This window comes from Promicromonospora umidemergens (assembly GCF_024171995.1).
Classification (GTDB): Bacteria; Actinomycetota; Actinomycetes; order Actinomycetales; family Cellulomonadaceae; genus Promicromonospora; species Promicromonospora umidemergens.
Map to the genome: position 1 here is coordinate 284,410 of NZ_JAMTCT010000002.1, position 56,377 is coordinate 340,786.

Genomic DNA, 56,377 nt, shown 5'->3' on the forward strand with positions numbered 1-56,377 from the left:
AGATCATCCGGCGAGCCTTCAGCGTCTTGAACAGCGATCGCATCCGCGTCACGGCCGGCACCCTCTTCGCCGTGGCGGACGGGATCGCGGCGATGATGTCGTCGCTGGTGATCTCGGCCAGGGTGGTGACGCCGGCCTGGGCCCATGCGGTGACGATCGGGACGATCGCCAGGATCTTGACGCGTGCGGTGGCCGGGTCTCGTCCGCGCTGTCGCGGGGCCTGTTTCGACCCGTCCAGCATGACCCGCAGCCAGGTCTCCAGCTCGGTGCGCATGGGTTCGGGCAGCAGCCTGGTCCGGGAGGCGAAGTAGACCTCGACGCGTAGTGGGCGGTCATCGATGAGCAAGCCGGCGGCGGCCAGCACGTCCAGGGTCGACGCGATGTTGCCGTCGTAGGCGGGCAGCACCAGCACATCGGTCGCCCGGATCTTCTCATCCGGGGCGCCGCGCAGGGTCTGCAGCAGCCGCAGGGAACGGACCACGTCGTTGCGCCGCGGCGCGCTCCAGCCGAACTTCTCGGCATGCTCGAGCACGACCTGGTGGCAGTACCTGGTCAGCTCGCCGTCCTCCCAGGCCGCCCGCGCCCGCACGACCTCGGGATCTGGGGCCATGTCGAACAGGGCGAGCTGCACGCCCACAGCCGGAGTGAACGTACCGGTCGGTGGGCTGGGACGTCGACGAGGCCGGTGTGGGCGCAGCCGTGGGGTTCTGCGCCGGTGGAAGTGCATGTTCGCGAAGAACATCTGCTGGCCGTGCTTGTTCGCTCCAACCAGGTCCAGGGCGCGGCCGGGTTCCTGGAGCATGCGGGCCTGCTCGAGGCACAACCGGCACGCCCCGGATTCGCCGAGCCGGGCGGTGCGCCCGCAGTAGTCGCACTGGCCCTCGGGGAAGTGCTGACGCCACCAGCGGCAAGTCCAGCACAGCCAGTTGTGGTGGCGGTAGACGCCCCAGGCTAGGCAGTCCTTGCAGGAGGAGAGGAACAGCGGTGCGCCGGGGTGGCAGCGGTCGCACAGGCCCTGGCTGAAGTAGCGGTCCGAGCCGCAGGCACGGCACGGCGGTGGCGTGGCGGGGCCGCCCGGCAGGCAGTCGTAGCAGTAGTCGACCCGCGGCTTGCTCCAAGCGACGCGGTTGGTTGCGCACTCGATGCATTTCGGCGGTGGTCGTAGCGCGGCCGACGGCCCGGCAGCCGGGCTCACAACGGCGGGTCAGAACGCGGTCTGCCGAACCGGGGCGTGACTACCGATGCCGATCCACCGGCGGTTCGCTCCGCCTCCTCGGGACGGCGGCGTGCGGCAGCCTTGTCTGGCTCGGGGATGAGGAGCTCAGCCGGATCGCAGTCCAGGACCAGGCAGACCACGTCGAGGTCGTCCAACCGCACCGTAGTCGGGGTGCCCGTCCACAGGCCGGACATCTTGCCCGCGCTGATCTCCAGGCCTGCCTCTGCCAGCAGCCGGCGCAGCTCGTTCGACTTCCAGATGCCGCGCTCGGCGGCCTTCATCCGCAGGTTCCACTTCATAGGCTCACACCGTCCCTCCGAATCGGGTCTCCAGCCGGCGGTTCGCGCTTGCCCACGCCTGCTCGACGTGGTCGCTGGAGACATGGATGTACCGCGTCGTGGTCGAGAGCCACTCGTGCCCCAGAACGTCCTGGATCGCCTTGAGGTCCATCCCTGCCCCGTACAGCGACGAAGCGCAGTAGTGGCGCAGCACGTGGGGCCCCATCCGACCGGCCCACGCCGGTAAGAACAGCACTGTGCTGGTCTTGAGCCCGTGCCGCAGCACGTCGTCGCTCGCCCGGGCGCACCGCCCGGTCTCCCGGTCGCGCCGTTCTGACGGCAGCATCGGCGCATCCGGATCAGACCAGTCCTCGCGGAACTGGTGACGCACCTCCGCCAACCACCAGTCGATCAGCTTGTCCGCGCCGTTGATCGCCGGAACCAGCCGCTGCTTGGGACCCCGGCCGCGACTGCCCTTGCCGAACCGAACGTGCAGCTTTCCCGCCACCCCGAGGTCCGGACGCCAGTCCCGGATGTCCAGGCCGACCGTCTCACCGATGCGCAAGCCAAGCCGTCGCCACAATGAGGCCGCGAGGTAGTCCCGTGCAGCAGGCAGATACTTCCGTGCCTGCGCCACCGACAGCCGCCACCCGGTGAACAGCTCGTCAACCTCGAGGTCAGAGGGCGGAACCCGCACCCGGCTCAGCGCCGAGCCGGACTGCCGGTTGAACTCGTCGATCGGCTGCTCGACGACGAACCCAGTGACCGCGTGCAGATCGCCCTGGTAACGGGCGATCACGAAGTCGTAGAACTGCGCGAGCATGCCCGCCTTACCAGCGCGCGTGCTCGCAGCCCGCCCTGCACGACGCAGTCCTGCCAGGTACCGGTCCGCATCGTCCGTCGTCGCCGACCACAACGGACCGGTCAAGCACCGGCGGAACTCGAACACGACCGCCCGCGACGACGCCACATGCCCATCGGTCAGACCCGCTGCGCACATCGCCAGCGCGTACTGATCGACCAGTTCCTGCTCGAAGTCCTCGACATCCTGCTCACCGCGCAAAGCGCGCGGTGAGCCGATGTTGCGCACCACGGCGAGGCTCACACCGCCGCCAGTTCGCTCGGACGAGTCATCTCCGCATCATTGCCGAGATTTGTTCAGGATTCCTGACGACACGCCAGAATTTCCGTCCCATTGAGATCCGACCGCCCACCTGCGGCGCAGGCACCACGCGGCAGGGCAAGCCAGATCGAACTCGCGGCAGTAGAGACATTCCCGTGGGTTCAGGAATTCCGACTCATGAATCGGCATGAACTCACGGTGTGATCCTTGCCCAGGGCGCGATCATGCGCTGTCTTCTGCCCTAGAGCTTCGGGTCCGCCGGTCTGGGCTCTCGGGTGCGGGTGCCGCCACGTTGGGCGCCCGCGCCAGCGAGGACGACGAGCACGATCCCGCCGATCTGGAGCAGGGAGGGCGTCTGGTGGAGCACAATCAGGCCGAGGGCTACCCCGAACGCGGGCTCGACGGCCATGAGGGTGCCGAACGCGGTGTGCGTCATCCGCCGCAGGGCGAGCATCTCGAGGCCGAACGCGGCCACCGGAGCCAGAAGCGCGAGCCCTGCCGCGATCAGGAGCACCTGCCAGTCCAGGTGCCCGACGGCCTGCGGCACGCCGAGGAGAGCGGCCACGACCGCCGCGACAGGGATGGTGATCGACAGGCCGCTGATCCCCGAGAATCGGTCCCCGACCCGCTGCGTCAGCACGATGTAGACGCCCCAGCCGGTACCGGCGAGCACCGCGAACCCGATTCCGGCGAGGTTGACCTCGCCGTTCCAGGGCTCGGTCATCAGCACCACCCCGCCCAGGGCGAGCAGGGGCCAGGCCAGCATCCGCCGGTTGCGGCTGCGGAGCGCGGCGACGGTCAACGGACCCAGGAACTCGATCGCGACTGCGGTGCCGAGCGGGATGTGATCGATCGCGGCGAGGAACGCGGTCGACATCAGCCCGGTCGCCACGCCCAGCGCGAGCAGCACGGGCACGTCACGGCGCCGGACGAGACGGAGCGGGGGCCGGGCGATCAGGAGCAGGACGATCGCGCCCATGCTCAACCGCAGCCAGGCAGTTCCGGCCGGCCCGACCTGCTCGATGAGCCCGACGGAGAGCGCAGAGCTGAGTTGCACCGCCAGCATCGCCGCGCCTGCCCACATCCAGGGCGGCATCGCGGTCCTCGCGTGCTGACTGGTCATGACGTCGCGATCAGGACGACACTCAGCGGCGAGGCCTGGTCAAGCATGGTTGGTCTCCGTTCGGTGCCTGGGGCCGACGCCAGGTTGGTAGACGGTCATTGAGAAACGGGTGACGGCGTCCGCGGGGTTGGCGTAGGAGTGCGGTTCGTCCCCGGTGAACGTCAGCGCGTCCCCGGCCGCGAGGGTGAACGCTTCATCAGCCACCGTGACGACGAGGACGCCGTCGAGCACTTCAAGGAGCTCCTGCGTACCTGAGGTGTGGGCCTCGCTGGTGTGCGCCTCTCCCGGCGCGAGGGTCCAGTCCCACAGCTCCACGACGTCCGGTGGCTCGGTCCCGGCGACGAGGACACCTCGCCCGCCGGCGTCCCCGCTCCACAGCACAGCGCCCTCCCCGGCACGGGTGACCTTCACACGATCTTGCTGGGGAGGCTCGACCAACCGCGGGAAGGCCGATACCTAGTGCGTCACTCAGGCGCAGGAGGGTACCGATGCTCGGGTTCACCGCTCCCTGCTCGACCTTGACGACCATACGGCGGCTCACACCCGCAGCCTCGGCCAGCACGTCCAGCGTCCAACCGCGAGCCGTTCGCTCATCTCGCACTCGCGCGCCGATCACGGTAGCCAGCGAGTCTGTATCCAAGCCGATCGGTGCATCATAATGCACTGGCGAGTGCACTATGAATGTGCGTGGTTCCGCACCGTCGTCGCTGTGCCGTCCTTAGCCCGGTTCCTCGACACGTCCGGGGCGCTCTGGTTCGATGACGGGGTGGTGACGCACCTCACGTGGGAGCTGGACGCCAGGAGATCCATCGAGCCGAGCCCGATAGCGTCGCGTTCCTCCCGGCACGGCTCGACGGGTCTGGCATCGGTCTGGGAAGAACTTCCGGCGTCGACCAAGGTCACCTGCCTCACCTTGCCACCGTGCGGGATTGCCCTCTCGTTCCTGGGTGTTGTCGGGGACCTCCGCGGCTGGTGGGAGGGCTTCGGCTTCGCAGCAAACCTGCTGTCGTCGCTGACCGGGCTGATGTTCGCGGTGCCGTTCGCTCTCGTCGTGGTCGGCCGGCTCGCGGAACATCAGGACGACGTCGTCGAGCAGCGCCGTGTCACCCGAATCTCTCGCCGCGAATGGGACCTGGTTGAGGCTGCCTGGAGCGAGGCGGCACGCCTGGCGCCCCACCTGCTGGACCTCTGCAAGGCGCGTGCCCTGCCGCCTGACGACCGATTCACACAGGCAGTCCGTTTCACACATCTCAGCAGGCAGCTCAGCATGCACTTGTCCCAGGTATCCACGCGGTGCGAGCAGCTCCCGGCACGATGGGAGTCCGCCGAGGTCGGGCTCAACCAGCGACGCGTCGAGGTCGGCTTCAACCCGCTCCCACCGTCGTGCGCGACTTTTTTGAACGCGGCCGCCGACGAATTCGTAGCGCTCCACGCGGCGTGCCGGGAGGAGCCGTCCTCCGGGGTCCTTGAGCGGGCCGGGGCCGCACTCCAAGCTCTGGAGTCGATGGGGTTGGCGGGCGACATGGGCGGGCTCGAACCACTGCAACAGACCCTGCTGTTCGACCGGGCACCGAGGTCCCTCGGCGCCCGGCCCAACCCGTCGGCGGATTCGTACGAGAACTTCGGACGGCTTCTGCAGAGATCACCCCGGCCACTTCCACGCGTCTCCCTCCGTTCCGAGGTTCGCACGCAACTGCCCTCACGTGCCGCCCCGTCCTGACGGGCCTCCACGTTCCGGCGCGCGAGCCTGCGCACACGGCCCACTGCTGGCTCTCCTCTGGCAAGAACAGAATTTCGCTGTATAAGCGCGCCACGAACAGCCACTCGAAAACGACATATAAAGAGCATTCGGATTGCCGGTGACCCTGGGGATCAATTTTGCACTGAAATGCATGACCTGATCTGCGGTTCAGCACCCAGCCCCTTGATAGCTGAAGGGATTCGGCATGCGAGCACAGGAACGACGTTCTAATTTGACTTGTCATTGTTCGCTCAGGCGGCACGTTGTCGTCGGCATACAGGAGGACTTGTTACATGCGCACGTCACGAATCGCTACCCTCGCCGCCACCGCGGCTCTCGTCGGCCTGCCCCTGGCGGCCGGGCCCGCCATCGCCAACGCTCAGGACGGCGGTGAGCTCACCGCCGAGCTCAGCCAGCTCAACGACTCGGGTGCCTCCGGCACCGCATGGGCCATGGTCGACGGCAACCAGGTCGAGATCAGCCTCGAGACCGAGGGGCTGCTCGACGGTGCACCGCACGCCCAGCACATCCACATCGGCGGGCAGAACATGTGCCCGGCGAACGACCAGGAGGGCAACGGCTTCGAGGGCGCCCTGCAGACCAGTGACGGGGCCGACGAGTACGGCGCCATCGCGGTCTCGCTGACGAAGGAGCCGGGCATGACCGGCGCCGAGCACGGGCTCGACGTCGACAACTTCCCGGCCGAGGCCAGCTACACCTACTCGCGGACCATCGAGGTCTCCGAAGAGGTAGCCCAGCAGATCGCCGCCGGCGACGGTGTGGTCGTCGTCCACGGTGTCGACCACGACGGCTCCGGCAAGTACGACGGCGACACGAAGTCGGACCTCGACCCGGCCCTGCCGTCCGAGGCGACCGACCCGGCCGCCTGCGGTGAGCTCAACGCTGCTCAGATGAGCATGCCGCACGGTGGCGTCGAGACCGGTGGCACCAGCAAGCCAGGCATCGAGTACCCGACCGCGCTCGCATTCGGCACCCTGGCCCTGGGCCTCGGCGGTCTCGGCCTCTTCGCCGCCCGTCGCCGCGCCACCAAGTGACGCACACGAATCCTGGGCAGAACGTCGCACGCCGCCGCCGCCACACAGTGGTGGTGGCGGTGTGCGCCGCCCTGATCGTCGTCGGTGGCGGAGCCGTCACGTGGGCCGCGACCCAGCAGGTCGAGGCACCACCAGCACCCCCAGCGGCCAGCAGCACGACGCAGGAGGAATCCTCCGCGTCGAGCACCGCTCCGCAGGATGCGGCCACCCAGCCGTCGGCCTCCGCGCCGTCGACGCCGAAAGCCGCTGCCGAGAGCTCGTCCCCAGCACCCGGAGTGCAGCCGCTGTCCGCGTCACCGCCCGTCGCGGTACGCATCCCGGGCATCGACGTCGAGTCGCCGATCCACGGGCTCGGCCTCGACGCAGAGGGCAAGCTCCAGGTCCCCACCGGGGAGCGCTACAACGAGGTCGCGTGGTACGACGGGTCGCCGACGCCCGGAGAGGTCGGCCCCGCCGTCCTGGAGGGGCACGTCACCGGGACCGGCTACGCTCCCTCGGTCTTCTTCGAGCTGGGCGACACCCGCAAGGGCGACCTCATCGAGGTCGACCGGGCCGACGGCACCACCGCGACCTTCGAGGTGACCGAGGTCAAGAGCACCCCGAAGGACGACTTCCCCCGCATCGACGTCTACGGCGCGACCGACGGCCCGGAACTACGGGTCATCACCTGCGGCGGCACCTTCGACAAGAACGCGGGGCGCCACCTGGACAACGTGATCGTCTTCGCGAAGCTCATCAAGGGCTGACCCACCGAGCGCGGACATCCTCACATCGACCAGCTCTTGTGTCCGGCGACAGACGCCCGAGCCGCACGGCGTGGGTCTCACCAGGCGATTGTCCCCCTCTCAGCACCACGTGCGAGTGAGGGTCCAGGGCGGCATCGTGTGCAACCCAGTAAAGCAGCTTGCTATCGCGCCTACCGCTGGAGAACACCACATGGCAACTGACTACGACGCCCCACGCAAGACCGATGAGGATGTCGAGCAGGACTCGATCCAGGAGCTGCAGGCACGTCAGTCCGACAAGTCCTCGGGCGTTGTGGACGAGGACGAGGCGACCAAACAGCTGCCGCGACAGGCGGACGAGTTCACGTGCTCCAGCTGCTTCCTCGTGCACCACCGCAGCCAGCTGGCCGAGGAGAAGTCCGACCAGCTGGTCTGCACGGAGTGCGCCGCCTGATCCAGGCCCGGGCACCGACGACTGGACGTGGCCTGGACGCAACACGCTGGTCGGGATTCGTCCTGGCGCGTCGTGGTCGCGCGGCTACTTCTGTGATGTCCCTGATCGGCGGCCGAGTGACGTTGACCCACCCGGCCGCCGACCTGGAACGGACTCAGCTGTTGTTGTTGTTCTGGCTGACCCGCAGAGTGCCGTTGACGCTGTTGGGGAAGAAGCCTCCCTGGCTCACCTGGCCGGGGTTCAGGTAGACGATGTTGAGCACCTGGCCCGGGGTCCGGCTGTAGGCGATGCCGCTGGCGTCGGTAGGCACCAGGTTGGCAGCGCCGCGCTTGGTGATTCCCTGATCGAGGTCGGTCGTGCCGTCGAGGCTGTCCCGGGCGTCGGAGATAGCGTTGGCCGCATCGGCGAGACCCTTCTCGAACAGCGCGCTCCGGACCACACCTGCGTGGTAGGCCTCGACGGCCAGGATGCCTGCAGCGGCTTCCAGGTACGTCTTGTTGCTGATCAGCGGCGACGCACCCTTGTAGGCGGTGACGCCGACGTCCTCGAAGATGTAGGCCCCGAGCAAGAAGCTGTTCTCGTCGGCGAACGGGTTGAACGACTGACCAGGGCCGATCAGACCGGCGGCACGCGCCGCGGCGGTGAAGCTGTGCTTCAGATCGATGTTGGGCTGGGCAGCCTTGGCCCCACCCAGCGCCTTGCGCAGGAACGTGACGTGGGCGAGCTCGTCGCCGGCGATCTCCTGCGCGTACTGACGGATCCGCTTCGACTTGAACGGGACCTTCGCCCCTCCGGTGACCTTGCCGATCGAGCCTCGGCCGTCGGTGAGCGAGGCATCGATCCCGCGGCCGGTGGCGGCGTAGGCGTAGAACTGCGCCTCGAGGTACTCCAGCTGGAGGGCGAAGTTGAGGATCGCCTCGTCGCTGATCTTCTTGCCGCTGTTCTCCTTGGCCGCCGCGCTCGGTGCGTCCTGCGCGAGCAGGGCCGCGCCGCCGATGACGCCGAGGCCGCCGACCCCCGCCGCCCGCAGGAAATTGCGACGGTCGGGCTGGCTCGCTGTGCTGCGGCCGATCATCTCGACCACCATCTTCTTTCCGAACATCGTGAACCCCTTGACTCTGATGGATGGAAAAGCACACGCCCGGATGCACAGCGGTCAAGGAGAGGCTCGGATCTACGCTGTCGAGCTCCTGTTCCACCCCGGGGTGCGTAGTGGATTCGGAGCCCTGGGCGTTCCGGATTGGTAGATCACGTTGGCCAGCAGCTGACTACGGCACACGGGCGCCTGCGCACGATGACCGTGGCGCCTTGATCGGCATCTGCTCAGCCGGCACGCTGAGCACGGCCGTAAGCAGCCAGCACGGTCGCCGTCGTCCCTCCGGTGTGCAGGTACCCGGAGTCGAGCACCTCTGCGAGGCCGGCCACACTGACATCGAGCATTCCACCGGCGTGCCGCACCTGTCCCGAGCCGGACTCCTGAGCCGCTGCGGAGAGCTCCAGCACATACCCAGCCATCGCGGCGAGCGAGGTGCTCCCGTGCGGGTCGGCGAAGTAGTAGATGACCTCGTACTGCATGAAGTCCACGCGAATCCGGTCGATACCTGCCGCCAGGTCTCGCAGGATCTGTGCGACCACACCAGGCTCCATGCCGCCAAGGAGCTTCACCGTCCGCATGCGGCAAAGCCCGTGCACGTGCAACGCCACAGCGCGACGCCGCGCCAGCGCAGGGTAGACCTCCAGGATCCACGAGACACCCGCGGAGAGCAGAGCGAAACCGATCAGACCCTCGACAGGAGCCACCAGCCTCAGCCACCAGGCCGCAGGAACCACGTCACCGAAACCGAGCGTGGTCAGCGTGACGACCGAGACATAGAAGGCGTCGACGAAGTCGCTGCGCCGCGTCGGCTCGAGGCTCGTGCTGTAAGAGAACGCCGTCCCCATGTGAGGCCAGTACACCAGGGCCCACCCGAGGACGATGAGCCCTACCCAGACCACCGTCACAACCACCATCGCCGCCGGCCCGCTCAACCTGACCGCACGCGTCCCGAGGCGGTGACAGGACCACCACACGGCGCTGGTCACCACCACGCTGATACGGCCGCGTCCGCTGGGATGCAGCAGAGTCTGGAACACGTCCCGCAGCGCCGCGAGCACGAGGACGACCCCGACCCCGGTCGCCACGACGGTCACGACCACGTCGGCTCACCCCGGCAAGCCGCCCCGAGCTCCGCCTGCGCCACTGGTTCGTCCATGGCGATCCACGCTACTCGTCGGGGACCCACCGCAGCACATCTCCCGGCTGGCAGCCGAGAGCCTCGCAGATCGCGTCGAGCGTCGAGAACCGGACCGCCTTCGCACGGCCGTTCTTCAGCACCGACACGTTGGCCGGACTCAGGCCGATCGCATCGGCGAAGTCGCCGACCGACATCTTCCGCTTGGCCAGGAGCACATCGATCTCGACGACGATCGCCATCAGAGCACGCCGTCCAGCTCGGTCTGTGCGTCCGTCGCCCGTTCGATGAGCCGATGGGTCACGAACACGACACCGAGCAGCGCGACCCCGACCACGGATCCCAGGCCGCTCGCCATCCACAGCCCCAGGTCCCCCATGTCGTCGGGCATCGGGATCCCCACGAACGTCAGGTACACGAAGAAGCCACCGGTGAGCAGCGTCGCGGCGCCGATCGCCGCGCCGATCGTGATCACCCAGGGCTGCGTGCCCGGCCGGAAGAAGGTTCCCGCCTGGGCACGGAACACAAGGGTCCAGAGGGCCGCGAGCGACACCTGCGCGCAGGCGATGAACGCGATCCCGACGGCCAGGAGCGGGGCACGGTAGGGCTCGTACGCCGGAAAGTGCCTGACCTCGTCGGCCGCGATCCCGGGCAGGATCACGGCCTGGGCGAACAGGGCGAGGGCGATCCCGACGAAGATCAGCAGCGTGAGCATGGCAAAGACAATGCGGTTCATACCGCGATTATCGATGCGTATCGCTCGATAGTCAATCGATCCGTGGTGGTATTCGAGCGATGGCGAGCTGTGACCGGATGCTGACCTGCGACTTCATGAAACTGGCCGAAGGCGACACGGTCACCGCCGGAGCCCCGCTCTCCCAGGTTGGCCGGCGGGCTTCAGCTTCGCCGGACCACCTCCAGCCGGGTCAGACGCCTACCCCGGACTGCGGTAACGACCAGGTCCAGCCCACCGACATCGACGGTGTCGCCGACCTCGGCGACCCGGCCCAGGCGGCTGACGACGTAGCCCGCCACGGTCTCGTACGGACCGTCGGCCAGCTCGACCCCGGCCTGCTCGGCGAACTCCTCGATGGTGATGCCGGCCTCCACGCACGTGGTGCCGTCGGCCGACGCGGGTTGCGCGACCTCAAGCGTGTCGTGCTCGTCGCGGATGTCGCCGACCATCTCCTCCACGAGGTCCTCGAGCGTGACGATCCCGTAGGTCCCTCCGTACTCGTCGACCACCACGGCCAGGTGACGTCGCTCCCGCCGCATCTGTGACAGCGCGGGGATCAGGTGCGTGGTGGTCGGCAGGTAGAGCATGGTGCGCGTCAGCTCGCGCACCGGCGTCGTGCCCGAGACGCCGAACAGGTCCCGGACATGCAGGACGCCGATCACGTCGTCGAAGTCTGCGCCGGTGACCGGGTAGCGCGAGTACGGGCTGGCCTGGACGATCTCGAGCACCTCGGACACCGGCAGGTCGCCGGCGACGAAGGTCACCTCGCCACGGGGGCGCATCACCTCGCTGACCGACCGGTCGGCGGCATCGAAGACATCGCGCAGGATGCGACGCTCCTCCTCGGGCAGCCCTTCGTGGGCCACCACGACGTCCCGCAGCTCCTCCTCGCTCATCTCCTCGGAGGTGGCCCGCGGGTCTCCGCCGAGCAGGCGCACCACCGCGTTGGTGGACACGGACAGCAGCCACACCACCGGGCGCATCAGGCTCGCGAACCGGTCCAGCGAGGGCCCGACGGCCAGCGCGACGCTCTGGGAGCGCTGGAGCGCGAACCGCTTGGGGACCAGCTCGCCGAGCACGAGCGAGAGGTAGGCGATGACCAGGGTCAGCACGATCAGCGAGATGGTCTGTGCGACGTCGTCGGGCATCCCGAGGCCCATGAGGACGGGTGCGAAGTCCGGGGCCAGCGTCGAGGCACCGTAGGCGGCAGAGAAGAATCCCGCGACCGTCACGCCGATCTGGACGGCGGCGAGGAACCGGTTCGGGTCCCGGGCGACCGCGGCAACCCGCCCGCCACGCCCGCCCTTGGCCTCCAGGCGACTGATCTGGCTCCCGCGTAGCGAGACCAGGGCGAGCTCCGTGCCGGCGAAGACGCCGCCGATCAGGATGAACAGCAGCACGAGCGCGATGTTGACCCACGTGTCCTGGTCCATCAGACGCCCACCTCCCGCATCCGGCTCGGGCGGTGGGCGCAGGGACTGTGCGTGTCATCCATGGCGACGAGTACATGGGCCGAGGACTCGTGTGTCAAGCCGGGTCCAGGCCGGCCGAAGTTTGCCTGCCGAACTCAAGCCCGCTACGCCCGCCGCCGATCTTCGCCGCCAAGAGCTGCCCGCGGGCATCGTGGTTCACGACGAGCGACTTTCACCGGTGAATGCCCCCAGCGAGGTGATGAAGCGCTCGGCTGCGGCGCCGATCTCGGCGGTAGGGGTCAGCAGTCTTTGCAGCAGGAGTCCTCGCAGGCACGAGGTGGCGATGATGCTCTGCTGTTCTGCCTGCGCCGGCGTGGCGCCGTCGCGAAGGGCGGCCGCTTCAAGGATGTGCGCCAGGTCGTCTAGGTCCGCGACGAACTCGTGGAACACATCGTGTTCGTAGACGGCGAGCCCGACCAGATGGAAGAAGGCACGGATTCGATCCTCGTGCGCGGGGTCCGAGTAAAAGTTCCAGATGGCCCTGCACAGGGCTTCGAACCCGAGCTCGTCGCCGGCCGCGGCGATGACGAGGTTGTCTCGGCGGCGAGCCTCTGAGAGCACGGCACGCAGCAGACCTGGCCGCGAACCGAAGTGATAGGTCAGCAGCGTGTGGTGCACGCCGAGCCGCTCTGCGACCTGGCGCATCGAGAGGTTCGCGCCCGGGCCGTTCTCGCCGAACTCATCGAACAACGCCTGCAGCAGGCGTTCCCGCCCTTCTCCGATCGGCGACCTCACGGCACTCCCTCCTGGCGAACTCACCACTGTCGAGTACAGTACCGCACGTCGAACTCACCACTGTTGAGGACGGTGCGTCGCGGACGGTCGCACCATGAAAGGAGAAGCTCGATGAGCGAGATGTTGCACGGCTGCTTGCCGGACACGGAGTACTTCGAGATCACCGCACGGTCGGGGCACCGCTACGGCGTCTGGGTGACCACACCTCCTGGCTATGCGGACTCCGCATCTCCATTGCCGCTGATCTACGTGGTGGACGGCAACTGGACCGTTGGTCTCACTGCGCCTCTGATCGTCACGCAGGCGGACCCGTTCTTGACGATCAGCCCCTACATCCAGGTCAGCATCGGCTACGCCGGCGAGGAGGCTGCGGCCTGGGAGCACCTTCGCAACCGCGACCTGGTCCCACCGGGGGAACCTGTCAGCGAGGAGATGGTGGCCACCGTCGAGTGGGCGCGCGACACGGGGGTGATGACCCAGGAGCAGATGGAGGCCTACCTCGCGGAGCTGTCGGACGCACGCGCGGATGTCTTTCTCGACTTTCTCACCGCCGAGCTCCACCCCCAGCTGCAGTCGAAGCTGCGTGTCAGCGAGTCCGGGCACGGCCTCTTCGGCTACTCCTACGGGGGTCTTTTCGCCCTCTACGCCTGGCTGCGCGAGGCTGCACCGTTCGCGACCTTTGGTGCAGGCAGCCCCGGTGTGGCGAGTACGGACAGCCAGATCTTCGACCTGGTCGAAGCCCTGCCCGAGCCCGGCGAGGACTCTGCCGCTCCACGCCTGCACATCACGATGAACGAAGCCGAGCTGCTCGGAGACATCCCGATCTATCGAGGACTGGCGCGCAACGTCCTCGCGGTCATGGAACCGCTGCATGCCAAGGGCCGGTCGCAGCACGTATCGAGCACGATGTTGCACGAGACGCACGTCACCGGGCTACAGGCATCGTTCCTCAGCTATCTGAAGTCATGCCACGCGCGCTAGGAGGTTGCGGGGGTGGGTGGCATCGACGAACCACAGTACGTCGTGTCGTCCGGGTAGCCGGCCGCCCACCACTGCACGCGGACGTAGATCGTGTCACCGTCGTTCGCGCCGTCGTAGATGTACAGCACCTCGTCCCACGGGTGGAACTCGACCTGAGCGACGGAGGTCCCGTTGTTCTTGACGACCAGCTTTGCTGTCCCGGCTTCAGTTCCGGTGTCCTTGGTCTTAGGGCTGTCCGGCGATACGTGTCACGCTACTCGACCAGTTCCAACTCGAGCTGGAAGTCTCGCCACAATTCCTCAACTAAACACTTTCGCGCGAACTTCACAACACCGCGCGACCACCACAGTTCCGCAGGAATCCTAGGAAATGCATCAGGAATCAGAAGTACGCGGAACGCTGAGTCAACCTTTTCCACTTCCCTGCCGAGCAGCACAAGGTCAGGGAATCTTTGCAGTTCAGTAGAACCCAGCGCGCGCGAGAGCGAATCCCTCGATGTCAGATCATTGAAGTAGTCCTCAGCATCACTAGGATAACCATCCTCGCAATCAGCAACGAACGTCGCCCAACGGGCGAGGAGTGTCTCAGGTTGGAAGTCGCGCCACCTTCCAGATTCCCTGACAAAACTCGAGAACGCGTCGCGGAATCCTTCGTCCCATTGATTCACTTTGCAGTCTCCCTCATGAAGTACGCAAGAGGGTCGTCGGGGCGGAAATAGCTGGTAATGATATCTCCGTCCCCATCCCAATGTCATAGACCAAGCACATGCTTATCGAAGTGCTTGCCTGCCCCCCGGGTGAGGTCCTACTCCAAGATCCGTCTCGAGTGTTCCTCGTCCAGAACTGCCAGGACAGCTCGTGCAACCTGCCAGGCATTGAATGGGTCCCGCTCAACCGCGACCCGCAGCAAGGACCAATACCCCTTCATCGCCTCGGCACGGCACTGCTCACGTAGATCGCCATTTCCTAAGGCAATCTCGGAACGGTCAGCGTACCCCGTCACGATCCGCCCGAGGACGTCAAGTGAAGTCGCGAGATTCGCGGCCGGAATCGACCCTTCAGCGACTGCAGCGACGATCGTTGCAACCGCCACGGGTGCGCACTGGAAGAGATCGCCCTGCGCCTCCAACTCGTTCTCCAGCCGCTCGTACGCTCCGTCATCTGCGTCACCCTCAGCGAACAGGAGCATCCGAAGGTCCTCACCAACGCGGCTGGCGTTGCCGCCACCAGCGCGAAGGTCGCCCCATGACACCAGGTGCAACTGCTTCTCTGCAAGCAACAAGCTCACCTTCCCATGCTCCACCAGCCAGTCCCGGTGTTCCTGGTGGGAACAACGACGGCGGCAACTGTGGCTGGCATACACGCGAACAGACCGGAATGGTCAGCCACGTCTCCCCGGCGGCACCCTTCGGCCGGCGTCAACCCTTGAGCGACTCTTCGTCGTGCCCGACGCTGGCGGCCGCCAGCACGTGAGCCAGGCGCTCGGAATCTCCTGCTCATATGTGCGTGACGTGTTCCGATAGCGTGGTCGTGTCTGTCGCCTGAGAGGAGCGAGCCAGTGCCGATATGGCTGGAGGCTATCGGCTGGGGACTGTTTGGCGGCCTGGCCCTGGTTCTCGGCGCGCTGATCGCGTGGTTCGTCCGTGTTCCGCGGTCCGTGGTAGCTACTGTCATGGCCTTCGGCGCGGGCGTCCTGATCGCCGCCCTCGCGTTCGAGCTCGTGGACGAGGCAGAGCGGTCCGGCGGGCTCGCGCCGACGGTCGCCGGGTTCCTTGCTGGTGCGTCCGTGTACGTCCTGGCCAACACCGCGTTGGCGCGGCGAGGCGCCCGCCACCGCAAGCGCTCGGGCGACCAGCAGCCTTCCGAGCAGCAGACGCCCGGCAGTGGCGGTGCGATCGCGATCGGCGCACTGCTCGACGGGATACCGGAGTCGGTCGTCCTAGGACTGTCCTTGCTGGACGGCGGTGGCGTAGGAGTGGGCATCCTGGCCGCGGTGTTTATATCGAACGTCCCCGAAGGCCTGTCCAGTGCCGCAGGGATGAAGCGGGCCGGCCGCAGCGCGGCGTATGTGTTCGGCGTCTGGGGTGGCATCGCAGTCGCGAGCGCGCTCGCCAGCCTGCTTGGTGCGCTGGCGCTCCAGAGCGCTCCCGACGCCGCGGTCGCGGTGATCACGGCGGTCGCGGCCGGCGCAATCCTGGCGATGCTGGCAGACACCATGATCCCCGAGGCATTCGAGCGCACCCACGCGCTGACCGGCTTGATCACCGCGCTCGGCTTCTTGACGGCGTTCACCATCGAACGGATCTGATCACGCCACCGTTCTTCGGCGGGACGCCCGTCATGACAGTTGGGAAGCAGTGCGTGCCCCGAAGCTTCACACGTCCGCGAGAGCGTACCGCGCGGCTGCCACACCACCTCGACCGGCGCCATCGCTGACGACACGGAGGAAGCGCCGGTACGCGCCGAGCAGCGCATCCACCCAGCCCAAGACGCGGTTCGATACCGTGAGTCAATGAAGCTCGGCCTATCCCAGCTGATCGATCCTCGCCTACTTCCACTGGTCGACTCGACCCGCGCGTTCTACGAGAAACGGGGCGTGGGCCGGGGACCGAGCAGCCGGGACGAACTTCAGTTGATCCGCGACGCGGCGAAACCTCCCGCCCCATCGAGCCCTCCTGCGGTCGTCGAGGTGGTCGGCCACGACGATCGCGCGGTGCCGGTGCGGACGTACTTTCCGACGTCGGCCACCCCGAGGGGTGTGTTCCTGGATCTCCATGGCGGTGGGTTCTACCTGGGAGCTTCGGCAGGAAGCGATATCCGCAACCGAGAGCTGGCCGACATCCTCGGTATCGTCGTCGTCAGCGTCGACTACAGGCTCGCGCCAGAGAAACCGTGGCCTGCGGCACCCGACGACTGCGAGACCGCAGCACTATGGCTAGCAGAACACGCGGCCGACCGATTCGGAACAGATCGGCTCACCATCGGCGGGTTCTCCGCAGGCGCCACCCTCGCGATGACCACCCTCATCCGCCTCCGCGATCACGGTGTAGCAGCGTACGACGCCGCCGTGCTGCAGTTCGGGACTTACGACCTCAGCGGGCAGACACCCAGCGGGCGCCTGATCGCAGACGAGTACTTCATCGAGGCTTACGCAGGCCAGGCGACGGAGCGCACCCACCCAGACTTCTCCCCCATCTACGCCGATCTGGGGAACCTGCCACCGGCGTTGATCGTCATCGGCGAAGGGGACATCCTCTTGCGCGACAATCTCGCCATGACCGCGCAGCTGTCCGCAGCCGGCGTCGACGTCGACCTGCGCGTCTACCCTGCCGCACCCCACGGTTTCACGGGGCACGCGACGCCCATGGCCAGAGCTGCACTCGACGACATACACACCTGGCTCGACAGCCGACTCAGCCAGTAGAGCGCGACGCGTCGTCGCGAAGACCCCCGCCCACCGCGACGTCGAGCAACGCGCCCTTGTGTCCTGACCCAGGACCGGGCGGATCTGCTTGTCCAGCATCCGCCGGTACCTGTCCCGGGTCGAAGTCTGCAGCGACTTGTTCAGCAGGGGACGCTCGGCCCAGTCGCGCAGCGTGATCGCCTGCAGGAACCGTGCGCGCCAGGGCATCGCGCACCTTCGGCCGCGTCCACCCGCCCCGGTCGATCACCCACCAGGTGTCGACCGCGCCCACCGGACGCCGGCGGCCCCGACTCACCTATCGATCCCGCACTCCCACCCGGTCCCGTTGGGCGAAGTCTGGATTTCAGGTGGCCCCTGAAGGCCATTCCTGTCCGCCACCGTCCCAACGCGGTGAAGTTCCCCCACAGGTAAAACGCCACTCCAGCCCAGGTAGTCGACGTACAAGGGGCAGAGCAGTACGTTTCCACCATGAGCAGTGACAGCGACGCGCCTCCGACCGAGGGCGGCGAGAAGACCGAGCGGATGGACCGCCTCCGGGCTCTGTTGACCAAGCCCATCAAGATTCCCGAGTCTGCGTCGAGTGACAACGAGGACGCCGACTACGCCGCACCCGTGGCAGCCGCCGCGGCACCCAAGGGGGCCAAGACGCCGATGACACCCCAGGGAACGACGCCCAAGGGAGCCAAGGCCCCCGTCGAGACCCCGCCGGCGGTCAAAGCGGCGGCCGAAGCACTCGACCGCCTCAGCGACGAGGAGAAGGAGGCGGCCGTCGACGGCGCCGGGCAGGCGGGCAGGCCCAGCCGGTCACGGCGCACGTGGGCCGACGCCTACCTCGCCAAGCCGGACAAGCCCCTGACCCCGGAAGAGGTGCGCACCGAGCTCACCGTCACCCTCAAGGAACAGGGCACCGAGCTGCGCGAGCTCGTCGCCAAGCAGGCCACCGCACAGGAGAAGGCGCAGGAGCAGGCGCTCACGCAGGCCATCGAGCAGGCGCGGGAGCAAGCCTCCGCCGAGCTCGCCACCTCGGCCGAGCAGACCGCCGTCGCCGCGCGCCAGGAGGCGGAGCGCCTGCAGGGGCAGATCGACGAGCTCACCTCGACCAGCGGCACGCTGCGCACCGACCTCGACGCGGCCCGCGCTGTCGCGGTGGCGGCCCAGGCTGCCGCCGACTCCGCCACGACGGCGGCGACCGCGGCCCGCGAGGCCGCCGACGCCGCCGCCAGGAAGGCGGCGACCGCCACCACGCTCGCCTGGGTCGGCATCGCGCTGGCCCTGGTGGCCGCGGTGGTCGCCGTGGTCGTGTAGCCCGACACGTCGCCCGACGGGCTCAGCGCGGATCGTCGAGGTCGGCACCGGCGCGCAGCACGAAGCGCCGGTGCCTCGGCCTCCCGTGGCGATGACCTCCGTAGTACGTGGGCGACTCCCCGACCGGCGCGTAGGTCACCCGCGGGCCGGTGAACAGCTCGTCGAGCAGCGTCGCCAACGCAGCGTCAACCGGCGACCCCAGCGCCTGCGCACCGGACCGGCCGGACTCCTGACCTTCCGTCGATTCGTACATGTGTTCGACTATACCCGTCGCCCGCACTGGAGTCCACCGAATGCGCTGGCCACTGCTCCGTCGCCCCCGTTACCGTCGGCGGATGATTCTCAGCCACGACACGACGGGTGACACGACAGGCTCGGGCCCCGCCGTCCTGCTCCTGCACGCCGGCGTAGCCGACTCCCGGATGTGGGCCGCGCAGCGGGCGCCCCTTGCCCGGTCACACCGCGTGATCCGGTGCGACCTGCGCGGCTACGGCGACACGCCGTTGACCAGCGAGCCGTTCGACAACGCGGGTGATGTGAAGGCGCTGCTCAGCTCTCTGGGCGAGCGGCCGGTCGCGATCGTCGGGGCGTCGTCGGGTGGGAACGTTGCGCTACAGGTCGCCTCCGAGTGGCCGGAGCTCGTGTCCCACCTCGTCCTGCTGAACTCCGCCTTCGCCCTGCCTGCGACGCGCTCGCTGCAGCGGTTCGCCCGACGGGAGGACGCACTGCTCGAGGCGGGCGACATCGACGGCGCGACCGAGCTCAACGTCGCCACGTGGCTCGGGCCCGACGCCGACGACGACGCCCGCGAGCTGCTGCGCACCATGCAGCGTCACGCGTTCCGGGTCCAGCTCGGCGCCGGGGAGGACATCCACCAGGACGCCGGTCCCGGCATAGACCTGGAAGCCGTCACCGCCCACACCCTGATCGTCTCCGGCGGCCAGGACCTCGACCACTTCCGCGCGGTCGCGAACCACCTCGCCGGGCACGTCCCGGGCGCCAAGCACACCCAGCTCGGCTGGGCCGGCCACCTGCCGAACCTCGAACGCCCCGACGAGATCACGACGCTCGTCACGGACTTCCTGGCCGAGTTCCGCCGCTAGGTCGGCGGCCGGAGCTCAGCCGCCTGCGCTGTTCAGGTAGCCGCGCGTGACCCGGTCCTGGACCCGGTGGGCGATCCGCGGCAGGATCCGGGAGCCCCAGAAGTCGTGCCTGGCCACGGCGTGGATCTCGAAGACCACCCGGTCGCCGTCGCGCACCACCCGGAACGACTCCACGCCCGTCTCCGGGTGGTGGGGCAGCGTGGCGTAGGTGAACCCGGCCACGTCGGGCTCGCGGACGGCGTCGACCACCCGGCACGGTGCGGCGAACCAGAGCGGTCCCGCACGGACCGCCTGCACCACTGTCACGCCCGTCGCGGCGAGCCCGGTCGACTCGATGATCAGCCCGGCGCCCCGGTGGATGCGCCAGCCGAACAGGGCGTCTGCGGTCGCGGGGACCGACGCGTCCGGGCCGAGCACCACCCGCTCCCGCAGCACGCGGGCCCGCGCGGGCGGCGCGTCCAGCCAGCCGGGGTCGGCCGTCGGGCGCTCGGCGACCGAACGCTCAAGGATGCGCGCGAGGTCGGGCCGGGTCAGCTGCACCGCCGCAGCCTACCGGCCGGGACCCCGGCACGGCCGATGAGTTCGCGGCGCCTGCCGGGTCGGACCACCATGACCGAGACCCTGCTCGATGTATCGGGCGCACAGCTGTGTGCCGAGACCTTCGGCGACCCGGCCGACCCGGCGATCCTCCTGATCGGCGGGATCGCGAGCGCCATGGACTGGTGGCACGACGACTTCTGCCGGGCGCTGGCCGACGGCGACGCCCCCGGAGGACCGGGACGCTTCGTCGTCCGCTACGACCACCGCGACACCGGGCGGTCCCGGACGGACCCGCCCGGGGCGCCGTCGTACACCGGGGACGACCTGGCGCGGGACCCGGTCCGGCTGCTCGACGCGCTGAGGCTGGGGCGCGCGCACCTCGTCGGGGTGTCGATGGGCGGCGGGATCGCGCAGCAGACGGCGATCGAGCACCCGGGCCGCGTCGCGTCGCTGACGCTGATGTCGACGAGCCCGCTCACGGGCGGCGACCCGCACGCCGACGCGGGCGGTCCGAGCCTGCCCGGCCCTTCCCCGGAGGCCCTGGCACTGTTCGACGACCCGCCGCCGGACCCGGACTGGGGCGACCGGGACGCCGTCGTCCGGCATCTCGTCGAGGGCGAGCGGGCGTTCGCCGGGCCGGGCTACGACGCGGCGGCCACGCTGGAGACGGCCCTCCGCGTCGCGGAGCGGTCCATCGACCCGGCCGCGGCGGCCAACCACTTCCTGGTCGAGAGCGGTCCGCTGCGCGGCACGCTCGCCGACGTCGCCGCGCCCACGCTGGTGCTGCACGGCGAGGACGACCCGCTGTTCCCGCCGGAGCACGGCGCGGCACTGGCCGCGGCCGTCCGGGGCGCGCGGCTGGTGCTGCTGTCCGGGGTCGGGCACCAGTACCCGCCTCGTATCGCGTGGGGCGTGGTGGTGCCGGAGATCCTCGCGCTCACCGCGCCGGGCGGTGCTCCTCGAACCTGACGGGGAGCGTCTGCGGCACCGACGACCACAGCGTCCCCGTAGCGCGCAGGGACTCCGGCGGGACGGTCAGCGCGACACCGCCGAGGCGGCGCAGCGCGGCGCCGACCGCTACCTGCGCCATCACGGTGGCCGGGCGCCGCGCGGGGCAGGCGTGCGGCCCGGCACCCCACGTGAGATAGGAGAGGTGGCCGGACTCGAGCCAGATGTCGTCGTCGGAGGCGCGTGACTCCGCGCTCGCGCCCAGGATGCCTGGTACCACGGCGTCGCCCGCCAATATCTTGCGGCCGCCGAGCGTCGTGTCCGCCAGGGCGAAGCGCGGTCCGGTGTTGGTCGCGGGAGGCGCCGAGCCGAGCGCGGCCTCCAGCGTGTCCGACGCCGACAGCCGCCCACCGGAGCGCCCGTCGAACCGGGGGTCGGTGAGCCGCAGGCGCAACGCCTGCGTGATCCACGCGACCTCGAACTCGCTGCCCAGGATGAGGGTCGCCGAGACGGCGCTCTGCGCGTCCAGGTCGGTGGGCCGGCTGGGGTGGCTCAGGATCGCTGAGGTCAGGTCGTCCGACGGCGCGGCGCGGCGGCTGGCGATCAGGTCGGCGATGAGGCTCCGCTGGGCGTTGAGCGCCTCGCCGCCGGCCGCGCCCTTTGCCTGGAACACGCGCTGGGCGTGGCTCAGCATGGCACGCGCCTGCTCGGGTTCGAGCCCGAACATCGTGGACATCACCAGGAGCGGCACGGCACGGGCGTAGTCGCCCACGAGGTCCGCCTGGCCCTGTGCCAGCACCCGGTCCAGCGCGATCCCGCACCACTTCTCGACGATCGTGGCGAGCCGGTGCTCGTCGACGCTCTCGAACGCGTCGTCGATGAGGCGGCGCAGGTGCCGGTGCCGTAGGCCGTCCACGTAGTAGATGCCGTCGCGCGGGGCCAGGACTCCACCGACGCCGCTGTCCGGACGGACCGTGCCGTCAGTGATCAGGCTCCAGTTGCGGGAGTCCCGCGCGAACAGGCTCTCGTTGCGCAGCACGGTGACCAGCTCACGGTGCCCCAGCACCAGCCAGGCCGGTACACCGGGTTCCAGGAGCACGGGCGCGACGTTTCCCCACCGGGCACGCAGCCGTTCGTAGACGCGCGCGGGATCGGCGCTGGTGGTGGTCTCGATGAGCGGAGTCAGGTCGTCCAGGTCGACCAGGCGTTCCGACTGGGTGGTCGTCGTGGCTGTCATGGCTTCCCGAGGTTCTGGGCGCGACCAGGTCGCACGCGCGTTGTTTAGGCGGAATGTACCCCATGTCCCATGCGCGGTAATGAATCCGGATCGCACGAACCGGACAAATCGTTACCCGCCTGCCATCCGGCCGTCGCCCGGCGGCAATGCACCGGGTGAAGTCTTTCCTCGACGATCGCTGCGCCGGACCGACCGGAACGAGGAAAACATGCCCGGACCTGCACGAGCACTGAAGCTGGCAGTAGGCACGACGGCGGCCTCGGTCGCCCTGGGCGTCGCGGCGGCGGGATCCGCCGTCGCGGGCCCGACGGCGACAGCCCCGCGGACTGCGGCGGCGAGCAACGCCGACGTCGCCCAGCGCTGGGCGCCCATCCACTACCAGGACGTGGACCAGACCGGCACCAACGCCCTGGGCGGCCGATCGGACTACATCGCGGCCTACGACTTCGACGGCGACCTCGACGCCCGCAACAACTGGGAGAACACCGGCAACCACGCCCTGGCCGCCACCGCCTACTACTCGGTGCTGGAGACGGGCACCCACTGGTTCGTCACCTACATGTTCTTCCACCCGCGCGACTGGTCGGACTCGATCTTCGACACGGAGCACGAGAACGACGCCGAGGGCGTCATGGTCGCCGTGCAGAAGGACGGCTCGACCTACGGCGTCCTGCGTGGAGCGGTCACCGTGGCGCACAGCGACTTCTTCTCGTACACGCCGTCGGGCAGCACGTGGGGCGCGGGCGCCGAGAACCTCGACGGCGTCCTGCAGCTGGCGACCAGCCCGCACGACGGACTGTCCCACCCTGTCACCGCGCAGGAGGCCAAGGGGCACGGCCTCAAGGCGCGCCCGGGCTACGACATCCGGGGCGACGGGGTCATCTACTACCCGGCGGGCCGCGCCGAGGTGCCAGAGCACCCGGACGATCGAGACGTGTCCTACCGTCTGGTGGACGTCCACGCGTCCGGCGGGCTGTGGGCGCAGCGCGCCAACGCCCAGCTGTTCGCGGGCCACGGCACGTTCGCGGGCGACCGCTCGGGCGGCTGCGGCAGCGGCGGGATCTCGTGCGGCCAGAACTCCGCGAACGCCCCGTGGGGCTGGGACGACGGCGACGACGGCCCCGGCCGGGGCGCCCTCGCGACCGACCCTGCTGGCCTCGCGGCGAACTACTTCCGCATCCCGGAGCCCGTGGACCGCGCGTACGTACACAACCCGTACTGACCTGGGGCGGGCCGGGCCAGGCCAGGTTCTGTGGTCGGCAGGACGTCAGGTGATCGGTAGCCCGGGCTGCCGATCACCTGACGTCCTGCCGACCACCAGCTGTCGACCGCCCAGCCACGCCAGCTCAGCCTCGACCTGAGGTCGAGGGTTGGCAGAGGTTCAAGTTCGAGTTGAGGGTGAGGGTGATCGCCGTCAGGCCAGCCGGGCGCTCGCCACGAGCTCCTGGCCCACGTCCAGCCGTACGTCCGCCAGCCGGACGCCGGCCGGCAGCTTCTCCGCGAGGTCGATGTCCCGGCTCGTCGCGGCCTCGACCCGGCCGCGGATGGTCCCCAGCAGTGCTGCCACCAGCGGGTTGCCGCTCGCGAGCCGCACGTCGCGGACCGCGAGCACCATGTTCGCGTCCACGCTGACCGACGCCGTCGCCTGCACCCGGGCCGACAGGAACATGCCCTTCTTGATCGCGGCGTCGACCCGGAGCGTGGCCGCCCGGGGCCCCTCCGAGACCAGGTCCACGTCCAGCCCCGTCAAGGTGATGCCCTGCTGCTGCAGGACGACGGTCAGCAGCCCTCGGGCCGTCGCGACCAGGCCTGCCTTGTCGACGGCGACGCGGGCGTGGCCGGAGACCGGGTGCTCCTGCGTGGGCTCCACCGGCAGGACGCCGACCCGACCGTCGGAGCTCTCGACCCACTCGAACCGCAGGCCCTCGAGCTCCGCGGTGACGTCGACGGGCAGGTCCACCGCCACGATCCGGTGCGCGTCCAGGCGCAGCCGCCGCAGCGTGCCCGGCTCGCGCCGGACGATCTCGGGGCGCCACCGCTTGTCGGGGTCGGCGGGCCCCGGCACACCGTCGGTACGGACGACGACGCCGGACAGGTCGATGTCCGCCGACGCGACGGAAGCGCCGTCGAGCACCGTGGTGATCGACGCGCGGTCCAGCCCGACGGCCGTGCCGCCGAGCTCCTCCGCGAGCGCGGCCCGGATGCGGGCGGCCAGGTCGGCTCCGTCGGCGGGCCGGGGCGCCGTCCCGAGGGGGATCGGGTCCGGGGTGCGGCGTTCGGCTGACAAGTGGTCGGGTGCGGGGCGCTGGGCGGCGTCGGTCATGGACGCGAGACTAACCCGCCCGGGCACAGGGGGCGGGGCGGGCCCGCCCCCTGCGCCCAGGCTCGCCCTGTGCTCAGACCCGCCCTGCGTTCAGGCGCCCCTGCAGGGCCATGACCGCCTGGGACTCGCGGGAGATCACGCCGTCGACCGGCGTGCCGAGGTACCCCTGGAGGGCACGGATCGTCTGCGGGCCGATCTTGCCGTCGCGCTGCCCGGAGTCCATCCCGATCCGGCGCTGCAGGGCGGCGATCACGAGGGAGCCGTCGGCGTCGGAGACCCATTGCCAGCCGGTCGTCAGCCCGGGGTTCCTGTCCCGCCAGTACGCGCTCTGCGACGAGACGACGCCGTCGACCGGGGTGCCGAGCTCCTGCTGCAGCCTGCCGGTGGTGGCAGAGCCCCAGAACCCGTCCACGACCAGGCCACCGGGCTCCCCCGGGCTCGGCGGGGTGGAGCCCGAGCCGGTGCGGATGTCGTCGATGCGCGCGTACAGGTGCCGGCCGGGGCACGCGGTCTGCGAGACGTCGCGGTGCCCCTGCAACGGCGCGCCCTGCGTCCACCACCGGTCCTTGCCCTCGCGGTAGATGGCGGCGGCCGTCGAGATCTGCGCCGCGGTCGGCGTGCTCGTCTCGTAGTTGCCCGCGAAACAGATGGACCGCGAGGTGCTGTTGCGCCCGCCGGTGTGGGTACCACGGCGGTTCCAGCTCACGCCCTGGTACGCCCGGCCGGACGGGAAGATGATCACGTTGTAGGAGATCCCGGTGCCGAACCGCGACTGGCCGACGCTCTCCAGCGCCCGCATCTGCTCCGCCTCGGCCGCGATGCTCGCGTCCGGGGAGAGCTGGGCCGTGACGGTGTGGTGCACGAAGACCTCGACCGCTGGACCGGTCAGCGTCAGGTCGCCGTCCGGGTACCTGGCGCCCCACGAGCCGCGCGAGGCGATGCTCAGTGCGGCGGTCGGCTCGGGTGCGGCCTGTGGTGCGGCCGGTGGTGTTTCCGTCGGCACGGCGTCGGACGGCGCCTCGCCGCCCCCGTCGCCCGCCGGCTCGTCGTCCGTACCGAGCACCTCCAGCACGATCCCGTCGTCGTCCTTGATCTCGTAGATCTCAGCCACGGTGCCCCCCAAGGTCCAAATATGTCCCACATGTCTACCATCGAGCGGCGAGTGAGGCGACCCCTTGCGGCAACCTGGTGGCCCCCGGACGACGTCGCGCCGCGGCGGCTCGCAGAGCGCGGAGCACTTGTACTGTTGCCGACGTGATCAGCATCGACGCCGACTCCCCCGTCCCGCCGTTCGAGCAGGTACGCACCACGCTCGCGCAGCAGATGGCGGACCGGACGCTCCCCGTCGGGACCCGGCTGCCGACGGTACGAGCGCTGGCCGCGGACCTCGGCATCGCGGTCAACACCGTGGCCCGCGCGTACCGGGAGCTGGAGGCGGCGGGCCTGGTCGAGACCCGCGGCCGGGCCGGCACCTTCGTGAGCGCTGCCGGTGACCAGCGTCTGTCCCTCGCGCAGGACGCTGCCTCCACGTTCGCGGACACGGTGCGCGCGCTCGGCATCGGCCGGACCGAGGCGCTGGAGATCGTCTCGGCGGCGCTGAGGTAGGGCGCTGGGGTAGGGGGGCGGAGCCGGGCATCCCCGCTTCACCCAGGCTTCAGGACGCGGCCACCCGGAGGTCTCCTGACCGGATTACAACGGGCACATGAACCCTGGACCCGAGCTCGACCGGCGCGCTCTGCTCGGCGCCACCGGAATCGTCGCCGCCGGCCTGCTGCTCCCGAGCGCGCCCGCCCTCGCCCCGCCCGCCTTCGCAGCGCCTGCCTTCACCGCGCCTGCCTTCACCAGGGGCGGTCGCCCCGTGCTGACCCATGGTGTGCAGCTCGGTGACCCGCGCGCCGACGGCGCGGTGCTGTGGACCAGGGCCGACCGCCCTGCCCGCATGTTCGTCGAGGTCTCCCGCGACCCCGACTTCCGGCGCGCGAGGCGGGTCCGTGGCCCGCTGCTGACCCCGGTGACGGACGGCACCGGTGAGGTACGGCTGACCGGCCTGCCGGCGGGGCAGGAGCTGCACTATCGAGTGGTCGCGCAGGACCTGGACGGCCGCGCCGACAGCCGCGTCCTGACCGGGCAGTTCCGCACGGCTCCGCGGGACCTGCACGACGTGCGGTTCGTCTGGTCCGGCGACGTCGTGGGCCAGGGCTGGGGCATCAACCCCGACATCGGAGGCATGACCATCTACGCCGCCATGGCCGCCCGCACCCCTGACTTCTTCCTGCACAGCGGCGACACCGTGTACGCGGACGGCCCCCTCCAGGAGTCGGTGACGCTGCCCGACGGCCGGGTCTGGCGCAACGTCGTCACCCCGGAGAAGTCGAAGGTGGCCGAGACGCTCGCCGAGTACCGCGGGCAGTTCGCCTACAACCTGCTCGACGAGAACTTCCGGCGCTTCGCCGCGCGGGTCCCTCAGCTCGTGCAGTGGGACGACCACGAGGTCACGAACAACTGGTACCCGGGCGAGATCCTGAACGACGACCGCTACACCGAGCAGCGCGCCGACGTGCTCGCGGCGCGCGCGTTCCAGGCGTTCCACGAGTGGCAGCCGGTACGCAAGCAGGACGCCGTCGACGGCCGTGTGTACCGCAAGGTGTCGCACGGCCCGCTGCTCGACGTCTTCGTGCTCGACATGCGCAGCTACCGCGACCCGAACTCGACCGGGACCACGCCGGAACGGATCCTCGGCGCCCGCCAGGCACGCTGGCTGGTGGAGGCGCTCGACCGCTCCCGCGCGACCTGGAAGGTCATCGCCTCGGACATGCCGATCGGTGTCCACGTGCCTGACGGCGACAAGATCGAAGGCGTCGCCAACGGCCTGCCGGGCGTGCCCAACGGGCGCGAGGCGGAGCTGGCGTGGGTGCTGCAGGAGATCAGCCGCCGGCGGGTGCGCAACACCGTCTGGCTCACCGCCGACGTCCACTACTCCGCCGCCATCCACTACGCGCCCGAGCGGGCCGCGTTCGAGGGGTTCGACTCGTTCTGGGAGTTCGTCTCCGGGCCGCTGAACGCCGGCGCGTTCGGCCCGAACGCGCTCGACCCGACGTTCGGGCCGCACCAGGCGTTCGTGAGCTCCCCGCCGCGCGCCAACACCTCACCGCTGGAGGGTTTCCAGCACTTCGGCGAGGTCAACATCGACGGCGCCACGGGACAGCTGAGCGTCGACCTGCGTGACCAGGCCGGTCGCTCGCTCTGGACGATCACGCTCGACCCGACACGCTGAGCGGGGCACCGGATCGGGCGCCGGATCGGGCGCCCGGGCAGCCCGCGGACCACCCGGGCGGGGCGGCCCACCGCCCAGGCAGCGACGTGCTGGGCGAGCGGTCGATGACTTTCGGCGCGTCCGGTCGTCGGTACCGGTGTAAGTGTCCGCGATCGAACGAGGGAGCTTTCCATGACCGACACGCACGAGGTCCACCCCGACCGCACCGCGGCGGGTGAGACGGCCGCGGCTCCGCCCGTCGTCGACCGGGAGACCTGGCTGCGCGAGCGCGACGAGCTGCTGGCGCGGGAGAAGGCACACATGCGGGAGGGCGATGCGACCGCCGCCGCCCGGCGTCGGCTGCCGATGACGGAGGTCGACGCACAGCTCACGCTGACCGGCCCGGACGGGCCCACGCCGCTGCTGGAGCTCTTCGAGGGCCGCGACGAGCTGGTGGCCTACAAGCACATGTGGCACCGCGGGGAACCGTTCGAGAACCAGTGCCCGGGCTGCACCTTCGCGTACTTCGCGGTGCACGACCCTGCGTACCTGACGGCGCGCGGGGTCTCGATCGCGGTGTTCGCGCAGGGGCCGTGGGACGAGGTGGAGCCGTTCGTGGAGTTCATGGGCTACCCGGCGCACTGGTACGCGGCGGACGGCATCGAGGATCCCGCCGTGGGCGGAGGCGAGTTCGGCTGGGTGTCCTTCCTGCGCCAGGGGGACCGCGTCTACCTCACGTACGAGACGGCGGGGCGCGGAGCCGAGGTCGCGATGCCTTCGCTCGCGTTGCTCGACATGACAGCGCGCGGGCGTCTGGAGGCATGGCAGGACAGCCCTGAGGGCTGGCCGGAGGGTAGGAGCCCGGGCTGGTTCTGGAAGGCGGACGAGGATGGTGCGGGGAACGGGTGGACCGGTGGCCGGCCCACCGCTCAGTGGGCCCGCCCGGGTGCGACGCCGGTGGTCGCACACGGTGGACACCACCACTGAGCGGGTCTCCGGCCGGCTGATCCAACGAGGAGAACGTCATGACCGCAACGTACGAGAACCCCACCGACCAGGCCGAGACGGCCGCCGTCCCTACCGTCGTCGACCAGGTGGCGTGGCAGACCGCCCGCGACGAGCTGCTGGTGCGCGAGAAGGCGCACACCCGCGAGGGGGACGCGATCGCGGCGGCCCGACGGCGGCTGCCGATGATGGAGGTCGACGGGACGGTCACCGTCGTGGGGCCGGACGGGCCGACCACGCTGCTGGACCTGTTCGAGGGCCGGGAGGAGCTGGTCGTCTACAAGCACATGTGGCACCTGGGCGAGCCGTTCGAGAACCAGTGTGAGGGCTGCACCCTGACGTACTGGGCCGTGCAGGACCCGGCGTACCTGAAGGCACGCGGCGTCTCGTTCGCCGTGTTCGCGAAGGCGCCCTACGCGGACCTCGCGCCGTTCGTCGAGTTCATGGGGTACCCCCAGCACTGGTACTCGGCCCTCGACGCCGGGGAGGACGTCGTGGGTGGCGGCGACTACGGCACCTGGGTGTGCTTCCTGCGCCAGGGCGACCGGGTGTTCCTCACCAACTCGGTCACCGGCCGCGGTGCGGAGGCGACCATGCCCGCGCTCGCGCTGCTCGACATGACGGTGCGCGGCCGCGTGGAGGCCTGGCAGGACTACCCGGAGGGCTGGCCGGAGGGCAAGGCTCCGGGCTGGTTCTGGCGGGCAGGCGAGGACGGCGTCGGGAACAGCTGGACCGGTGGCCGCCCGACCATCCAGTGGACCCGCCCCGGGGTGACGCCGGTGACCGGCGGCGAGCACCACCACCACTGACCCCCGAGGAAGCGCGGCGCTAGCCAGTGATCCGGCTCATCAGGCTCGGCTGGTCCGGGCACATTCAGCAGATAGCGGCGCGCTTCCGCACGGGCGTCAGCGACCCGGGGACAGGCTCGCGCGCACCTCCGGCCGCAGCATCACCCCGACACCCACCAGGACGAACAGGATGTGCAGCGCACGGATCACGGGGAAGGCCGGCGACACGTCGCCCTCGAACGCGGTGGACCAGGAGGCGCCGTCGGCCAGCGCGGTGGCCATCGGGACCACCATCGAGGCCAGGCCCACCATGCCGAGCCCGAGCAGGAGCGCCCACCAGGCCCACCGCCGGCCACGGGCGAGGAACCAGGCGCAGACGAGCGCGGCGGCGAAGATCAGGCCGCGCACCAGGGCCTGCGCCACGACGGCGCCGTCGGTCCCGTCCTGGGCCACTATCGAGGAGACGGCGACGACCGTCTCCGCGACTCCCGCCAGGACCGCGAGCGCGAAGGCGGCGGCCGACAGCGTCCGGAGGGTTGCCCAGCGGGTGCGTACGGGGTGGGTGGCTCCGGGACGCGACCCGGCTGGGCGAAGAGTGGATTCGGTCATGCGTCCATGCTGGCCGGGCGCCGTTCCAGCGGGAATCCGGCTGTCCCCCTTGCGGGGCGTGGGTTCTCCCGACCTGCGCCGTGGGAAGATGGTGAGGTCATGCGCGCCAGATCCCTGCTCCCCCACCTGCGTCGCATGGTGTCGGTGGGGCCGTACGGCGGGGAGCTGCCCGTCGCGCTGCGGGCGGCCGCGTCCGTGGCCGTGCCGATGCTCGTCCTCTGGGCGACCGGCCACCTCGAGTGGTCCCTCTACGCGACGTTCGGTGCTTTCACCAGCCTGTTCGGCCGGACGGTCCCGATCCGCGAGCGCCTGCGCACCCAGGTCCAGGCCGGCGGTGTCCTGACCGCGTCGGTCCTGCTGGGCACGTCGCTCGCGGTGCTGTCGGGTGCCGTGGCGGGCACCTGGTGGGTGGTGGTCCCTGTCGCGGCGGTGTGGGCGACGGCGGTGGCGGTCCTGTCCCACCGGTTGCGGTGGCACCCGCCGGGGCCGCTGTTCCCGGTGTTCGCGCTCGGCGCCTGCTCGTCCGTTCCGGTCACCCTGGACGAGCTGCCGGTCGCCCTGGCCGTCACGGTTGCGGCAGCTCTCCTCGCGCTCGTGCTGACGGTCTGCGGTGCGCGGTTCGAGTACGTCGGCCCGCCGAGCGGGAGCGTGCGGCCGACGCCTGCGGCGCCCGGCCCCGAGTGGACGCTCGCGCACTACGCCGTGCGGTACGGGGCGGGCGTGGCCGGCGCCGGCGCGATCGCCACCGCCGTCGGGCACCCGTACTGGGCGATGGTGGCGGCGGTGGTGCCGATGTCGGCGCCCGACGCGACCGGCCGGCTGACCCGCGCGGCGCAGCGTCTGGCGGGCACCCTGGTCGGCGTCGTCATCGCGTGGGCTCTCCTCGCGGCGGGACCGCCGCCCCTGGTCGTGATCGCGGTGGCGGCGGTGCTCCAGGCCGGCGCCGAGCTGTACGTGGGGCGCAACTACGGGCTGGCCATGCTGTTCATCACGCCGCTGGCCCTGTCGATGACCCATCTCGCTAACCCGGTGCCGGTGAGCGGTCTGGTCAGCGACCGCGCGCTGGACACGCTGGTCGGGGTCGCCGTGGCGGTGGCGATCACGCTGCTCACCCACGAACGCCGCCAGGAGGCCACGGGCTGACGGCACCGGGTCATGTGTCGTCCGGCCGTGTCGCCGCGCACCGACGTCGTGCTCCCGCAGTACCGCACGCGGCTGCAGCTGCTGTGCCGGCTCAGTCCTCGACGGGCAGGACGCCGGAGAGGTCGAGCCCGGCCAGGCGTGCGGGGTCGGAGAGCACGTCGATCTCCGTGATCCGCCCGCCCGCCACGACGAACGCCAGCACGGAGACCGCTCGGCCCTTGACCACGACGAGCGCCCCTGCGGTCCCGTTGACGAGCACCGGTCGGACGAACGGGGCAAGCCCCGAGTACATGGGCGCGTTCCCGGCCACCTCGTGCGCGCCGGAGAGGACGGTCGGCCGGCCGTGCGCGCCCTCCGCCCGCAGCACCACGTCCGGGTGCAGCACGGCGACGAGCCGCTCGAGGTCGCCGTCCCGGGCGGCGGCGAAGAACGCGTCCACCACCGCACGCTGGCGCGGCACGTCGGCGTCGGGTGCCGTCGTGGAGCCCCTGACGCGGCGCCGGGCCCGGCTCGCGAGCTGGCGGGTGGCCTCGGGCGTGCGGTCGATCATCGGCGCGATGTCCGCGAACGGCACGCCGAACGTGTCGTGCAGCACGAAGGCGAGCCGCTCCGCGGGTGCCAGCTGCTCCAGCACCACGAGCAGCGCCAGCCCGACCGAGTCGGCGAGCACGGCCTCGGTCTCGGGGTCGGCGCCGGACTCGGGCGTGACCAGCGGGTCGGGGACCCGGACGTCGAGCGGCACCTCGCCCCGGGTGTTCCGGGACCGCAGCATGTTGAGGCACACGCGCGACACGACGGTCGTCAGCCAGCCCCCGATGTTCTCGACCGCCCCGGTGTCGGCTCGCTCGACCCGTAGCCAGGCGTCCTGGACCGCGTCGTCCGCCTCGCTGACCGAGCCAAGCATCCGGTAGGCGACCGCGTGCAGGTGCGGCCGGTGCTCCTCGAAGCTGTCCCGCCACCACGTCTGCTCGTCCATCACTGTCACGTTCCTCGCTCGCCGCGTGTCATGCCAGTGCAGACCTTACGTCGCTCGTCACGGTCCACGACCCTTGCCCGCGAGCGACGCCCGATGTGACCAGGAGCCCCGTCTCCTGCAGAAGGAGGAGCCATGACCGCAACCATTCTCGTCACCGGCGGACCGGCACGCTCGGCCGGTACGTCGTGCCGCTGCTGCGCTCCGCGGGGCAGGACGTCCGCGTCCTGAGCCGCACGCCGCACGAGTCCCGGCCCGGCGTCGAGCACGTCACCGCCGATCTCAGCACGGGCGCCGGCGTCGGCGCCGCCGTCACCGGGGTGGACACGATCCTCCACCTGGCCGGCAGCAACAAGGGGGACGGGGAGAAGACCCGCACCCTCGTCGAGGCGGCGAGCGCCGCCGGGTCCCCGCACCTGGTGTACATCTCGGTGGTCGGCGCCGACCGGGTCCCCGTGACCAGCGGCGTGGACCGGGCGGCGTTCGGGTACATCGCCGAGAAGCGGGCCGCCGAGCTCGTCGTGGAGCGGTCCGGGCTGCCGTGGACCACGCTGCGCGCCACCCAGTTCCACGACCTGGTGCTGACGCTCGTGCAGGCGCTGTCGAAGCTGCCGGTCGCGCCGTCGTTCAGCGGGTACCGGATCCAGCCGGTCGAGGCCGCCGAGGTGGCGGACCGGCTGGTCGAGCTCGCGCTGGCCGACCCGGCCGGCCTGGTGCCCGACCTGGGCGGCCCGCGGGTCTACGAGGTGCGCGACCTGCTGCGCACGTACCTCGCCGCGGCAGGACGGCGGCGCCCGATCCTGTCGATCCGGCAGCCCGGCGCCGCCGCGCGTGCGCTGCGCGAGGGCGCGGGCACCGCACCAAACCGAGCGGTCGGCCACCGCACCTGGGAGGAGTTCCTGGCCGACAGGGTAGGTGCGCGGGTAGCGCCCGCGAGTGGTCGTTAGCTCGTCAGGTGGTCGGTACCCCGGAATGCCGACCACCTGACGAACTCACGACCACTCCCTCCCGCCTGCCCTGCCAGACTGCCCCGATGCGCGACGATCAGTGGGCCCAGCAGCGGGCCGAGGCGGTCCGGCTGCAGGGCGAGCGGCTGCAGGCCCGCCAGGACGCCGAGCACGCCCGGGCCGAGGCCCTGCTGCGCGAGTTCGTGGCCGCCGCTCGAACCGCGGGGCTCGCGCCCGTGCCGCTGCAGGTCCAGGGGTACGGCGGCCGCGGCACCGCCCGCACGCAGCTCGTGGGCTGGTACCTGCGCGTGGACCGCACCGCCGGCGTCAGCGCCGACGGCGACTTCTACGTGCTCACCGCCCCGATCGGCCTGCTGGACCGGGTGCGCGGGATCCGGCCCGAGCCACGCCGTCCGCCGCTGCTGCTCGGCGCGGGCGGCAAGGACGGCGACACCCTCCCGCTGGTGGACGCCCTGGAGCGCCTGCTGCCGGGCTGGGGCGCCGGCTGATCACCGGCCGCGCCTCCTGCGCCGTGCGGGTCAGGGTATGGCGCGCCGGTCCGGAGGGGTACGAGACTGGTCAGCGTGGGCCAGGTCGACCGCAGCACCGGTAGCGTCCGGGTGTGAACTCTGAAGGCTCCGGCATGTCGACGTCCGGCTCCCCCGCCCCGACCGTCTCGGGCGGCGGAACGGCCCGCGAGGTGTTCGTCGTGTTCCTGCGCCTCGGGCTGACGTCGTTCGGCGGGCCGGTGGCGCACCTCGGCTATTTCCGCGACGCGTTCGTGGTGCGCCGCCGGTGGCTCGGCGACCGCGCGTACGCCGACCTGGTGGCGCTCTGCCAGTTCCTGCCCGGACCGGCGTCGAGCCAGGTGGGTATGGCGATCGGGCTGAGACGGGCGGGCATCGGTGGGCTGCTGGCCGCCTGGGCAGGGTTCACGCTGCCCTCCGCTGTGCTGCTGGTCGTGTTCGCGTACGGGGTCACGACGTTCGGAGGCGACGCAGGGGCGGGATGGATCGGCGGCCTCAAGGCGGCAGCGGTCGCCGTCGTCGCGCACGCCGTGCTCGGGATGGCCAGGACCCTCGCTCCGGACGCTCGCCGCGCGACCATCGTGGGGGCCGCCGCGATCGCGACGCTGCTCGCGCCGTCGGTCCTGGGGCTGCCGGTCGTGCTGAGCCAGGTCGGCGTGATCGTGCTGTCGGGTGCCGCCGGGCTCCTGTGGCTCGCCGCCCCGCCCGACGACGGCGACGACGAGCCGTTCCCCGTGCCCGTCCGGCGCTCGGTCGCGGTGGCCTGCCTCGCGGTGTTCGGTGCGCTGCTCGTCGCCCTGCCCCTGCTGGCGGCCGCCTGGGACGGCGGCGTGACCCGGCTCGTCGACATCTTCTATCGCGCCGGGGCGCTCGTCTTCGGCGGCGGCCACGTGGTGCTGCCCCTGCTGCAGGCGGAGCTGGTGCCGTCCGGCCTGGTGGGGCACGACCAGTTCCTCGCCGGCTACGGCGCTGCGCAGGCCGTGCCCGGCCCGCTGTTCACGTTCGCGGCGTACCTGGGCGCTGTCACCACGTCCGGGCCGACGGGGATCGCCGGTGCGGCGATCGCGCTCCTGGCGATCTTCGTGCCCTCGGCCCTGCTCGTCGTGGGCGGGCTGCCGTTCTGGGAGCGGCTGCGCAGCGCACCGCGCGCCCGGCGCGCCCTCACCGGTGTGAACGCGGGAGTGGTCGGGCTGCTCGCCGCCGCGCTCTACGACCCGGTGCTCACCCAGGGCGTCCTGGCCGCGAGCGAGCCGCTGGTCGCGCTGGCGCTCGCCATAGCGGCGTTCGTCGCGCTGGCGAAGTGGTCGGCGCCGCCGTGGGCGGTGGTGATGGCGGCGGGGCTGCTCGGCTGGGCGGTGCTCTGAGGCACCCGGAGGCGCGCCGGTCCCGAGACACGGCCTAGGCTCGCGCCATGCCAGTCGATGACGACACCCGGCCCCCGACCCGACGCGAACGGCTCCGACGGCAGACGGTCGACGAGATCGTCCAGGAAGCCCTCCGGCTCGTCGACGCCGGCGGTGCGCACGGACTGTCGCTCGCCTCGGTGGGCAAGGCGATGGGCCTGACGCCGCCCGCGCTGTACCACTACTTCGCGTCCCGCGAGGCGCTGCTCGACGCCCTGGTCCTGGCCGGGTACACCGACCTCGGCACCGCGGTCGAGGCCGCGGCCCGCGCGGCGGCGGACCGTCCGGCCCCTGAGCGGCTGTCCGCCATCGCGCACGCCTGGCGGCGCTGGGCGCTGGACCACCCGCGCCGGTACTCGATGCTCTTCACCGGCAGCCGACGCGAGACGGTGGACCCGCTGGAGAGCGTCAGCACGATCAGCCAGAGCATGCTCGCCCTGGTCACGACACTCCAGGAGGTCGCGGCCGACGCCGGGGCGTGGACCGGGCCCGCCGTGAGCTCGGTGCTCGACGAGGACCTGTGCCGGTGGGGTGCGTCCCTCGGCCTCCCGACGGCGGCCGCGCCGTCGCTCCGGCTCGCCCTGTCCACCTGGTACCGCGTCCACGGGCTCGTGTCCCTGGAGATCGTGGGCGCCTTCGACACGATGGGGCTCGACGGAGAGCGCTTGCTGACCGCCGAGATCGAGAGCCTGGTCGGCGAGGCCGCTCGACCCTGAGCCGCAGTCCGGGCCGCCTACCCGGGGCCTGGGGGCAAGGTAGACCCGTCGGCGGGGTGCCAGGTTTCCTGGCATACGTTCACCTCAGCCACGCCTGGTTCACGCATGCTGAACAGTTCGGCACAGCCCGCATCGGCGGGGCGGAGGCGAACGCAGGTCAGCCCAGCCGGCACCCACCGATCGAGTGTGCCCTGCCCTGCCCTGCCCGCCCCGCCCCGCCGATGCTCACGGCACCAGCACCACCTTGCCGCCCGCATGACCGTCGTCGACCAGGCCCTGCGCCCGCCCGGCCTCCTCCAGCGGCAGCACCTTCGCGACCGGCACCGACACCTCGCCACGCGCCACCAGGCCGATGATCTCGGCCAGCACCTCGGCCGAGTGCTCGGACCGCTCGGTGAACTCGACGCCCAGCGTGAAGGCCGCCGGGTCGGCGAGGGTCAGCACGCGTTCGGTGCCGCCCCGCAGCTCGATGCTGTCCGGCAGGACGCCGCTGCCCGCGGTGTCGAGCACGGCGTCGATCGCGGGCACGAGCGCCCGGATCCGGTCCACGAGCCCTTCGCCGTACGTCGTGGGGGTCGCCCCGTAGGACGCGACCCGCTCCTGGTTGGCCGGGGAGGCCGTGCCGATCACGTGCACGCCGGACGCGACCGCGAGCTGGGTCACGAGCCCGCCGACCCCGCCGCTGGCGCCGTGCACCAGCAGGGTCTCCCCCGGTTCGAGGCCGAGGATGCGCAGTGCGCGCCGGGACGTCTCGCTCACCACGGGCAGTGCAGCGGCCTGCGTCGCGTCGAGCGTGTCGGGAACCGGCGCCCACACGTCGAGGACCGCGAGCTCCGCCGCGCCGCGACCTGCCGGGCCGGTGACCCGGTCCCCGAGGGTGACGCCGGCGACGTCGGCCCCCACCTGGTCCACGATCCCCGCGACCTCCAGGCCGGGCACGCCGGGGAGCGGTGTGCGGAACACGGCCTCCATGGCGCCCGAGCGAACCTTCCCGTCGAACGCGTTGACGCCGACGGCCTCGACCCGGACCCGGACCTGGCCGGGACCCGCCTCCGGCTCCGGGACCTCGCCGAGGTGCAGGACCTCCGGGCCACCGAACTGGTCGAAAACTACTGCTCGCATCGTGCTTCCTCTCCTCGCACCGGTTTTGCTGTTCGAGACAGGTAACCGTCCCGGACGGCTCGGCTATTCCCGACCAGGTCACCCGACGTGACGAGTTCTATGATGAGCCGCATGGCATCTGCCTCGGACAGTGAGTCGAACCCGTTCGTCACCGGGCCGCTCAGCCTTGCGGTGTTCTCGCTCGCGCGAGCGCACCGGGCGCTCGCCGCGGACCTGCTGCGCCCCCTCGGGCTGCACCCCGGCCAGGAGCTGCTGCTCATGTTCCTGTGGGAGCACGGGCCGCAACGGCAGACGGACCTGGCAGAGCACGTCGCCACGGACTCGGCGTCGATGACGCGGACGGTCCAGCGGCTCGAGCGGGCCGGGTTCGTGCGCCGACGGCCCAGCCCGGACGACCGGCGGGTCACCCTCGTGGAGCCCACACCCGCCAGCCGGGCGCTCCAGCCGCGCGTCGCCGGGATCTGGGCACGGCTCGAGCAGGCGACGGCGGGCGGCCTGAGCCGGTCCGAGCGGGAGGACGCGACGACGCTCCTGCGCGCGCTCGAACAGAACGTGGGCATCACCGCCGCACCCGCTACGACGCCGGTGCCTCGGAAGCCTCCCGGACCGCCCACGCCTCGGACACGGGCGCCATCACCTCCGGGTCGGAGGCCGGCTCGTACGCCGGCGAGACCGCCCCCGGCTCCACCGGCCCCGGGACGGTGAGCGTCGCGATCGCGGTGGTGACCGGGATGGCGAGCACGAGCCCGATCGACCCGACGAGCGTGCGCACCACCTCCTCGGCGATCCCGCCGGAGCTCAGGGCGGTGGCCGGCGACTGGTCCACGAGCCAGACCATCATCAGCAGCGGCAGGGTGGCACCGACGTAGGCGAACGCGATCGTGTAGACGGTCGACGCGATGTGGTCGCGCCCGATGCGCATGGCCCGCGTGAACAGCTCGGTCCGCGACGCCGCCGGGGCGACGCCGCGCAGCTCCCACACGGCCGACGCCTGGGTGATCGTCACGTCGTTCAGCACGCCCATGCCCGCCAGGATGATGCCGCACAGCGCGATCCCGCGCAGGTCCGCCGCCGGCGCGCTGGACGGCAGGAACGCCGAGGCCTCCGCGGTGGTGCCGGTGATCTGCGCCGCCCCGGAGGCCCAGGTGGCGAGCAGCGCGGTCAGCACGAGGCCGACCAGCGTGCCGAGCAGCGCCGTCGACGTACGGGCCGACAGGCCGTGCGCCAGGTACAACGTCACGAACATCACCAGGGACGACGTCACCAGGGCCACACCGATCGCGGACTCCCCCGCCAGCAGCGCGGGCATGGTGAAGCCCAGGAGCACGACGAACGCCGTGCCGAGCCCTGCCATGGCCGCCAGCCCGCGCCAGCGCGCGACCAGCAGCACGACGGCGGCATAGACGAGGGCCAGCAGCGCGATCGGCAGCTCGCGCTGGTAGTCCATGAACACGAGCGGGTCGACGCCGGCCTGCGAGACCTGGGAGATGTCGACGGCGGTGATCCGGTCGCCGTCGCTCAGGGGTACCGACGGGCCGGGCGCCTGCATCTGGGAGGCCTCTCCGCTCGGCAGCTCGACCGGGACGCTGCCGGTGACCAGGTCTGCGGGGCCCGTGACGGTGACATCGACGAACGACGTGCCCTCGGCCTTGGCCGGCACCCGGTCGGGCACGTCGCCGGCGTCCGGCCACAGCAGCCACACGCCGACCAGGGTCAGGAGCAGCGCGGAGACCAGGGTGACGACCAGAAGGAATGTCGTGCGTGGCGTGGCCGGGCCGGCCGTGCCGTGCGAGTGAACGTACGCCATCCGCACATCCTGGCTCAACGACGCGGCAGCGGCGCGGCGAGCGGCGACCCGGCGTTCAGCAACCCGACGAACCACCAGAAGACGGGCTCGGCCATAGGCTCCCCACCATGACGAATCAGCGGCGGGCTGTCGTGGCGGGCTGGAACGGCTTCATCGGACGGGCGCTGGTGCACGACCTCGCGGCGCGCGGGTACGACGTCGTGCGGGTCGGGCGCACCGGTCCCGACGTCCGGTGGGCCGACGGCGACGCCGCGCTCGCGCGCGTGGTCGACGGCGCCGACCTGCTGGTCAACCTCGCGGGCAAGAGCGTCGGCTGCCGGTACACCGACGCGAACCGCGACGAGATCCTGCGCTCCCGTACCGACACGACGCGCGCCCTGCACGGAGCGGTCGCCGCGGCGTCGGCTCCTCCGCGCCTGTGGCTCAACGCGAGCACCGCCACGATCTACCGGTACGCGACGGACCGGCCCCAGACGGAGGCCGACGGCGAGCTCGGTACCGGCTTCTCCGTCGACGTGGCCCGCAGCTGGGAGCGCGAGCTCTTCGCGGGCGACCTGCCCGGCACGCGGCGGGTCGCGCTGCGCATGGCGATCGTGCTCGGCGGACCGGCGTCCGACATGCTGGCGCGCATCGCCCGGCTGGGGGTGGGCGGACCGCAGCTGGACGGCTGGTGGTTCCAGCACCGGCGCGATCCGGTTCATCGACGAGACGGACACTCTCTCCGGGCCGGTCAACCTCTCGGCACCGAACCCGAGCGACAACCGCACGCTCATGGCAGGGCTGCGCCGTGCGGTGCGGATGCCGGTCGGCCTGCCGGCGCCGCGGTGGCTGCTGGAGCCTGCCCTCTGGGTGCTGCGCAACGAGGCAGAGCTCGTGCTCAAGAGCCGGTGGGTGCTGCCCGAACGGCTCACGGCCGCCGGCTACACGTTCCGCCGGCCGGAGCTGGTGCCCGCGCTCGTGGACGCGGTGCGCAGGCAGCCGCGCTGAGCCACGTTCGGCGCGGCTCAGGCGGCTCGGCTCACGCGGCCGGCAGCAGGAGCGCGTCGAAGAGCGCCTCGGCGGCGCCGTCCTCGTCCACGGTCCCCGTGACGCGAGCGGCGACGGCGCGGACCGCCTCGGGAGCGTGGCCCATCGCGATCGGCACGGCGGCCCACGCCAACATCTCGAGATCGTTCTCCCCGTGACCGACGGCGACGGTCCGGGACGACGCGACCCCCAGCTCGACGCGGATGCTCTCGAGCGCGGTCGCCTTGGTAGTGCCGGGGGCCGTGACGTCGACCCAGTCCACGCGGGCCGGGATCGCGGTGACGCCCGACTCGCGCAACGCCGGGGTGAGCCGCTGGGCCCACTGCCCGTGGACCACGACGCGGGGTGTCGGCCGGACCCAGAGTCCGTCGACCGTGCGGACCACCTCCTCGTGCCCGCTGAGCTGGCGCTCGGGAAAGCGCCGGGTGACGCGGTATCCGGTCCCGACCACCTCGGCGGCGAGCCGCAGGTCCGGTCGCGTCCTGGCGACGAGCCGGCACACGGGCTCCGCGTCCAGCGGGACCACCTGGGCGATGGAGTAGCCGTCCGGCCGCAGCCGCGCGGTCACCGCGCCGTTCGCAGCGACCACCCAGCCGTCACGGACGCCGAGCTGCCGCGCCGCCTGCACGGCGCTCGACAGGGACCGGCCCGTGGCGACCACCAGGTGGTGTCCTGCGGCGCGAACCGCCGCTATGGCGTCGAGGACGGCCGGCGAGGGCCGGCGCCCGGCACGGGCGAGCGTCCCCTCCACGTCGCAGGCGACGAGAGCGGGTGTGGACATGGGCGCGTCCGACAGTGCTGCGGCCCCTGAGGTGGTCGCGGTCACGATATTCCCCTGGTGATAGGCGATATAGCGCATCCTGCCGCAAACTGGGACATTTTGAAACTCTTGCCCAGGTCAGGCTGCAGATCCTCGCGTCGCCGACCCGCGAGACCGAGCGAACCGCCCTGCCTACGGCACGATCCGCTGCTGCTCGGTCCAGCCGGACCACCCACGCTCCTCGAGCAGCGCCTCCAGGCGGCGGCCCGCGGGGATGGAGTCGAGGGCGAGCGAGTCGAACAGCTCGACGATCCCTGCCTCCGGACGGCGCACCGTCCCGCTCGGCGAGTCGCCCGCCGAGCCGTTGGCCCAGTCGGCGTGCAGATCGAGCAGCGCCGCCACCTTGTCGGCCAGGCCGTTCAGCCTCGCGTCGTCGGGCGCCCAGTCGATCGCCTCGCTGATCGACCGGAGGACGTCGACGAACTCCGGGTCGTCGAGCAGGCGGCCCTTCTGCGCCATCGCCTCGGCCACCTCCTCCGGCGACAGCACGGCGAGGGTGAGGATCCAGCTGTCCCGCTCGATCTGCACGACCCGCTCGGGAACGCCGAGCTCACGCCATCGGTCGAGATAGGCAGCGCCCTCAGGGGGCAGGGCCAGGCTGTTGCCGGCGGCGAGCCTCGCGATGCGCTCCCGGTGCCGCTCCCGTTCCGCGATCTCCTTCCGGAGCCTGGCGTCGATCTCGGCGACGGCCGCCGTGAACTCCTTCTCGTCGGCGTGCAGGAGCTCCTGCACCCGCGCGAGGGGCACGCCGGCGTCGGCAAGGACCCTGATCCGGATGAGCTCCACGACGGCCTGCGCGCCGTACCGCCGGTAGCCCGAGTGGTCACGCTCGGGCTCGGGCAGCAGCCCCTCGGCGTGATAGTGCCGTACGGCGCGCGCCGTCACCCCCGCGTAGGACGCGAGCTGGCCGATAGTCAGCATGGCTGAAGTCTCCTCCCTCGTCCTGCCTGGTTCCCCGCCCGCTCGGTCTAGCGCACCGGCACCCTCGCGAACTGGCGCCGGGCCCACAGGTACCCCGTCACACCGATCACCGTGCACCAGCCGACGGCGATCCAGCCCTCGTGGCCCACCGGTGTGCCGGCGGTCAGTGCCCGGAGCGTCTCGATGATCGGCGTGAACGGCTGGTGCTCGGCGAAGTGCCGCAGCCCGGCCGGCATCTGCTCCGTCGGTACGAAGCCGCTGCTCACGAACGGCAGCACCATCAGGACCAGCGGGGTGTTGCTCGCCGTCTCGATGCTGCCGGCGGCCAGGCCCATGGCGACCGTCAGCCACGTGAACGAGAACGCGAGCAGCAGCACCAGCCCGGCGGCGCCGAGCCAGCCGACGAACCCTGCGTCGGACCGGAACCCGAGCAGCAGCGCGAAGACGATCATCACCGAGAGGGCGAGGAGGGTCCGCGTCACCGCGCCGAGCACGTGCCCGGTCAGCACCGACACCCTGGCGATGTCCATGGTCCGGAACCGGGCGAACATCCCGCCGGTCCGGTCGATGGCGACCGACACGGCGGTTCCGTTCGCCACGCTGGCCACGGTCATGATCCAGATGCCGGGGACGAGGTAGGTGAGGTAGTCGGCCCGGGTACCGCCGCCGTCGACGGGGAGGCCAGCGCCGAGCGTGCCGCCGAACACGTACACGAACATCAGCAGGAACACGATCGGGACGGCGAGCAGCATGAGCGCGAGCGACGGGTAGCGGCTGAGGTGCCGCAGGTTGCGGCGGAGCATGGTCATCGAGTCGCGGACGACGTAGGTGGTGCTCATCGTGCGGTCACCTCCTGGGTGGCCTCGGGGCGTGCGTCGGGTGTCGCGGATAGCGGCGCGTGGCCGGTGAGCGCCAAGAACACGTCGTCCAGGTTGGTGCTGTCGCCGGGGACCCGCGCCTTGAGCTCTGCCGGGGTCCCCTCGGCGACGAGCCTCCCGGCGTCGAGCACGCCCACCCGGTCGGCCAGGGCGTCCGCCTCCTCCAGGTACTGGGTCGTCAGGAGCACGGTGACGCCGTCGGCCACCTGCTCCCGGACCACCTGCCAGACCTCGCGGCGGCTGCGGGGGTCGAGCCCGGTGGTCGGCTCGTCGAGGAAGATGAGGCGCGGCCGGGTGATGAGGGTCATCGCGAGGTCCAGCCTGCGCTGCATCCCGCCGGACCAGGTCAGGGCGCGACGGTCCGCGGCGTCCGCCAGGTCGAACCGCTCGAGCAGCCCCGCGACGTCCCGGGCGGCGGTGGCCCGGTCGAGGTGCGTGAGGTCGGCCATGAGCCGCAGGTTCTCCCGGCCGGTGAGGAACAGGTCGATCGCCGAGAACTGCCCGGTGACACCGATCGTCGACCGGATCCGGGCCGGCTCGCGCCGCACGTCGTGGCCCGCGACGCGCAGCTCGCCCGCGTCGGCCGTCAGCAGCGTCGACAGGATGTTGACCAGGGTGGTCTTGCCCGCGCCGTTCGGGCCGAGCAGCGCGTAGACGGAGCCGGCGGGGACGGCCAGGTCGACGCCGTCGAGCACCTGGTGGTCGCCGAAGGACTTGCGCAGCCCGACGATCTCGATCGCCGCGTGCACCGGGCCTGCCGGTGGGACGGGGGGTGAGGTCTCTGCCGTTGTCATGACCGCAGCGTGCAGGGTTGACGCTGCGACAAGGTCAAGCCCGCAGGACGCGGTCCGCGCTGAGGATCATCACGGATCAGCACGGATCAGCGGGCATAGCCCCCGCCCGGCACGTCGAAGACCTCCTCCAGGGTGGTGCGGCCGGTGTCGCGCAGGTGCGCGGCGAGCTCCCGGCCCACCCAGCGCAGGTGCCAGCTCTCGGGGCCGTAGCCGGTGACGGTGCTGTTCCCGGGCGCGTACCGCACGAGGAAGCCGTGCTCGACAGCGTGCTCTGCCACCCAGCGGCCCTCGACCGTCGCGACGAAGCACCCCTCGAAGTCGCACTCGGGCCGGGTGGAGCTGCCCACGTCCACCGCGATCCCCGTCTGGTGCTCGCTGTGCCCCGGGCGGGCCGACACGGCGTCCGCCTGCTCGTCCCCGAGCCGGGCCACCCACCCGTCGTAGACCGCCGCCTGCTTGGGGTACGCGCGGTAGGCGCTGCGCAGGGTCAGGTGCACCCCGTCGGCGTCGGCGGCGTCGAGCAGCGCGGTGAGGTCGGGGGCGGCATCGGGCCGCACGAGGTAGCCGCGCACGACGGTGAGCTCCGGCTCGTAGTCGATCGGGTCGAGCGGCGTGCGCTTGTTGACGACCACCCAGGGGCTCGCCGGGTCGGACGCCGAGTGCTTCGTCAGGTCGAGGCCCGCGGCTGGACCGGCGGCGCGGTCACCCACGGGGCCGACGACTTCGCTGGGGACCGGGCTGGGAACAGGGCTGGGGACCGGGCTGGGCGGTCCGGCCTTCTGCGGCGCCACGGCAGTGGTGCGCGGCTCCGGCACTGCCAGGCCGACGCCGTCGGCCGCCTGCGTCGTCCCGGCGGCGCAACCGGTCACGACCAGCGTCGCGGCGAGGACGGCGCCCGCCCGGGCCGCAGCTCCCGCCGGGACGGGACCGATGGGGCGGGCGCGGACGAAGAGGGCGGTCACACCAGCGTCGGTGTGCACCACCCGACGCGCGATGACAGCAGCTGGCTGTGACGTGGACCACATCCGGCACCGCTGGCCCGGCCGGGCGGGCGCCGAGTGCCAGACGAAGGGCTCCGAGCGCAGCGCACCGCGGGTAGGCTCCCGGCGTGCTCAGCCCTGCCACCGCCGACGACCTCGACGACCTGGCGACATTCCTCCGCACCGCGGACCTGACGGTCGCCGCACTGGCGGAACCCGCGGTACGCCTGTGGCTCGAGCGCGACGACGCCGGCGCCGTGCGCACGACCACCGGGTTCGAGCTCGGCGCGAGCGGCGAGCACGCGCTGGTCCGGAGCGTCGCCGTCCGCCCGGACCTGCGCGGTGCGGGCGACGGCCTGCGCCTGGCACGCTTCGCCCTGGACCGGGCCGCCGACGCCGGGGCGCGCCAGGCCTGGCTGTTCTCCCGCCGGTCGGGCGGCTTCTGGCAGAAGCTCGGCTTCGCCCGGACGACGACGGACGCCCTCGCCACCGCGCTGCCCGACGCCCACCAGGTGCTCCTGTTCCGCTCGACCGGACAGCTCGACCGCGAGGTCGCGTGGCAGCGACCGCTGCCGGCGTCTGATAATTTCGCCGCATGAGGTCTCCAGAAGCATCCAGGTTCGGGCTGCCGGTACTCCGGTAGCCCGAGATGCCCCTGTAGAGACCGTCTGTAGAGACGCGTCTGTAGAGACCGCCGAGGTACGACCTCGCCCGCCCGCTCCCCCGTGACTCCTGTCCCGGTGAGCCGGTGGTGTCCGTGCGCATCCGAAGGGCCCCGTAGTGCCGCTCCGGCCTACCCGTTCCCCTCTTTCCCTCCGGAGTCGCTCATGCCTGTCCTGCTCTACGTGCTCGCCGTCGCGGTCTTCGCGCAAGGCACGTCGGAATTCGTCCTCGCCGGGCTCGTGCCCGGCATCTCCACCGATCTCGGCATCGCCCTCGCCCAGGCCGGCTACCTGACCTCGGGCTTCGCGGTCGGCATGGTCGTCGGCGCACCGCTGGCGGCAGTGCTCGGGCGCCGTCTGCCACCGCGGTGGACCCTGTCGGCGTGCCTGCTGATCTTCGTCGCCGCGCACGTGGTCGGCGCCCTCGCCGACCAGTACGCCGTCCTGCTCGGCACCCGGTTCGTGGCCGCCGTGGCCAACGCAGGGTTCCTCGCGGTCGCCCTGTCGACCGTCACGACCATCGTCCCGCCGAGCAGGCAGGGCCGGGCGCTCGCCGCGATCCTCAGCGGCACGACGCTCGCCCTGGTCGCCGGGGTCCCCGCCGGCGCCCTCCTCGGTGAGGTCTGGGGCTGGCGCTCGGCACTCTGGGCGCTCGCCGGGGTGTCGGCGCTCGCGCTGGTCGCCGTCGCCACGCTGACGCCCGGGCGGACCGGCCCGAACGAGCCGCACGCCCGGGTCGATCTCCGGGTCGAGCTCCGCACGCTCCGGTCACCCGACCTGCTGCGCCAGCTCGTGATGGGTGTGCTGGTCAACGGCGCGACCTTCTGCGCGTTCACGTTCCTCGCGCCCCTCGTCACGGACGGCGCCGGGCTCGACCCCACGCTGGTACCGGTGGTCCTGGCGCTGTTCGGGCTGGGCGCCTTCGCCGGCGTCTCGGCCGCGGGCCGCCTCGCGGGGACGCACGGGCACCTCGTGCTCGGCATCGGCACGCCGGTCCTCGTGGCGGGCTGGGCGCTGTGGGCGGCGCTCGCGTCGAGCGCGCCGGCCGTGTGGGTGCTCGCGCCGGTGCAGGGCGCGCTCTCGTTCGCCGTCGGCGGCATGCTCATCGCCCGCAGCATGGCGGCGGCCCACGGCGCCCCGACCATGGGCGGGGCGTACTCCACGGTCGCGCTGAACCTTGGCGCCCTGGCCGGCCCGGTGCTCGGCGGCCTGGCGATCGGCCCGCTCGGGACCGGCGGCCCGCCGGCGGTCAGCGCAGCCCTGGCCGGTGCCGCCGTCGCGCTCCGGTTCGCGGCGGGCCGACGCCGGGCGTCCGCTCCCATGGGCTGACCGGGTCGGGACGCCGGACCTGACCATGTACCTGCTGCCAGGACAGCGCCCGGACCGGCAGCAGGTGCATGGTCGTCCTCAGGCCTCCAGGCTGCGGGCCAGCAGCCGGAGCGCCGACTCCGAGCCCGATTCGCGACCGGTTGTGTGCTGTGCGCTGCGCGCTTGGCACACTTTTCTTAGCCACATCCGGTCGGGCAGCCTGCGCGTCCGAGGCGTGGACGATTTTCCGACCACATCGCGGGCATGAATACGATCCAGGCTCATCATCCAGAGCGGTCGAGAGTCCTGGCTCAACGACACCGCAGCAACCTGCCTCCGGAGCGCAAAGCCGGGCAAGGTGCTAACGCCAGGTCCGATGGAGCTGATACGCATGGCAGTTGAGTCCACGCCACTTTCCCCCGCCACGATCCTTGGCTACCCCCGCATCGGCCGACGCCGCGAGCTCAAGCGCGCCGTCGAGGCGTCCTGGGCCGGACGCACCACCACCGACGAGCTGGAGACGACGGCCCGCGACCTGCGGCTGGCCACCGCACGGCACCTCGTCGACCTGGGCCTGGACGCGGAGACGGCCGCGGTCCCCGGCTCGTTCTCGTTCTACGACCAGGTGCTCGACGCCGTCGCCCTGCTGGGCGCGGTGCCCGAACGGTTCCGTGATCTGGTCTCGACAGGCTCGACAGGCTCGACAGGCTCGACAGGCTCGACAGGCTCGGCCAGCGCAGGCGCGCTCTCCCTGGAGGGCTACTTCACGCTGGCCCGGGGCGAGGGCGACAAGCCGCCGCTCGAGATGACCAAGTGGTTCGACACGAACTACCACTACCTGGTCCCGGAGATCGGGCCGGACACCCCCATCGGGTTCGTGGACGACCGCGTGGTGCGCGAGTTCAGCGAGCTCGCCCACCCGGCGGACGGCGGCCAGGCCGTCGTGACCCGCCCCGTGCTCGTCGGCCCGGTGACGTTCCTGCTGCTCAGCAAGGCAGAATCTTCTGCCGCGGCTCTGCGGGGCTCGCACGCTCACTCCTCAGCCGCGGGTGACGAGGCGCCCGACGGGTTCGACCCGCTGGACCGGCTCGACGACGTCGTCGCCGCGTACGCCGACCTGCTGCGCGCCCTGGCCGCCGCTGGTGCACCCTGGGTGCAGCTCGACGAGCCCGCGCTGGTCACCGACCTGCTCGACGTCCCCTTCTCCGACGTGGCCGACGCCGTCCGCCGGGCCTACTCGCGGCTCGCGACCGACCTCTCCCCCGTGCCGGGCCGCGACAGCACGGACGGCCCGGCGGAACGACCGGCGATCCTGGTGACCGCGCCCTACGGCGACCTGCGCAGCGACGCAGGCGACGGGCTCGCCCTCCTGGCCGGGACCGACGTCGAAGCGCTGGCGATCGACCTCGTCAAGGGCACCGTCCCTGCCGGGCCGGTGGCCGGCCTGGAGACCAAGACCCTGGTCGCGGGCGTGATCGACGGGCACAACATCTGGCGTGCCGACCTCGATGCCCGCCTGACCACGCTGGAAGGCCTGTCCGCGCTGGGGGCCGGGGCGGTCGCCGTCGGCACCTCGACGTCGCTGCTGCACGTGCCGCACGACGTCGGCGACGAGCCCCGGCTCGACCCGGACCTGAAGTCGTGGCTCGCGTTCGCCGACCAGAAGATCGCCGAGGTCGTGACGCTGGCGACCGGCCTGGCCGAGGGGCGGACGGCGGTCGCCGCCGCGCTCGCCGGGTCCACGGCCGCTGTCCGGTCACGCGCCGACGCGCCCGGCGTCGTCGTACCGGAGGTACGGGACCGGACGGCGGCCCTGACCCCCGCCGACGTCGAGCGCGCGCCATACGCGGAGCGTGCCGCAGCCCAGCAGGCCCGGCTCGACCTGCCGCCGCTGCCGACCACCACCATCGGCTCGTTCCCGCAGACCGCGGAGATCCGCCGCACCCGGGCTTCCTGGGTGCGCGGCGAGCTGTCGGACGCCGAGTACACGACCGCCATGCGCGCCGAGATCGCGAGCACCGTCGCGCTCCAGGAGGAGCTGGGCCTGGACGTGCTGGTGCACGGCGAGCCCGAGCGCAACGACATGGTGCAGTACTTCGCCGAGCAGCTCGACGGGTTCGTGACGACCGTGCACGGCTGGGTGCAGTCGTACGGCTCGCGCTGCGTGCGGCCGCCGATCCTGTGGGGCGACGTGTCCCGGCCCGCGCCGCTGACCGTTGAGTGGGCCGCGTACGCGGCGTCGCTCACCAGCAAGCCCGTCAAGGGCATGCTGACGGGGCCGGTCACGATCCTGGCGTGGTCGTTCGTGCGCGACGACCTGCCGCTCGGCGAGACCGCCGACCAGGTCGCCCTCGCCCTCCGGGACGAGGTGACGGACCTGGAGGAGGCAGGTATCGGCGTCGTGCAGGTGGACGAGCCCGCGCTGCGTGAGCTGCTGCCCCTGCGCCGGTCCGCGCACGCGGACTACCTCGACTGGTCGGTGCGCTCGTTCCGGCTCTCCACCGCCGGGGCGGGCACCGCCACGCAGGTGCACACGCACCTGTGCTACTCGGAGTTCGGGCAGGTCATCGGCGCGATCGACGGCCTCGACGCCGACGTGACGTCCGTGGAGGCCGCGCGGTCCCGCATGGAGATCGTGCCCGAGCTCGCCGACGCCGGGTACGGACGCGGCATCGGGCCGGGTGTCTACGACATCCACAGCCCGCGGGTGCCGTCCGTCGCGGAGGTGACCGAGCTCGTGACGCTCGCGGCCAAGTCGATCGACCCGCGGCTGGTCTGGGTGAACCCGGACTGCGGCCTGAAGACCCGCAGCTACGCGGAGACGAAGGAGTCGCTCCGCAACCTGGTGACGGCGACGCGATCGGTCCGCGCCACCCTCTGACGACCGGCTGGTGGCCCTGCACTTCGAGGCCTAAGTTTCTTCGCTTTGCGACGTCCCAAAGCGAAGAAACTTAGGTCTCGAAGATGAGTCGCGTTCAGCCAGCCAAAGGGTCAGCCCACGCGCCACTTCTGGGCCGACGTGCCGTTGCAGGTCCAGATCTGCAGCTGCGTACCGTTCGCGCTGTTGCTGTTCGGCACGTCCACGCACTTGTTGGCGAGGATCGAGACGAGGTCTCCCGCCCCGCTCAGCGTGAACTGCTGGGCCGCGTTGCCGCTGCAGTTCGCGAGCTGCACGGCCGTACCGTCGGCCGTGTTGGCCCAGGCGATGTCCATGCACTTGCCCCCGGCCCGCAGCGTGCCGTCCGCGTGGAAGGTCCACCGCTGCGCGGCGCTGCCGTTGCACGTCCAGAGCTGCAGACGCTTGCCGTCCGAGAAGTCGGCGTTCGGCACGTCGATGCACTTGCCCGCGAGCCCGACCAGCGCCTGCCCACCGCCGCCACCGCCGCTGGTGGTCAGCTGCAGCCCGTAGGTGCTCAGGATCGGGTTGAGCGGCTGGTAGATGAACCGGCCGTTCGAGGAGCAGTCGCCGATCCGGCCCGACGTCACGCCCTGCGCCTGGTTGCCCGAGATGACCGAGCCGCCGGAGTCGCCGCCCTCCGCGCACGCGGAGCCCGTCGCCATGCCGGGGATGTCGCCGTTGCCGTAGTTGATGGTGACGTTCTTCTCCTGGATGTTGCCGCAGCGCCAGCCCGTCGTGCGGCCCGAGCGGCACACCGTCGCGCCGATGCCCTGCTCTGCGGAGCCGGCGACCGTCGCGGTGCCGCCCGCGTAGTTGTTCACCGTCGGAGTGGGCGTCCAGTTGCTGTTCGTCGCCACCCACGCCCAGTCGTGACCAGGGAAGACCGACGCCCGGTAGGTGCCGAGCGCCGCGCCGTCCGACGCGGTGACCGGGTTGCCCGCAGCGCCGCAGTGCCCGGCGGTGACGAACCCGCCCTGCACGGCGAAGCCGATCGAGCACAGCGTGACGAACCCGTCGCCGGTCGGCCGGCGGAACTCGTCGCCGCCGCGGATGTCGCGCGCGATCTCGGGCGCGACCTTCGACCGCTCGACCCGCACGACGTCGGCCGGCAGGTCCGCCTCGGCGATCATGGCCTTCGCCGCGCCGACGTCGGCCGCCTCGACGACCACCTCGTTGGTGGTCGGGTCCGCGTACCAGGAGTGCACCGAGTCGGGAGCGCCCACCTCGTCGAGGGCCTCCTTCCAGACGGTGAGGTCCTCGAGGCCGTGCTCGACGACGACGGCGTCGGCGCCAGCGCGTTCGGCCACCTTGGCCGCCGCGGTGCTGGTGACGGCGACGCGCGGGGCGTCGGCGCCCTGGGGCAGCCAGGTGCCCGCGTACGCCTCGCCGAGCGCCGCGGTGAGGTGCGCCTCGATCAGCGCCGCGTCGGCGTCGAGGGCGAGCCGGTCCGGGATCTCCGCCCGGGTGAGGCCGAGGTCGCGCTCCATCGCGCGGATCTGGGCGTCGGGCAGCTCGTCGGGCTGCTGGGCGGCGGGCCGGGCGGCGGCCGGCGCCTGCGGGGGCGGCGCTGCCCCCGCGACACCGGCACCGGTGAACGCCGTGCCGACCACGAACGCGGCGGCTGACAGCGCTATCAAGGGACGGGACGTTCTCAGGGATCGTGACATGGTGTGCTCCTCGTCAGGCCTGGGGAACCTCGTGTGTGCCTGGGAGCGTATTGACGCCACGCCGCCGCCAGAACGGCTGGGAGCGCGCTGTGTGGAAACTACGTAAACCAGCGCGTACTACCCCCTACCCCCGCACCGGCCGTCCACGCATTTCACCCGCTCTCACGAAGGTCCGCCCCGAGCAAGGACCTGGGCCTGGTTCCGGGGGTGGAACCAGGCCCAGGTCCTTGCTCGAGGCGGACCTTCACGGCGGCTCGGCCGCTCAGCCCCGGGCGGGTCAGCCGCAGGCGCCCGCCTCGTACGGGACCGTGAGCGTCTCGGTCGCCCGCTCGCCGTCGATGGTCACCTCGACGACGGCGGTCACCGCACCGGTGCCGACGTCGGCCGAGCCCGCCTCGAACGTCACGTCGCCGGAACCGCGCAGCGTCTCGGTCCCGAAGTCGGACGTCACCGTGACCGACGTGCTCGCGCCCTTGGCGGTCGGGCCGTCGGCCTGCACCCGCAGCGCGGCGTCGCCGTCGGTGCAGACCGGGACGGCCCACACCGTGATGCCCGAGGCCGCGTCCTGCGCCTCGGCCGCCGCCCGGGTCGCCGCCCGGGTCTCGGCGTCGGCGCCCTGACCGGCAGCCCCGTCAGCGGGACCGAGCGGCAGCTCGTCGGCGCCCGCACCCTGGTCGGCGAGCAGCTCGAGCTCCGCCAGCGACAGGTCGCCCTCGCCCGCCGCCTCCTCGACGACGATCCGTAGCCGTTCGAACGGTCGCGGGTCGTCGACCTGGAACGGCCGCGTCTGCAGCGCCCACCGGAACTCCTGGCCGGCTCGTTCGTCGAGCACGGTCCAGCTCTCGCCGTCGTCGGACCCCTCCAGCCGCCAGGCCGACGGCGCGGCCGTGCCCGCGGCGCCCGAGGTGAGCGTGTACGTGCCGACCGTCGCCCCAGAATCAGAATCAGAACCGGAGCCGGAACCAGGGCTGGAGCCCGACCCCGAACCGTCCCACGTGATGGTCGGCGTCCGGTCGCCGAACGTGGTGCGCGACGCCGACGTGTTGTCGGTCAGCGCAGCCGGCTCGGTGCCGTCATCCACCGTGACCGTCCCCGTCCCGGTGGTGTCCCGGGCCGGGCTCGGCGGCTCGTCACCCTCGGTGAGCGACGGCGGCGCGTCGTCCTCCCCCGTGCCCCAGCTCGACGGCTCCGCGCCCATCACGAAGTCCAGCCGGGCGCCGCCCGACAGGTCAGCCTGGGACAGCGACGTCGACGTCCGCTTCTTGCCGTCGACCCGCAAGGACTGCACGTAGACGTTCTCCACGGAGTTGTTCCGCGCGTTGATCACGAGGTCGCCGTCGGGCAGGTGCACCGTCGCCTGGTCGAACAGCGGCGAGCCGATCGCGTACTGGTCGGAGCCGACCTGCATCGGGTAGAAGCCGAGCGCGGCGAAGATCCACCACGACGACATCTCGCCGTTGTCCTCGTCGCCCGGGTAGCCCTGGCCGATCTCGCTGCCCACGAACAGGCGCCGCGTGACCTCCCGGACGATCTCCTGGGTCTTGTGCGGCGCGCCGGCGGCGCCGTACAGCCACGGGATGTGGTGGGAGACCTGGTTGCTCATGCCCCACTGGCCCAGCCGGATGTCCCGCGCCTCGCGCATCTCGTGGATGACGCCGCCGTAGCCGCCGGTGTGCGTGGCGTCCTCCGGCGTGGCGAAGAAGGTGTCGAGCTTGGCCTCCAGCCCGTCCTGGCCGCCGTACAGGTTGGCGAGGCCGTTCGGGTCCTGCGGCGCGTGGAACGAGAAGTTCCAGCCGCTGGTCTCGGTGTAGCCGCCGCCCCAGGTGCGCGGGTCGTACTCGTCCGGCGAGCTGAGGAACTCGCCGTCGGCGTGCCGCGGCTGGAAGAAGTCGATCGCCGGGTCGAACAGCGCGCCGTAGTGCGTCGTCCGCTCCAGGAAGTAGGCCGACTCCTCACGCAGCGCCTCGCGGCGCTCGTCGGGCGTGCCCGGGTCCTCGGCCAGGGCGGCGGCCATGTTGCCGATGCCGAAGTCGTTGATCAGGCCTTCCAGGCCCCACGACACAGACTCGTGCGTGCTCTCCGGCGTGAAGCCGAGGAACGGCGAGGACTCGAGGCCCTTGCGGCCCACCGCGTCGTTCGGCGGGGAGACCGTGCCGTTCTTCAGCGCGGCGTCGTACGCGTCGAGCGCCTTGTCGACCGGCAGCGAGCCCTTGAGGTAGGCGTCCGCGAACGCGACGTCGGACGACGTGCCCGTCATCAGGTCGGCGTAGCCCGGCGAGGACCAGCGGGCCACCCAGCCGCCGTCGCGGTACTGCTGCACGAACCCGTCGACCAGCTCGGCGGCGACGTCCGGGTACAGCAGGGAGTACGCCGGCCAGGCCGTGCGGTAGGTGTCCCAGAACCCGTTGTTCACGTAGATCTTGCCGTCGACGACCTGCGCGTTGGTGCGCGTGTCCGTCGCGTCGCCGGTGGGCGCGGTGACGGGGCTCGCGTACCGGTACTCCGGCTTCCGCGCGGTGCCGGTGTTCTCGAACTGCGAGTTCGGGTACAGGTTGAGCCGGTACAGGTTCGAGTAGAGGGTCACCAGCTCGGCCTCGCTGCCGCCCTTCGTCTCGATCACGCCGAGCCGCTCGTTCCACTGCCGCTCGGCGGCGCGCTGCACCGACCTGAACGAGCGGTCGGTGACCTCGAGGTCGAGGTTCGCCCGTGCCTGGTCCAGCCCGATGAACGACGTCGCCACACGCAGCTCGACCGTGCGGTCCCTCCGGGTGTCGAAGGTGGCGTAGCGCGCACCGTCCCGGTCGCCCGCCGCGGCGCCGACGGACGACGGCGCCCGGTCGAACGTGCCCGCCACGTACATGCGGGTCCGGCCGACGGACAGGGAGCTGCCGTTCTCGACCCAGCCGCTCAGCTCGCCGGTGTCCTCGTCGAAGGTGAGCTCCGAGGACCCGAGCACCCGGTCCACGAGCACGTGTCCTGCGTCGCCGGGGGTGTCCCGCGGGAAGCTGAAGCGCAGCACCGCCGCGTGGTCCGTCGGTGCCACCTCGGCCTCGATGCCGCCCGCGAAGGTCACGCCGTAGTAGTCGGGCCGGGCCGTCTCGTCAGCGTGGCTGAACGGGAGGCCGCGCGCGTCGAGCCCGGCGTCGGGCACCCCGGCCCCGGTGGCCGGCTGGAAGGCGAGCTGGTTGCGGTCACCCATCCAGGGGCTCGGCTCGTGCGAGATGCCGATGCCCTGCAGCACCGTGCGGTTCTGGTCGTCGTTCGCCGCCTGGTACTCGTAGAGCCACCGGTCGGTGGAGGCGTTGGTCATCGGCGTCCAGAAGTTGAAGCCGTTCGGCACCGCCGTGGCCGGGACGTTGTTGCCGCGCGAGAACGAGCCGCTCGACAGCGTGCCGCGCCGCGTGTCGACGTAGCCGGTCAGGCTCGACCCGTCGATCCGCTCCGGGCGGGCCTCCAGCGCGACGTCGTCGAGCCAGCCCGCGAACCGGGTGCCCACGCCGTCCTCGTCAGAACCGCCGGCGTCGTTGTCGTAGCCGACGAGCACCTGGTCGATCTTCTTGCCCCGGGCCACCGCGCCGACGTCGACCCGCACGGAGTTCCACTGGTCGGCGTACAGGATCTTGCCGGCGCCCTGGCCGGCCGCCGTGGCGGCGGTCCCGTGGGCGTCGCGCGCGTCGAGGTCCGACAGGTAGGTGCCGTCGGTGAACCTCAGGTCCACCGCGGCGTAGGTGGAGGGGTACTTCAGGTCGCCGAGCAGCTCGGGGAAGATCTTCCAGCTCAGCCGGGTGCCCGGTCGCACGCGGACGTCCACGTCGTCGTACAGGACGTTCGTCGCGTGCGCGGCGCCGTCGCCGAGGTGACCGCCCTCGTAGCGCAGCGACCGCGTGCCGGTGAACCCGACCTCCTTCTTGTTGGTGAAGCTCACCGTCTGGGGCCCCGAGCCCACCGCGGTGACCATCGGCTGCTCGGCGGGCTGCTCGGCCAGGTCCTCCGACAGGTCCCAGTCGGCGAGCTGGGTGCCGTCCGAGCCGTTGTTGCGCGTGATGTCGAGCCGGAAGTGCGAGTACGCCTCCGTGGCGCCGTCCAGCTCGTACACCTGGCGCTGGAACCGCTCGCTGAACTTCTCGCCGCTGCGCTCGTCGAGCGTCTCCCAGGTCTCGCCGTCCGTCGAGCCCTGGAGCGTCCAGGCCTGCGGGTCCCGGTCCGCGAAGTCGTTCGCCGAGGTCAGCGAGTACGCGGTGACGGCGGTCGGCTCGGTCAGCTCGTAGGTGATCGCGCCCGTCCGGGCGAACGTGAGCCACTTGGTGGCCGACGACCAGTCCGTGAGGTTCGCGGCGGCCTCGTTCGGCGGGTTCTCCCCGCTCGCGGTGACGGCGCCGACCTGCTCCAGCACGCTCCCGGGCAGTCCCGGCACGAACTCACCGACGTTGTCCTGCCACGGCGCGCCGTCACGCTCGGCGGGCGTCGACTCGATCGGGGCCGGGTCGTCGTCCTCGAACGAGGTGGCGAAGTCACCCCGGTGGGCCTGGCCCGGGACCGTGCCTTCCGAGGCCGTGCCGCCGGGCACGGTACCGTCCGGGGCCGCGAGCGCGACGCCGGTCGGGAGCACGAGCAGCAGGGCGAGCGCGCCCGACAGGGCGGCGGCCGTCCGCCGGGGTCTGGCCCGGCCGGTGAGTACGGACATGGTGGACTCCCTCGTCGGCCGACAGCGCTGTCGAGAGCCGAACGTAGGTGCAGGCCAGCCCGGTGTCAACGGGGCCGGCGTTCGCCGCTCCCTCGGGGCAGCACCCGGGTCGGCAGCACGACGAGCTCGACCGCCCGGTCGGGTTCGGCGGACCGCGCGACGGCGAGCTCGGCGGCGAGCCGGCCCATCTCCACGGCGTCGTACGCGACGACGGTGATGCCCAGCAGGTCGGCCAGCTCGAAGTCGTCGAAGCCGACCACCGCCACGCCGTCGCCGCCCGGCAGGTCCCGCAGCGCCTGGAGGGTGCCGACGGTCGCCCGGTTGTTCGCGGCGAGCACCGCTGTGGGCGGCTCCGGCGCCGCGAACAGCTCCGCGACCAGCTCCCGCGCGGCGGCGGCGTCGTGCGCGCCGGAGCGCAGCCACCGCTCGGCGTCGGGCACGCCGGCGTCGCGCATCACGTCCAGGAACTCGGCGCTGCGCTCCTGGTACGTCCACAGGTGGGGCTCGTCGCCGACGAACGCGATGCGGCGGTGGCCGTGGGCCAGCAGGTGGCCGACGGCGGCCCGCGTGCCGCCGCGGTTGTCGATGACCACGGTGTCGACGTCGATCCCTGCCGCCGGCCGGTCCACCACGACGACCGTCAACCCGGCGGCGATCTCGGCCCGGAGCGCCGAGTGGTCGGCCCCTGCGGGCGTC

At 71.5% G+C, this 56,377-nt stretch carries 54 protein-coding genes, 3 pseudogenes and 1 riboswitch (2 of these 58 running past the window's edge); of the genes and pseudogenes, 25 read left to right on the plus strand and 32 right to left on the minus strand.

Features of this window, described 5'->3' with window-relative positions; genetic code table 11:
- From APR04_RS04850 to APR04_RS30935, 6 genes and pseudogenes are all read right to left on the minus strand, one after another.
- Positions 1-802, minus strand: partial view of a site-specific integrase gene (locus APR04_RS04850; protein WP_253868270.1) — the 5' portion only. 548 nt of this gene lie to the left of the window's left edge; the window shows 802 of its 1,350 coding nt (coding positions 1-802); it begins with the start codon at positions 800-802; the stop codon falls past the left edge of the window.
- A 389-nt stretch (positions 803-1,191) separates the two neighbouring features.
- Entirely contained in the window at positions 1,192-1,515 is a 324-nt protein-coding gene (locus tag APR04_RS04855) for a helix-turn-helix domain-containing protein (protein WP_253868271.1), read from the minus strand.
- A 4-nt stretch (positions 1,516-1,519) separates the two neighbouring features.
- Complete coding sequence (locus tag APR04_RS04860) at positions 1,520-2,599, minus strand: tyrosine-type recombinase/integrase (RefSeq protein WP_253868272.1); 1,080 nt, start codon at positions 2,597-2,599, stop codon at positions 1,520-1,522.
- Between the two features lie 259 nt (positions 2,600-2,858).
- A complete protein-coding gene (locus tag APR04_RS04865) occupies positions 2,859-3,740 on the minus strand; it encodes an EamA family transporter (RefSeq protein ID WP_253868273.1) in 882 nt (293 codons plus the stop codon).
- Between the two features lie 39 nt (positions 3,741-3,779).
- Complete coding sequence (locus tag APR04_RS30930; RefSeq protein ID WP_308292321.1) at positions 3,780-4,151, minus strand: cupin domain-containing protein; 372 nt, start codon at positions 4,149-4,151, stop codon at positions 3,780-3,782.
- Positions 4,152-4,245: 94 nt separating this feature from the next.
- Positions 4,246-4,416, minus strand: a pseudogene (locus APR04_RS30935) (helix-turn-helix domain-containing protein); the annotation flags it as partial.
- A 33-nt stretch (positions 4,417-4,449) separates the two neighbouring features.
- Between APR04_RS30935 and APR04_RS04875 the strand changes: the two are divergent.
- The 4 genes from APR04_RS04875 (at position 4,450) to APR04_RS04890 (ending at position 7,715) form a co-directional block, all read left to right on the plus strand.
- Positions 4,450-5,460 carry a hypothetical protein gene (locus tag APR04_RS04875; protein WP_253868274.1) on the plus strand — a complete coding sequence of 337 codons (1,011 nt, stop codon included), beginning with the start codon at positions 4,450-4,452 and terminating at the stop codon, positions 5,458-5,460.
- A 314-nt stretch (positions 5,461-5,774) separates the two neighbouring features.
- A complete protein-coding gene (locus tag APR04_RS04880) occupies positions 5,775-6,536 on the plus strand; it encodes a CHRD domain-containing protein (RefSeq protein WP_253868275.1) in 762 nt (253 codons plus the stop codon).
- On the plus strand, positions 6,533-7,282 hold the full coding sequence (locus tag APR04_RS30940) for a class F sortase (RefSeq protein ID WP_253868276.1): 750 nt from the start codon (positions 6,533-6,535) through the stop codon (positions 7,280-7,282). The genes APR04_RS04880 and APR04_RS30940 overlap by 4 nt, the downstream gene beginning before the upstream one ends.
- Before the next feature lie 190 nt (positions 7,283-7,472).
- Entirely contained in the window at positions 7,473-7,715 is a 243-nt protein-coding gene (locus tag APR04_RS04890) for a DUF4193 domain-containing protein (protein WP_253868277.1), read from the plus strand.
- 154 nt (positions 7,716-7,869) lie between these two features.
- On the opposite strand, the gene APR04_RS04895 is transcribed toward APR04_RS04890, so the two are convergent.
- From APR04_RS04895 to APR04_RS04920, 6 genes are all read right to left on the minus strand, one after another.
- Entirely contained in the window at positions 7,870-8,817 is a 948-nt protein-coding gene (locus tag APR04_RS04895; RefSeq protein WP_253868278.1) for a ferritin-like domain-containing protein, read from the minus strand.
- Positions 8,818-9,038: 221 nt separating this feature from the next.
- Positions 9,039-9,911: a potassium channel family protein gene (locus APR04_RS04900; RefSeq protein WP_253868279.1), complete on the minus strand. Its 873-nt coding sequence runs from the start codon at positions 9,909-9,911 to the stop codon at positions 9,039-9,041.
- A 67-nt stretch (positions 9,912-9,978) separates the two neighbouring features.
- A complete protein-coding gene (locus APR04_RS04905; RefSeq protein ID WP_253868280.1) occupies positions 9,979-10,188 on the minus strand; it encodes a helix-turn-helix domain-containing protein in 210 nt (69 codons plus the stop codon).
- A complete protein-coding gene (locus APR04_RS04910) occupies positions 10,188-10,682 on the minus strand; it encodes a DUF2975 domain-containing protein (protein ID WP_253868281.1) in 495 nt (164 codons plus the stop codon). The genes APR04_RS04905 and APR04_RS04910 overlap by 1 nt, the downstream gene beginning before the upstream one ends.
- Before the next feature lie 161 nt (positions 10,683-10,843).
- Entirely contained in the window at positions 10,844-12,115 is a 1,272-nt protein-coding gene (locus tag APR04_RS04915) for a hemolysin family protein (protein WP_253868282.1), read from the minus strand.
- A 195-nt stretch (positions 12,116-12,310) separates the two neighbouring features.
- The gene (locus APR04_RS04920) at positions 12,311-12,889 is read right to left on the minus strand and encodes a TetR/AcrR family transcriptional regulator (RefSeq protein ID WP_253868283.1); all 579 of its coding nucleotides are present in this window, start codon (positions 12,887-12,889) and stop codon (positions 12,311-12,313) included.
- A gap of 111 nt (positions 12,890-13,000) precedes the next feature.
- Between APR04_RS04920 and APR04_RS04925 the strand changes: the two genes are divergently transcribed.
- Complete coding sequence (locus APR04_RS04925; RefSeq protein WP_253868284.1) at positions 13,001-13,870, plus strand: alpha/beta hydrolase; 870 nt, start codon at positions 13,001-13,003, stop codon at positions 13,868-13,870.
- Here APR04_RS04925 and APR04_RS30360 read toward each other — a convergent pair.
- The 3 genes from APR04_RS30360 to APR04_RS04935 all read right to left on the minus strand — a co-directional run bounded on the left by APR04_RS30360 (position 13,867) and on the right by APR04_RS04935 (position 15,157).
- Entirely contained in the window at positions 13,867-13,998 is a 132-nt protein-coding gene (locus tag APR04_RS30360) for a hypothetical protein (protein ID WP_301312093.1), read from the minus strand. The two genes, APR04_RS04925 and APR04_RS30360, sit on opposite strands and share 4 nt — an antisense overlap.
- Before the next feature lie 125 nt (positions 13,999-14,123).
- The gene (locus APR04_RS04930) at positions 14,124-14,537 is read right to left on the minus strand and encodes a hypothetical protein (RefSeq protein WP_253868285.1); all 414 of its coding nucleotides are present in this window, start codon (positions 14,535-14,537) and stop codon (positions 14,124-14,126) included.
- Positions 14,538-14,674: 137 nt separating this feature from the next.
- Complete coding sequence (locus APR04_RS04935; protein WP_253868286.1) at positions 14,675-15,157, minus strand: hypothetical protein; 483 nt, start codon at positions 15,155-15,157, stop codon at positions 14,675-14,677.
- A gap of 270 nt (positions 15,158-15,427) precedes the next feature.
- Here APR04_RS04935 and APR04_RS04940 point away from each other — a divergent pair, with 270 nt between their 5' ends.
- The 3 genes from APR04_RS04940 to APR04_RS04950 all read left to right on the plus strand — a co-directional run bounded on the left by APR04_RS04940 (position 15,428) and on the right by APR04_RS04950 (position 18,598).
- On the plus strand, positions 15,428-16,177 hold the full coding sequence (locus tag APR04_RS04940) for a ZIP family metal transporter (protein WP_253868287.1): 750 nt from the start codon (positions 15,428-15,430) through the stop codon (positions 16,175-16,177).
- Positions 16,178-16,381: 204 nt separating this feature from the next.
- Positions 16,382-17,293 (plus strand): alpha/beta hydrolase, encoded by a 912-nt coding sequence (locus APR04_RS04945; protein WP_253868288.1) that lies wholly within the window; start codon positions 16,382-16,384, stop codon positions 17,291-17,293.
- 468 nt (positions 17,294-17,761) lie between these two features.
- The gene (locus APR04_RS04950; RefSeq protein ID WP_253868289.1) at positions 17,762-18,598 is read left to right on the plus strand and encodes a hypothetical protein; all 837 of its coding nucleotides are present in this window, start codon (positions 17,762-17,764) and stop codon (positions 18,596-18,598) included.
- Between the two features lie 22 nt (positions 18,599-18,620).
- On the opposite strand, the gene APR04_RS04955 is transcribed toward APR04_RS04950, so the two are convergent.
- Positions 18,621-18,851, minus strand: a complete 231-nt coding sequence (locus tag APR04_RS04955) for a hypothetical protein (RefSeq protein ID WP_253868290.1) — start codon at positions 18,849-18,851, stop codon at positions 18,621-18,623.
- A gap of 82 nt (positions 18,852-18,933) precedes the next feature.
- Here APR04_RS04955 and APR04_RS04960 point away from each other — a divergent pair, with 82 nt between their 5' ends.
- Positions 18,934-19,701 carry an alpha/beta fold hydrolase gene (locus APR04_RS04960; protein ID WP_253868291.1) on the plus strand — a complete coding sequence of 256 codons (768 nt, stop codon included), beginning with the start codon at positions 18,934-18,936 and terminating at the stop codon, positions 19,699-19,701.
- A 15-nt stretch (positions 19,702-19,716) separates the two neighbouring features.
- Here the strand turns inward: APR04_RS04960 and APR04_RS04965 are convergent, their stop codons facing one another.
- Positions 19,717-20,241, minus strand: a complete 525-nt coding sequence (locus tag APR04_RS04965; RefSeq protein WP_253868292.1) for a DUF1990 domain-containing protein — start codon at positions 20,239-20,241, stop codon at positions 19,717-19,719.
- Between the two features lie 69 nt (positions 20,242-20,310).
- Here APR04_RS04965 and APR04_RS04970 point away from each other — a divergent pair, with 69 nt between their 5' ends.
- Entirely contained in the window at positions 20,311-21,210 is a 900-nt protein-coding gene (locus tag APR04_RS04970) for an alpha/beta fold hydrolase (RefSeq protein WP_253868293.1), read from the plus strand.
- On the opposite strand, the gene APR04_RS04975 is transcribed toward APR04_RS04970, so the two are convergent.
- A complete protein-coding gene (locus APR04_RS04975; RefSeq protein ID WP_253868294.1) occupies positions 21,179-22,426 on the minus strand; it encodes a cytochrome P450 family protein in 1,248 nt (415 codons plus the stop codon). The genes APR04_RS04970 and APR04_RS04975 overlap by 32 nt on opposite strands.
- 208 nt (positions 22,427-22,634) lie before the next feature.
- Here APR04_RS04975 and APR04_RS04980 point away from each other — a divergent pair, with 208 nt between their 5' ends.
- The gene (locus APR04_RS04980; RefSeq protein ID WP_253868295.1) at positions 22,635-23,648 is read left to right on the plus strand and encodes a hypothetical protein; all 1,014 of its coding nucleotides are present in this window, start codon (positions 22,635-22,637) and stop codon (positions 23,646-23,648) included.
- Positions 23,649-23,840: 192 nt separating this feature from the next.
- Here the strand turns inward: APR04_RS04980 and APR04_RS04985 are convergent, their stop codons facing one another.
- Both APR04_RS04985 and APR04_RS04990 read right to left on the minus strand, forming a co-directional pair.
- Positions 23,841-24,749 (minus strand): hypothetical protein, encoded by a 909-nt coding sequence (locus APR04_RS04985; RefSeq protein ID WP_253868296.1) that lies wholly within the window; start codon positions 24,747-24,749, stop codon positions 23,841-23,843.
- A 73-nt stretch (positions 24,750-24,822) separates the two neighbouring features.
- On the minus strand, positions 24,823-25,860 hold the full coding sequence (locus APR04_RS04990) for an N-acetylmuramoyl-L-alanine amidase (protein WP_253868297.1): 1,038 nt from the start codon (positions 25,858-25,860) through the stop codon (positions 24,823-24,825).
- Positions 25,861-26,003: 143 nt separating this feature from the next.
- Here APR04_RS04990 and APR04_RS04995 point away from each other — a divergent pair, with 143 nt between their 5' ends.
- The 4 genes from APR04_RS04995 to APR04_RS05010 all read left to right on the plus strand — a co-directional run bounded on the left by APR04_RS04995 (position 26,004) and on the right by APR04_RS05010 (position 29,816).
- The gene (locus APR04_RS04995; RefSeq protein WP_253868298.1) at positions 26,004-26,354 is read left to right on the plus strand and encodes a GntR family transcriptional regulator; all 351 of its coding nucleotides are present in this window, start codon (positions 26,004-26,006) and stop codon (positions 26,352-26,354) included.
- A 97-nt stretch (positions 26,355-26,451) separates the two neighbouring features.
- Positions 26,452-28,023 carry an alkaline phosphatase D family protein gene (locus tag APR04_RS05000; protein ID WP_253868299.1) on the plus strand — a complete coding sequence of 524 codons (1,572 nt, stop codon included), beginning with the start codon at positions 26,452-26,454 and terminating at the stop codon, positions 28,021-28,023.
- A 171-nt stretch (positions 28,024-28,194) separates the two neighbouring features.
- Positions 28,195-28,989, plus strand: a complete 795-nt coding sequence (locus tag APR04_RS05005) for a DUF899 family protein (protein ID WP_253868300.1) — start codon at positions 28,195-28,197, stop codon at positions 28,987-28,989.
- Between the two features lie 38 nt (positions 28,990-29,027).
- The gene (locus tag APR04_RS05010) at positions 29,028-29,816 is read left to right on the plus strand and encodes a DUF899 family protein (protein ID WP_253868301.1); all 789 of its coding nucleotides are present in this window, start codon (positions 29,028-29,030) and stop codon (positions 29,814-29,816) included.
- Positions 29,817-29,912: 96 nt separating this feature from the next.
- On the opposite strand, the gene APR04_RS05015 is transcribed toward APR04_RS05010, so the two are convergent.
- On the minus strand, positions 29,913-30,404 hold the full coding sequence (locus tag APR04_RS05015) for a hypothetical protein (RefSeq protein ID WP_253868302.1): 492 nt from the start codon (positions 30,402-30,404) through the stop codon (positions 29,913-29,915).
- Between the two features lie 99 nt (positions 30,405-30,503).
- On the opposite strand from APR04_RS05015, the gene APR04_RS05020 reads away from it, so the two are divergent.
- Positions 30,504-31,547: an FUSC family protein gene (locus APR04_RS05020; RefSeq protein WP_253868303.1), complete on the plus strand. Its 1,044-nt coding sequence runs from the start codon at positions 30,504-30,506 to the stop codon at positions 31,545-31,547.
- Between the two features lie 91 nt (positions 31,548-31,638).
- Here APR04_RS05020 and APR04_RS05025 read toward each other — a convergent pair whose 3' ends face one another.
- Entirely contained in the window at positions 31,639-32,523 is an 885-nt protein-coding gene (locus APR04_RS05025; protein ID WP_253868304.1) for a sigma-70 family RNA polymerase sigma factor, read from the minus strand.
- Between the two features lie 185 nt (positions 32,524-32,708).
- On the opposite strand from APR04_RS05025, the gene APR04_RS05030 reads away from it, so the two are divergent.
- The 4 genes from APR04_RS05030 (at position 32,709) to APR04_RS05045 (ending at position 36,113) form a co-directional block, all read left to right on the plus strand.
- A complete protein-coding gene (locus APR04_RS05030) occupies positions 32,709-33,467 on the plus strand; it encodes an SDR family oxidoreductase (RefSeq protein ID WP_253868305.1) in 759 nt (252 codons plus the stop codon).
- 86 nt (positions 33,468-33,553) lie between these two features.
- Entirely contained in the window at positions 33,554-33,976 is a 423-nt protein-coding gene (locus APR04_RS05035; protein WP_253868306.1) for a hypothetical protein, read from the plus strand.
- Between the two features lie 134 nt (positions 33,977-34,110).
- A complete protein-coding gene (chrA, locus tag APR04_RS05040) occupies positions 34,111-35,358 on the plus strand; it encodes a chromate efflux transporter (RefSeq protein WP_253868502.1) in 1,248 nt (415 codons plus the stop codon).
- 47 nt (positions 35,359-35,405) lie between these two features.
- Positions 35,406-36,113 (plus strand): TetR/AcrR family transcriptional regulator, encoded by a 708-nt coding sequence (locus APR04_RS05045; protein ID WP_253868307.1) that lies wholly within the window; start codon positions 35,406-35,408, stop codon positions 36,111-36,113.
- Positions 36,114-36,338: 225 nt separating this feature from the next.
- On the opposite strand, the gene APR04_RS05050 is transcribed toward APR04_RS05045, so the two are convergent.
- Positions 36,339-37,235 (minus strand): NADP-dependent oxidoreductase, encoded by an 897-nt coding sequence (locus APR04_RS05050; protein ID WP_253868308.1) that lies wholly within the window; start codon positions 37,233-37,235, stop codon positions 36,339-36,341.
- A 111-nt stretch (positions 37,236-37,346) separates the two neighbouring features.
- On the opposite strand from APR04_RS05050, the pseudogene APR04_RS30365 reads away from it, so the two are divergent.
- A pseudogene (locus APR04_RS30365) lies at positions 37,347-37,652 on the plus strand (MarR family winged helix-turn-helix transcriptional regulator); the annotation flags it as partial.
- A gap of 157 nt (positions 37,653-37,809) precedes the next feature.
- Here APR04_RS30365 and APR04_RS05060 read toward each other — a convergent pair.
- Entirely contained in the window at positions 37,810-39,042 is a 1,233-nt protein-coding gene (locus APR04_RS05060) for a YibE/F family protein (RefSeq protein ID WP_253868309.1), read from the minus strand.
- A gap of 107 nt (positions 39,043-39,149) precedes the next feature.
- Between APR04_RS05060 and APR04_RS05065 the strand changes: the two are divergent.
- A pseudogene (locus tag APR04_RS05065) lies at positions 39,150-40,029 on the plus strand (epimerase).
- A gap of 31 nt (positions 40,030-40,060) precedes the next feature.
- On the opposite strand, the gene APR04_RS05070 reads toward APR04_RS05065, so the two are convergent.
- From APR04_RS05070 to APR04_RS05090, 5 genes are all read right to left on the minus strand, one after another.
- Positions 40,061-40,894, minus strand: coding sequence for an HAD family hydrolase (locus APR04_RS05070; RefSeq protein WP_253868310.1), 834 nt, complete (start codon positions 40,892-40,894; stop codon positions 40,061-40,063).
- A gap of 126 nt (positions 40,895-41,020) precedes the next feature.
- Positions 41,021-41,809, minus strand: a complete 789-nt coding sequence (locus tag APR04_RS05075; protein WP_253868311.1) for a MerR family transcriptional regulator — start codon at positions 41,807-41,809, stop codon at positions 41,021-41,023.
- Positions 41,810-41,856: 47 nt separating this feature from the next.
- Positions 41,857-42,648, minus strand: a complete 792-nt coding sequence (locus tag APR04_RS05080; protein ID WP_253868312.1) for an ABC transporter permease — start codon at positions 42,646-42,648, stop codon at positions 41,857-41,859.
- Positions 42,645-43,481, minus strand: coding sequence for an ABC transporter ATP-binding protein (locus APR04_RS05085; protein WP_253868313.1), 837 nt, complete (start codon positions 43,479-43,481; stop codon positions 42,645-42,647). Before APR04_RS05085 ends, APR04_RS05080 begins: the two co-directional genes overlap by 4 nt.
- A gap of 86 nt (positions 43,482-43,567) precedes the next feature.
- The gene (locus tag APR04_RS05090) at positions 43,568-44,443 is read right to left on the minus strand and encodes a M15 family metallopeptidase (RefSeq protein ID WP_253868314.1); all 876 of its coding nucleotides are present in this window, start codon (positions 44,441-44,443) and stop codon (positions 43,568-43,570) included.
- Between the two features lie 146 nt (positions 44,444-44,589).
- On the opposite strand from APR04_RS05090, the gene APR04_RS05095 reads away from it, so the two are divergent.
- The 3 genes from APR04_RS05095 to metE all read left to right on the plus strand — a co-directional run bounded on the left by APR04_RS05095 (position 44,590) and on the right by metE (position 49,312).
- Entirely contained in the window at positions 44,590-45,060 is a 471-nt protein-coding gene (locus APR04_RS05095) for a GNAT family N-acetyltransferase (RefSeq protein ID WP_253868315.1), read from the plus strand.
- A gap of 228 nt (positions 45,061-45,288) precedes the next feature.
- Entirely contained in the window at positions 45,289-46,452 is a 1,164-nt protein-coding gene (locus APR04_RS05100) for a Cmx/CmrA family chloramphenicol efflux MFS transporter (protein ID WP_253868316.1), read from the plus strand.
- A gap of 260 nt (positions 46,453-46,712) precedes the next feature.
- A riboswitch (SAM riboswitch) is annotated at positions 46,713-46,814 on the plus strand.
- An 8-nt stretch (positions 46,815-46,822) separates the two neighbouring features.
- Positions 46,823-49,312, plus strand: a complete 2,490-nt coding sequence (gene metE, locus APR04_RS05105; protein WP_253868317.1) for a 5-methyltetrahydropteroyltriglutamate--homocysteine S-methyltransferase — start codon at positions 46,823-46,825, stop codon at positions 49,310-49,312.
- 110 nt (positions 49,313-49,422) lie between these two features.
- On the opposite strand, the gene APR04_RS05110 is transcribed toward metE, so the two are convergent.
- The 3 genes from APR04_RS05110 to APR04_RS05120 form a co-directional block, all read right to left on the minus strand.
- Positions 49,423-50,997, minus strand: a complete 1,575-nt coding sequence (locus tag APR04_RS05110; RefSeq protein WP_253868318.1) for a ricin-type beta-trefoil lectin domain protein — start codon at positions 50,995-50,997, stop codon at positions 49,423-49,425.
- A 277-nt stretch (positions 50,998-51,274) separates the two neighbouring features.
- The gene (locus tag APR04_RS05115) at positions 51,275-55,681 is read right to left on the minus strand and encodes a GH92 family glycosyl hydrolase (protein ID WP_253868319.1); all 4,407 of its coding nucleotides are present in this window, start codon (positions 55,679-55,681) and stop codon (positions 51,275-51,277) included.
- 65 nt (positions 55,682-55,746) lie between these two features.
- Positions 55,747-56,377, minus strand: the 3' portion of a protein-coding gene (locus APR04_RS05120) for a LacI family DNA-binding transcriptional regulator (protein WP_253868320.1). It continues 374 nt past the right edge of the window; 631 of the gene's 1,005 nt are visible here — the last part of the coding sequence; its start codon lies beyond the right edge, outside the window — the gene reads right to left on this strand; it ends in the stop codon at positions 55,747-55,749.

Coding starts and splice junctions, on each gene's coding strand:
- APR04_RS04855 (WP_253868271.1), bottom strand. CDS start 1,515: ATGAAGTGGAACCTGCGGATGAAGGCCGCCGAGCGCGGCATCTGGAAG.
- APR04_RS04865 (WP_253868273.1), bottom strand. CDS start 3,740: ATGACCAGTCAGCACGCGAGGACCGCGATGCCGCCCTGGATGTGGGCA.
- APR04_RS04880 (WP_253868275.1), top strand. CDS start 5,775: ATGCGCACGTCACGAATCGCTACCCTCGCCGCCACCGCGGCTCTCGTC.
- APR04_RS04890 (WP_253868277.1), top strand. CDS start 7,473: ATGGCAACTGACTACGACGCCCCACGCAAGACCGATGAGGATGTCGAG.
- APR04_RS04895 (WP_253868278.1), bottom strand. CDS start 8,817: ATGTTCGGAAAGAAGATGGTGGTCGAGATGATCGGCCGCAGCACAGCG.
- APR04_RS04905 (WP_253868280.1), bottom strand. CDS start 10,188: ATGGCGATCGTCGTCGAGATCGATGTGCTCCTGGCCAAGCGGAAGATG.
- APR04_RS04910 (WP_253868281.1), bottom strand. CDS start 10,682: ATGAACCGCATTGTCTTTGCCATGCTCACGCTGCTGATCTTCGTCGGG.
- APR04_RS04915 (WP_253868282.1), bottom strand. CDS start 12,115: ATGGACCAGGACACGTGGGTCAACATCGCGCTCGTGCTGCTGTTCATC.
- APR04_RS04925 (WP_253868284.1), top strand. CDS start 13,001: ATGAGCGAGATGTTGCACGGCTGCTTGCCGGACACGGAGTACTTCGAG.
- APR04_RS04945 (WP_253868288.1), top strand. CDS start 16,382: ATGAAGCTCGGCCTATCCCAGCTGATCGATCCTCGCCTACTTCCACTG.
- APR04_RS04950 (WP_253868289.1), top strand. CDS start 17,762: ATGAGCAGTGACAGCGACGCGCCTCCGACCGAGGGCGGCGAGAAGACC.
- APR04_RS04955 (WP_253868290.1), bottom strand. CDS start 18,851: ATGTACGAATCGACGGAAGGTCAGGAGTCCGGCCGGTCCGGTGCGCAG.
- APR04_RS04960 (WP_253868291.1), top strand. CDS start 18,934: ATGATTCTCAGCCACGACACGACGGGTGACACGACAGGCTCGGGCCCC.
- APR04_RS04970 (WP_253868293.1), top strand. CDS start 20,311: ATGACCGAGACCCTGCTCGATGTATCGGGCGCACAGCTGTGTGCCGAG.
- APR04_RS04975 (WP_253868294.1), bottom strand. CDS start 22,426: ATGACAGCCACGACGACCACCCAGTCGGAACGCCTGGTCGACCTGGAC.
- APR04_RS04980 (WP_253868295.1), top strand. CDS start 22,635: ATGCCCGGACCTGCACGAGCACTGAAGCTGGCAGTAGGCACGACGGCG.
- APR04_RS04985 (WP_253868296.1), bottom strand. CDS start 24,749: ATGACCGACGCCGCCCAGCGCCCCGCACCCGACCACTTGTCAGCCGAA.
- APR04_RS05000 (WP_253868299.1), top strand. CDS start 26,452: ATGAACCCTGGACCCGAGCTCGACCGGCGCGCTCTGCTCGGCGCCACC.
- APR04_RS05005 (WP_253868300.1), top strand. CDS start 28,195: ATGACCGACACGCACGAGGTCCACCCCGACCGCACCGCGGCGGGTGAG.
- APR04_RS05010 (WP_253868301.1), top strand. CDS start 29,028: ATGACCGCAACGTACGAGAACCCCACCGACCAGGCCGAGACGGCCGCC.
- APR04_RS05015 (WP_253868302.1), bottom strand. CDS start 30,404: ATGACCGAATCCACTCTTCGCCCAGCCGGGTCGCGTCCCGGAGCCACC.
- APR04_RS05020 (WP_253868303.1), top strand. CDS start 30,504: ATGCGCGCCAGATCCCTGCTCCCCCACCTGCGTCGCATGGTGTCGGTG.
- APR04_RS05025 (WP_253868304.1), bottom strand. CDS start 32,523: ATGGACGAGCAGACGTGGTGGCGGGACAGCTTCGAGGAGCACCGGCCG.
- APR04_RS05035 (WP_253868306.1), top strand. CDS start 33,554: ATGCGCGACGATCAGTGGGCCCAGCAGCGGGCCGAGGCGGTCCGGCTG.
- chrA (WP_253868502.1), top strand. CDS start 34,111: ATGTCGACGTCCGGCTCCCCCGCCCCGACCGTCTCGGGCGGCGGAACG.
- APR04_RS05045 (WP_253868307.1), top strand. CDS start 35,406: ATGCCAGTCGATGACGACACCCGGCCCCCGACCCGACGCGAACGGCTC.
- APR04_RS05050 (WP_253868308.1), bottom strand. CDS start 37,235: ATGCGAGCAGTAGTTTTCGACCAGTTCGGTGGCCCGGAGGTCCTGCAC.
- APR04_RS05060 (WP_253868309.1), bottom strand. CDS start 39,042: ATGGCGTACGTTCACTCGCACGGCACGGCCGGCCCGGCCACGCCACGC.
- APR04_RS05075 (WP_253868311.1), bottom strand. CDS start 41,809: ATGCTGACTATCGGCCAGCTCGCGTCCTACGCGGGGGTGACGGCGCGC.
- APR04_RS05080 (WP_253868312.1), bottom strand. CDS start 42,648: ATGAGCACCACCTACGTCGTCCGCGACTCGATGACCATGCTCCGCCGC.
- APR04_RS05085 (WP_253868313.1), bottom strand. CDS start 43,481: ATGACAACGGCAGAGACCTCACCCCCCGTCCCACCGGCAGGCCCGGTG.
- APR04_RS05100 (WP_253868316.1), top strand. CDS start 45,289: ATGCCTGTCCTGCTCTACGTGCTCGCCGTCGCGGTCTTCGCGCAAGGC.
- metE (WP_253868317.1), top strand. CDS start 46,823: ATGGCAGTTGAGTCCACGCCACTTTCCCCCGCCACGATCCTTGGCTAC.
- APR04_RS05110 (WP_253868318.1), bottom strand. CDS start 50,997: ATGTCACGATCCCTGAGAACGTCCCGTCCCTTGATAGCGCTGTCAGCC.
- APR04_RS05115 (WP_253868319.1), bottom strand. CDS start 55,681: ATGTCCGTACTCACCGGCCGGGCCAGACCCCGGCGGACGGCCGCCGCC.